This is a genomic window from Kitasatospora sp. NPDC001159 (genome assembly GCF_053598235.1).
Map to the genome: position 1 here is coordinate 57672 of NZ_JBSFJV010000016.1, position 57671 is coordinate 115342.

A 57671-nucleotide genomic window follows, 5' to 3' on the forward strand; every position below is an offset into this window, starting at 1 on the left:
AACCCTCCTCGACAGGCACGCCGCCCTACGGGCGAGTTTCCATCAGCTCGGGTCCGGCCGGGCCGTGCAGGCGATCGCACGTGAGGTGGCTCTGCCCTGGACGGAGACCGACCTGTCCCATCTGCCCGAGGACGAGGCGCTGGCGGAGTTCGAGCGACTCGCGGAGGAGCTGCATGCCGACCGGTTCGACCTGAATCGGGCCCCGCTGCTGCGCCTGCACCTGGTGCGCATCAGCGAACGCAGCCACCGGCTGGCCCTCGCCTCCCACCACATCTCCTGCGACGGATGGTCTCTCCCGATCCTCTCCACTGACGTGATGGCGGCCTACGAATCGGGCGGTGACGGCCTGTCGCTGTCCGCCCCGACGTCGTACCGCGACTATCTCGCCTGGCTCTCCCGCCAGGACAAGGAAGCCGCCTGGCAGGCGTGGCGGACCGAGCTCGCCGGGCTCGACGAGGCGACCTACGTCGTGCCGCCGGACGCCCACACCGCGCCCGTCGAGCCCGAACGCGTCCGGTTCGAACTCGACGACGATCTGAGCCGTCGGCTGGTGGAGTTCACGCGCCGGCACGGCGTCACGATGAACACCCTCTTCCAGGGGATCTGGGCGCTGCTCCTGGCCCGGCTGACGGGCCGGGACGACGTGGTCTTCGGCTCTGCGGTGGCCGGGCGTCCGCCCGAGATCCCCGGAGTCGAGTCCGTGGTCGGCCTGTTCATGAACACGCTGCCGGTCCGGGCCCGCCTCGCGGGTGCTGAACCGTTCCTCGACATGCTGACGCACCTGCAGGAGCGTCAGGTCGCGATGATGGCGCATCAGCACGTCGGGCTGTCGGAGATCAACCAACTCGCCGGGCAGAGCGCTGCGTTCGACACGATCGTGGTGTTCGAGAACTACCCCCGCCCGCCGCTCCCGTCCGAAGACCCCGATGCGCTCATCATGCGCCCCGCGGGGATCCCGAACGACAGCGGGCACTATCCGATATCCATGCGCGCCTCCCACGACGGCGGCGTCCATGGCGAGTTCATCTATCGTCCGGACGCCTTCGACCGGACCCGGGCAGAGGAGATGCTGGCGGCGGTAGTCCGGGCGCTGGAGCAGGTGGCGGCCGATCCGTGGACTCCGGTGGGCCGGGTCGGCCTGATCGGCACGGCGGAGCGCCGCCTGGTGGTCGAGGAGTGGAACGCCACCGACGCGCGGTTCGTGCCGGAGCCGCTGCCGGTACTGTTCCGCCGCCGGGCGGAACTCTCGCGGGACGCGATCGCGGTGGAGGACGCGGTGCGGAACCTGTCGTACGGTGGGCTGCTGGGAGAGGCGGAGGAGCTGGCGCGGCTGCTGGCGGGGCTGGGCGTCCGACGTGAGACGCGCGTGGCCGTGCTGGTCGGACGGTCGGTGGAGCTGGTGGTGGCCCTGGTCGGCGTGTCGTTGTCGGGCGGGGTGTTCGTACCGGTCGACCCGGACTATCCCGCCGGCCGGATCGAGCTGATGCTGGCGGATTCCGCGCCCGAGGTGCTGCTGTGCACGGGGGCGACCCGGACAGCTGTGCCGGACGGGTTCGCGGGCGTGGTGGTCGCACTGGACGAGCGGCCCGCTGCCGACCCGGGAGTGGCGCTGCCGACCGTGGCTGCGGGCGACGCAGCGTATGTGATCTACACCTCCGGGTCGGCTGGGACGCCCAAGGGCGTCCAGGTCACCCACGCCGGGCTCGGCAACCTGGCCGGCGCGCAGATCGAGTGCTTCGGCGTGACATCCTCCTCACGGATCCTGCAGTTCGCGTCCCTCGGATTCGACGCCGCGATCTCCGAGCTGTGCATGGCCCTGCTGTCAGGCGGGACCGTGGTGCTGGCCGACCCCGACAGCATGCCGCCGCGAGTGTCGCTGGGCGACGCGGTGCGCCGGTGGCGCATCACCCACGTCACCGTGCCGCCGAGCGTGCTGGCCGTCGAGGACGACCTGCCGGACGGGCTCGAGACCCTGATCGTTGCCGGTGAGGCGTGCCCGCCCGCTCTGGTCGACCGCTGGTCGCGGGACCGGCGGATGATCAACGCTTATGGGCCCACCGAGACGACCGTGTGCGCGACGATGAGCTCGCCGCTGTCTCCGGGACGCGACGTGGTCCCCATCGGCCGCCCGATCACCAACATGCGGGCGTATGTGCTCGACGCCTTCCTGCAGCCGGTGCCGCCCGGCGCGGCCGGTGAGCTTTATGTCGCCGGGGCAGGGCTCGCGCGAGGATACCTCGCGAGGTCGGGCCTGACCGCGGAACGGTTCATCGCCGACCCGTTCTCCTCCGGGGGCCGCATGTACCGCACCGGCGACCGGGTCCGCTGGACCCGCGAGGGAGAGCTGGTCTTCGTTGGCCGGGCCGACGCGCAGGTCAAGGTGCGCGGTTACCGGATCGAGCCGGGTGAGATCGAGGCTGTGCTGGCGGACCATCCGGGGGCCGTCCAGGTGGTGATCGTCGCTCGTGAGGACGGGCCCGGCGAGAAGCGGCTGGTGGCGTACGTCGTCCCGGCGGCCGCGCAGTCGGCCGACGCGCTGATCGCCGCCCTCCGCGAGACAGCGGCCGAACGCCTGCCTGAGCACATGAGGCCGGTGGCGTTCGTACCGCTGGACGCGATGCCCCTGACCCCGAACGGAAAGGTCGATCACCGGGCGCTACAGGCCCCCGACTTCGCCGGGAACTCCTCCGGACGGGATCCGCGTACGGCCATCGAAGAGCTGCTGTGCGCGCTGTTCGCCGAGATCCTCGGGGTGGAACGGGTCGGGGCCGACGACAGCTTCTTCGAGCTCGGCGGCGACTCGATCAGCTCGATGCAGCTGTCGGCTCGGCTCGGCCGCGAGGGGCTGGAACTGACCCCGTGGCAAGTGTTCGAGGAGAAGACGCCCGAACGGCTGGCGGTGCTCGCCAAGGAGCTCCCGGCCGAGAGCGAGGAGCCGGAGTCCCATGACGGCATGCTCGTGGCTCTCTCGCCTGACCAGATGGACCAACTCCAGGCCGGGCTGGCCGATGAATAACCTCCACAAGGAGCAGATCATGACCGTTGACGACACTCGTGCAAAGCCGCGCTCCGGCGTGGAAGACGTCTGGCCCCTGTCTCCACTGCAGGAGGGAATGCTCTACCACACCGCTCTCGACAAGGATGGCCCGGATACCTACACCGTGCAGTCCGTCTATGGCATCGAAGGCCCGCTGGACTCCGAGCGTCTGAAGATGTCCTGGCAGGCGCTTCTGGACCGGCATGCCGCGCTGCGGGTCTGTTTCCGGTACGTCAGCGGCGCGCAGATGGTTCAGGTCGTCTTACGGGGCGTCAAGATCCCGTGGCGTGAGACGGACCTCTCCGGACTCCCGGACGACCTGGCCGACGGCGAGGTGGGGCGGCTGGCGGAGGAAGAGCTCGCCGAGCGCTTCCGTCTCGAGACGGCCCCGTTGATGAAGCTGCACCTGATCCGGCTCGGCCCGGTGAGTCACCGGCTCGTACACACCCTTCATCACGTGCTGGCCGACGGCTGGTCGATGCCGATCATTCACCGCGAGCTCTCCGCGATCTACTCGGCTGGCGGGGACCCGTCCGGGCTGCCGGTCGCGGCCTCCTACCGCGACTATCTCTCCTGGCTGGGCCGCCAGGACAAGGAGGCGGCCCGGGCCGCCTGGCGGAAGGAGCTCGCCGGTCTGGAGGCCCCCACCACGGTCGTCCCGGCCGATCCGAGCCGAGTACCGGACATCGACACGGTGATGACCGAGCTTCCCCCGGAGCTGACGAACGATCTGGCACAGCTGGCCCGCGGCCACGACCTCACGCTGAGCACCGTGGTACAGGGCGTGTGGGCCGTCGTGCTGTCGCAGCTGGCAGGCCGCACCGACGTGGTGTTCGGCGCGACCGTCTCGGGACGGCCGGCCGAGCTGGCCGGCGTGGAGTCGATGGTCGGCATGCTGCTCGGCACCCTGCCGGTGCGCGTCCGGCTCGACGGCGGGCGGCGGGTCGTCGAACTGCTCGCCGATCTGCAGCGGAACCAGTCGGCGCTCATGGCCCACCAGCATCTCGGCCTGCAGGAGGCGCAGGCCGCCGCCGGACCCGGAGCGATCTTCGACACGCTCGTCATCTACGAGAACTTTCCCCGCACCGGACTCGACCAGTCGGAGGACGGCGGCCTGCACATGCGCCCCGTGCGGAAGGGACGCGACTCCTCGCACTACCCGTTCACCCTGGTCACCGGGCCGGGCGAGCGGATGCCGATCATTCTCAACTATGACCGGGGTCTGTTCGACCGGGAGGTCGCCGAATCTGTCCTGGGCGCGTTCGTCCGGGTGGTGGAACGGCTGGTCGCCGAGCCCGACGTCCTGGTCGGCCGGCTGACCCTGCTGAGCGTCGCCGAGCGCGCCGTGGTGGTGGACGACTGGAACGCGACCGCGGGCCCGGTGCCCGGAGCGTCCGTGGTCGAGCTGTTCGGGCGGCGGGTGGACGCCGCACCCCATGCGGTGGCGATCACCGATGCCAGCGGCAGGGATCTGACCTACGCCGAGGTCGATCAGGCGTCGAACCGGCTGGCCGGATACCTCACCGGTTGCGGCGTCCGGCGTGGCGCCCTGGTCGGGGTGGCCATGGAACGGTCTGCCGACCTGGTGATCGCGTTCCTGGCGATCTGGAAGGCGGGCGCCGCGTTCGTCCCGATCGACGCGGGGAGCCCGGCTGAGCGGATCGCGCTCATCCTTGCCGACTCCGGGGTCCCGACCACCGTGTGCACGATCGCCACCAGGGCGGTCGCGCCGGAGAACGCGATCGTCCTCGACGCGCCGGAGACCCGCGCGGCCGTCGACGGCCAGGCCGCCACCGCTCCGGAGATCCGGGTCGGCGCGGACGACCTGGCGTATGTGATGTACACCTCCGGATCCACGGGCGTCCCGAAGGGCGTGGCCGTCGCCCATGGGGGAGTGGCTGGCCTGGCGGGCGACGCGGGCTGGCGGATCGGTCCCGGGGACGGCGTGCTGATGCACGCGACGCATGTCTTCGACGCCTCGCTCTACGAGATGTGGGTGCCGCTCGCCACGGGCGGCCGGATCCTGCTCGCCGAGCCGGGAGTGGTGGACGCTGGCGGTGTGCGCCGGGCCGTCGAACGGGGCGCGACCGCCGTCCACCTCACCGCCGGAACCTTCCGCGCCCTGGCGGAGGCGTCACCGGAATGCTTCACAGGTCTGATCGAGGTCGGCACAGGCGGGGACGTCGTTCCCGCCTTCGCGGTGGAGAACCTGCGGCGGGCTCAGCCCGGTCTGCGGGTGAGGAACACCTACGGGCCGACCGAGACCACCCTGTGCGCGACATGGAAGCCGATCGAGCCCGGTGACGGGACCGGGCGTGAACTGCCGGTCGGCCGCCCCATGGCGAACCGCGAGGTCTACGTCCTCGACGCCTTCCTGCAGCCGGTCGCGCCGGGGATCACCGGCGAGCTGTACATCGCCGGCACCGGCCTGGCCCGCGGGTACCTCGGCAGGCCGGACCTGACGGCTGAACGGTTCGTCGCATGCCCGTTCCTCGCCGGTGAGCGCATGTACCGCACGGGAGACCTGGCGCGCTGGAACCGCGACGGAGAGGTGGTGTTCGTCGGGCGGGCCGACGACCAGGTGAAGATCCGGGGCTTCCGGGTGGAGCTGGCCGAGGTGGAAGCCGTGCTGGCGGCCCAGCCGGGCGTGACCGAGGCGGTCGTCGTGGCGCGCGAGGACCAGCCCGGCGAGCGGCGTCTGGTCGGCTACGTCGTCACCGACGGAGGCGAGGCCGACGTGGAGGAGATGCGGCGGCGGATGGGCCTCGTCCTGCCCTCCTACATGGTCCCCGTGGCGGTCGTCGTCCGTCCGGGCCTGCCCATCACTGCGAACGGCAAGGTGGACCGCCGGGCCCTGCCCGCCCCCGACCTCGCGGAACGCACGTCGGAGAAGGCCCCCGAGAGCGAGACCGAGAAAGTGCTCTGCGCGCTGTTCGCCGAGATCCTCGGTGTCGAGCGGGTGGGCGTCGACGACGCCTTCCACGACCTGGGCGGCAGCTCGGCGCTGGCCATGCGGCTCATCGCGCGGATCCGCGAGGAGATCGGCGCGGACCTGCCCATCCGGCAGCTGTTCTCCTCGCCCACCCCCGCGGGCATCGCCAGGGCGTTGGCGGCGAAGTCACGTCCCGCGCTGGAGGCCGCCACCCGGCCGGAGCGGGTGCCTCTCACCGCCCGGCAGCTCCGCGCCTGGCTGCTGGCCCGTCCCGGAGAGACGACCGCGGGCATGCACGCCTCGGTCGCGCTGCGCGTGCGCGGCCAGCTGGACGTGCCCGCGCTGGAGGCGGCGCTCGGTGACGTCGCGTCCCGGCACGAGATCCTCCGGACGACCTTCCCCGGCCAGGCCACGACCGTCCACCAGCACGTCCACGACTCCGCGGCGGTTCAGCTGACGCCGGTTCCGGCCGCCGAGGAGGACCTCCCCGGGCTTCTCGCCGAACGGGCACGGCCCTTCGACCTCACCCGTGAGATGCCGTGGCGCTGCGACCTCTTCGCGGTCGCGGAGCGGGAGCACGTGCTGGCGCTGACGGTGCACCGGATCGCCGCCGACGACGACTCGCTGGACGTGTACTTCCGCGACCTGGCGGCCGCCTACGGCGCGCGGCGCGCGGGCCGGGTCCCGGAGCGCGCGCCACTGACCCTGCAGTTCGCCGACTACGCCATCTGGGAGCAACGGCTGCTGGAGGGCGAGCGCGAGCAGGGAAGCCTGATCGACGACCAGACGTCCTTCTGGCGGGACCACCTCGCCGGCATCGACGGGGAAACGGTCCTTCCCTTCGACCGTCCGCGCCCGGCCATCCCGTCGCGGCAGGCCGGCACGGTCGCGCTGCGGCTGGACGGTGCCCCGCACGCCCGGCTGCTGGCGGCCCTGGACTCGACGGGCGCGGACGCTCACCAGCTGGTGCATGCCGCGCTCGCCATGCTGCTGACCCGACTGGGCGCGGGCGACGACCTCGTGATCGGCACGGTGCTGCCGCGGGACGAGGACCTGATCGACCTGGAGCCGATGGTCGGGCCGTTCGCCCGGCCGCTCCCGCTGCGCACCGCCGTCCCGGGCGACCCGACCTTCCTGGAGACCGTCGCCCGGGTGCAGGAGACCGTCCGGGACACCCGCCAGCACCTGGACATCCCCTTCGAGCGAATCGTCGATCTGCTGGACCTGCCCGCCTCGCTCTCCCGCCACCCCGTGTTCCAGGTGTCCCTGGAGGTGGCCGAGGAGGACACCGGCGCGTGGGACGCGACGGAACTGCCGGCCCTGCGCACCAGCGTCGAACCCGGCCGGCCCGAGGCCATCGAGCTGGACCTGGCCTTCAGGCTCACCGAGCACCGCGACGAGGACGACCGCGGCGACGGCATCGACGGAGAGCTCCGCTACGCCGTCGACCTGTTCGACGGGGCCACGGTCGAAACGCTGGCCCGACGGCTGGTTCGCGTCCTGGAACAAGTGGCGGAGGACCCCCACCGGCGCGTCAGTGACCTGGACATCCTGCTGGACGACGCCGAGCGCGAGCGTCCGGCCGAGGCCCCGGCCGTGTGGACCGGGTCCGTGCCCCCGGCAGTCGCCGACCTGGTCCAGGACGGCCCGCTCGGCGCGCTGGTGCTCGACGATCGGCTGCTCCCCGTCGCGCCCGGAGCCGTCGGCGGTCTCTACGTCACCGGTCCCGCGGTCGACGCGCGCCCGGCCGACCAGAGCCTGGCCTGCCCGTTCGGGGCCGAGGGGCGGCGGATGCTGCGCACCGGCCTGCTCGCCCGCTGGTCCGCTGCCGGAACCCTGACCGTCCTGGGCGAGCGGCGGCGATCCAGCGTCGCGGCGAAGACCGCCACGGGCGACTTCGAGGTCCTGCTGCCGCTGCGCCCCGGCGGCGACCGTCCGCCGCTGTTCTGCGTCCACGCGAGCGGCGGCCTGAGCTGGAACTACGGGCCGCTGCTGCGGGAGCTCCCGTCGAACCAGCCGGTCTACGGAATCCAGGCGCGCGGCCTGGCCCGCACCGAAGCCCTGCCCGGCGGCGTCGAGGAGATGGCGGCCGACTACGTCGCGCAGATCCGCACCGTACAGTCGACCGGGCCCTACCACCTCCTCGGCTGGTCCCTCGGCGGGCGGATCGCGCAGGCGATGGCCGCGCTGTTCGAGGCCGAGGGCGAGCGGGTCGGCATGCTCGCCCTGCTCGACGCCTACCCCACCTACATGGGGAAGAAGGCACGCGGCGACGGGCAGGCCCAGGAGGCCGTGGACAAGCTGAAGGAACAGCAGATGGAGCTCGCCGCCGGACTGGCCAGGGGGGACGGAGCCCGGGCCCGCCTGGAAGAGGTGATGCGGAACCTCGCCGAGGTCGGGCCCAGGCACGACGCCCCGAGCTTCGCCGGCGACATCCTGCTGTTCATCGCTGCGAAGGACCGCCCCCCGCACATGCCCGTCGATTGGGCGATCGCCAGCTGGCGGCCTCTGACCAGCGGAACCGTGGAGCCCCACGAGATCCCCGTCGACCACAACGAGATGTTGCAGCCCGCGTCGCTGGCCCAGATCGGGGCCGTCGTCGCCGAGAAGCTCCGGCCACGGCCGTAGCAGGAAAGGAACACCATGACCAACCCCTTTGACAACGAGGACGGCTCCTTCTTCGTGCTCGTCAACGACGAGGGCCAGCACTCCCTCTGGCCCGCCTTCGCTGAAGTGCCGGACGGCTGGACCCCGGTGCACGGCGCGGCCGCCCGCCAGGACTGCCTCGCCTACGTGGAGGAGAACTGGACCGACCTCCGGCCGAAGAGCCTGATCGCGGAGATCGGCGGCTGAGAGTGTCCAGCTGCTCAATTCGGGCGGTTGGACGGGCTCGACGCCCGTCCGACCGCCCAGAGACCGTCATTCCGCGAACGCCGGCCGGATGAGCCGAAAGGACCCGCAGCATGTTCGAGGAGATCAACGTCGTCCGGGCAGCGCAGTTACACCGGAGGAACCGGTTCGATCCGGTGCCCGAGCTCCACTCCCTGATGAGCGAGGGCAACCTGACCGTCCTGGGAACCGAGGACTCCGCCGAGGGGCGGACCGCGTGGCTCGCCACCGGGATCGAGGAGGTCCGGCAGGTTCTCGGCTCGGACAAGTTCAGCGCGCGCCTGCTCTACGGCGGGACCGCGGCCGGCTTCACCTGGCCCGGCTTCCTCACCCAGTACGACCCGCCGGAGCACACGCGGCTCCGGCGGATGGTGGTTCCCGCGTTCTCCGCCCGCCGAATGCGGAACTTCCAGCCGCGGGTCGAGCAGATCGTCCAGGACAGCCTGGACGCCATCGAGGCACTCGGCGGCCCGGTGGACTTCGTCCCGCACTTCGGATGGGCCGTGGCGACTCCGGCGACCTGCGACTTCCTCGGCATTCCCCGTGACGACCAGGCGGATCTGTCACGGATCCTCCTCGCCAGCCGGACCGACCGGTCGGACAGGCGGCGCACCGCGGCGGGGAACAAGTTCATGACGTACATGAAGCAGCATGTCGCCCGGTCGCGCCGCGAGTCCGGCGACGACCTGTTCGGCATCGTGGCGCGCGAACACGGCGACGCCATCACGGACGCCGAGCTGACGGGGGTGGCCGCGTTCGTCATGGGCGCGGGCGCCGACCAGGTGGCCCGTCTCCTTGCGGCCGGCGCGTGGCTGACGGTCGAAGAGCCCGCGCAGTTCGCTCTGCTCCGGGAGAAGCCCGACACCGTACCGGAATGGCTGGACGAGACGATGCGGTACCTCACGACCGACGAGAAGACCCATCCGCGCGTCGCGACGCAGGACGTGCGGATCGGGGACCGCCTCGTCAAGGCCGGCGACACCGTCACCTGCTCTCTGCTGGCAGCCAACCGCCGGAACTACCCGCGTGCGGACGACGGGTTCGACATCACCCGGGACAGGCCGGACCATCTGGCGTTCGGGCACGGCATCCACCACTGCCTCGGCAGAGCCATGGCCGAGCTGATGTTCCGGGTCGCGATACCGGCGCTGGCGCACCGCTTTCCCACCCTGCGGCTGGCCGAGCCGGACCGCCCGATCACCTTGGGGCCGCCGCCGTTCGATGTGGAAGCCCTGCCGCTCGACTGGTAGCACCGGACACAGGAGGACCGATGGCACTGCCCCTACCGCATCAGCGGCACCGGCTCGATCCTGTGCCGGAGTTCCACGACCTGCTGGACGAGGGGTCGTTGCACGAGTACGACACCGAGCCCGGGATGGACGGCCGTAAGCAGTGGCTGGCCACCGGGTACGACGAGGTCCGGCAGATCCTCGCCGATCCCGAGCGGTTCAGCTCCATGCGGCCGGTCGACGACGAGGCCGACCGGGCCCTGCTGCCGGGAATCCTCCAGGCGTACGACCCGCCGGACCACACCCGGTTGCGCAGGACCGTGGCCCCGGCCTACTCCGTCCGGCGGATGGAACGGCTGCGGCCCCGCATCGAGGAGATCGTCGAGGAGTGCCTGGACGATCTGGAGGACGTGGGGTCGCCGGTCGACTTCGTCAGATACGCGGCCTGGCCCATCCCGGCGCTCATCGCCTGCGAGTTCCTGGACGTCCCCCGGGACGACCGGGCCGAGCTGTCGCGAATGATCCGGGACAGCAGGGAGAGCAGGCTCCCCCGGCAGCGGACCTCTTCGGGGATGGGCGTCGTCAACTACACCCAGAAGCTCGCGGCCCGCAAGCGCCGCGATCCCGGCGAGGGGATGCTCGGCGTCATCGTGCGCGAGTACGGGGCGGAGGTCAGCGACGAGGAACTGGCGGGGCTCGCCGAGGGGAACCTGATCATGGCAGCTGAGCAGATGGCTGCCCAGCTGGCGATCGCGGTGCTCCTGTTCGTGTCCCATCCCGACCAGATGGCGCTGCTTCGCGAACGTCCCGAGCTCGTGGACGGCGCGACCGAGGAGCTGCTGCGGCATGCCTCGATCGTCGAGGCCCCGGCCCCCCGGGTCGCTCTCGCGGACGTGCACGTCGGCGGACGCGACATCCGGGCCGGAGACGTCGTGACCTGCTCCCTGCTGGCGGTCAACCGTCCGCAGGGCGACCGCTTCGACATCGCCCGCGAGAACCCGAAGCACATGGCGTTCGGATACGGCATCCACCACTGTCTCGGGGCACCGCTGGCCAGGCTCCAGCTACGGGTGGCCCTGCCGGCGGTGTTCCGCCGGTTCCCGTCGCTGCGGCTCGCCGTCCCCGAGGAGGACCTGCGGTTCAAGCCGGGCCGTCCCGCCCCCTTCGCTGTGGAGGAGCTTCCCCTTGAGTGGTGACGACCGGCCTCCGGTCCACACGCTTCGGCAGGGCTTCGACCCGGCCGACGAACTGCGCGCCGCCGGACCGCTGACGCGGATCACGATCGGATCCGGAGCGGGGGTCGAAAGGACCTGGCTGGCCACAGGGCACGCGGTCGTCCGGCAGGTTCTCGGCGATCACACCCGGTTCAGCACGCGCCGCCGCTTCGACCGGAACGACGAGATCGGCGGAAAGGGCGTCTTCCGGCCGCGTGAGCTGGTCGGCAACCTGATGGACTACGACCCGCCGGAGCACACCCGGCTACGGCGCCTGCTGGCCCCGGGGTTCACCCATCGCCGGATACGGAGGATGGCCCCGTACATCGAACAGATCGTGACGGAACGCCTCGACGCGATGGAGCGGGAGGGGTCCCCCGCGGACCTGATCGAGGTGTTCGCCGACCAGGTGCCCGGCCCCGTGCTGTGCGAGCTGCTCGGGGTACCGCGAGACGACCGCGCCATGTTCCTCCAGCTCTGCCACCGGCATCTCGACGCTTCGCTCAGCGGTCGCAGGCGGGCGGCCGCCGGCGAGGCGTTCTCCCGCTACCTGGTGACCATGGTCGCCAGGGAACGGAAGGACCCCGGCGAAGGACTCATCGGCATGGTCGTCGCCGAACACGGCAACGCGGTCACCGATGAGGAGCTGAGGGGCGTCTGCGTGCAGATGATGCTGGCCGGGGACGACAACATCTCCGGCATGATCGGCCTGGGCGTGCTGGCGCTGCTGCGGAATCCCGAGCAGATCGCCGCGCTGCGGGGCGACGTCCAGTCGGCGGACCGGGCGGTCGACGAGCTGATCCGGTACCTGACGGTCCCCTACGCTCCGACACCCCGGACCGCCGTCGAGGACATCACCGTCGGCGACCAGGTGATCAGGGCGGGGGAGACGGTCCTCTGTTCCCTCCCGGCGGCCAACCGCGACCCCGCTCTGCTGCCGGACGTGGATCGTCTCGACGTCACCCGGGAACCCGTCCCCCATGTCGCGTTCGGGCACGGTGTCCACCATTGTCTGGGAGCCGCTCTCGCCCGCCTCGAACTGCGCACCGCCTATACCGCGCTATGGCAGCGCTTTCCAGGGCTGCGGCTGGCGGATCCCGCCGGGGCGACCGAGTTCCGGCTGAGCACCCCCGCGTACGGAATCAGCAGTCTGCTGGTCGCGTGGTGACCAAACGGACGGCTTGAGCGGCGATCCATTGCGCTGCACAATCGCAAAAGACTCGATCGAGGGATGGTGGGATATGTCGGAGGAAACGTTCGACGTGGTGGTGGCGGGAGGCGGGCCTGCGGGTTCGACCGTGGCCTCCCTGGTCGCCATGCAGGGCCACCGGGTACTACTGCTGGAGAAAGAGGTGTTCCCGCGGTACCAGATCGGCGAGTCGTTGCTTCCGTCCACCGTTCACGGGGTGTGCCGGATGCTCGGCGTCACCGAGGAACTCGCGGCGGCACAATTCCCGGTGAAGCGTGGCGGTACATTCCGATGGGGTGCGAGGCCGGAACCGTGGACTTTCTCCTTCGCGGTGTCCCCGCGGATAACAGGGCCGACCTCGTTCGCCTATCAGGTGGAGCGCGCGCGATTCGACGAGATCCTGCTGAACAACGCCAAGCGCAAGGGCGTGACGGTCCGCGAGGGATGCTCGGTCACCGAAGTCGTCGAGGAGGGCGACCGGGTCACCGGCCTGCGGTACACCGACTCCGACGGCGGCGAGCACAACGTCAGCGCACGTTTCGTGATCGACGCGTCGGGCAACAAGAGCCGGCTGCACTCCAGTGTCGGCGGCACCCGCGACTATTCGGAGTTCTTCCGCAGTCTGGCCCTGTTCGGCTACTTCGAGAACGGCAAACGGCTCCCGCAGCCCAATTCGGGAAATATTCTGAGTGTCGCCTTCAACAGCGGCTGGTTCTGGTACATTCCGCTGAGCGATACGCTCACCAGTGTGGGCGTGGTGGTCCGCAGGGAGATGGCCGAGAAGATCCAGGGAGGCCGGGAAGAGGCATACAAGGCCCTGATCGCCGAATGCCCGCTGATCACGGAATACCTGTCGGACGCACGTCGGGTGACGACCGGGGATTACGGGGAACTGCGGGTGCGGAAGGACTACTCCTACCACCAGACGACGTTCTGGCGCCCGGGGATGATTCTCGTGGGCGACGCCGCGTGCTTCGTCGACCCGGTATTCTCCTCCGGCGTGCACCTGGCAACCTACAGCGCACTGCTTGCCGCCCGTTCCATCAACAGCATTCTCGCGGGCGACCTGGATGAGAAGACCTCCCTGAACGAGTTCGAGGCCCGGTACCGACGGGAATACGGGGTGTTCTACGAGTTCCTCGTGGCGTTCTACCAGATGAACGAGAACGAGGAATCGTATTTCTGGCACGCCAAGAAGGTCACGAACAATGAGCACACGGAGTTGGAGTCGTTCGTGGAACTGATCGGCGGGGTGTCGTCCGGCGAGCCGGCGCTCGTGGCGTCCAGGATCGCCGAGCACAGCGCCGAGTTCGCCGGGGCCGTCGACCGGATGGCCGCCGCTGATGACGGGGACATGGTGCCGTTGTTCAAGTCGCACGTGGTCAAGCAGGTGATGCAGGAGGGCGGCCAGGTCCAGATGAGAGCGGTTCTCGGCGAGGACGCCGCGCCCGAGGAGCCGGTTTTCCCGGGCGGGCTGGTGTCCTCGCCCGACGGGATGAAATGGCTGCCCTACCGTGGGTGAGGTCGACGAGGCCGCGCCGCTCGTGCGACCGACGGCGAACTACATGAGAAGGACGCTCTGCGATCCGCACGAGGACATGTTCGCCCTCAGGGCGCACGGCCCGCTGATCCGGATCGAGGGGAACGCGTCCGACCAGATGAGCACGGACTACGTCTGGCAGGCCATGGGCTACGACGTGGTGCGGAAGATACTCGGCGACCATGAGAACTTCACGACGCGGCTCCGACTGACCGAGGCGCAGCCGCTCAGCGGCGAAGGGGTTCCGGTCCCGCCGGAGCTGGCGGGACAGATCTCGATCTACGATCCCCCCGAACACACGCGTCTGCGGCGGATGCTGACGCCGGAGTTCACGGTCCGACGGATCCGCAGGCTGGAGCCGGCGATCGAGGGCATCGTTGAAGAGCACCTCGATGCGATGGAGGTCGCGGGAGCACCTGCGGATCTCCAGGTGCTGTTCGCCGACCCGGTCGGCGGCGAGACCCTGTGCGAGTTGCTCGGGGTCCCGCGCGACGACCGGAGCGAGTTCATCCGCCGCGTCAGGCAGAATGTCGACCTCAGCCGCGGATACCGGGCCCGGGCAGCGGACAGCGCGGCGTTCAACCGGTACCTGAAGACGCTCATCACCCGGCAGCGGAAGGAGCCCGACGAGGGGTTCCTCGGCATGCTCGTGCGTGAGCACGGCGAGCGGATCACCGACGAGGAGTTGAGGGGCGTCTGCACGGCGCTGGTCCTCGGCGGTGTCGAGAGCGTCGCCGGGATGATCGGCTTCGGGGTCCTCGCGCTGCTCGAACACCCCGACCAGAGACAGTTGCTCTTCGCTTCCCGCAAGGAGGCCGACCGCCTGGTGAACGAACTGCTGCGCTTCCTCTCGGCCGTGCAGCAGCCGACTCCGCGCATGGCCATCAGGGATGTCGTCGTGGACGGGCAGCTGATCAAGGCGGGGGAGTATGTCCTCTGTTCGATTCTCATGGCCAACCGCGACACGGGGTTGACGCCGGATCCCCATCTCCTCGACGCGAACCGTGAACCGCTCCCGCATGTCGGATTCGGGCACGGCATCCACCACTGCATGGGCGCCGCAGTGGCGAGGGCGGTGCTCCGTATCGCCTATCAGTCCCTGTGGCGACGGTTCCCCGGACTGGGCCTGGCCGTACCCGCGGGGGACGTGAAGTTCCGCAGCGCGTTCATCGACAGCCCGGATCGCCTGCCGGTCACCTGGTAGCGGGCGCCACGACGGATCAACGATCGATCGAGAGATGGTGAGAGATGTCGGCAGAAGCGTTCGACGTGGTGGTGGCGGGGGGTGGGCCGGCGGGTTCGACCGCGGCCTCCTTGGTGGCCATGCAGGGCCACCGGGTGCTCCTGGTGGAGAAAGAGGTCTTTCCGCGCTACCGGGTCGGTGAGTCGCTGCTTCCATCCACCGTGCACGGGGTGTGCCGGCTGCTCGGCGTCACAGACGAACTGGCGGAGACGGATTTCCCGGTGAAGCGGGGTGCGACGTTCCAGTGGGGCGGCCGGCCGGAGCCGTGGGCCTTCTCCTTCGAGGCGTCACCGAGACTGACCGGCCCGACGTCTTTCGCCTACCAGGCGGATCGGACGCGGTTCGACGAGATCCTGCTGAACAACGCCAAGCGCAAGGGCGTGGTGGTCCGTGAAGGGTGCTCGGTCACCGCGGTCGTCGAGGAGGGCGACCGGGTCACCGGCCTGCGGTACACCGACTCCGACGGCGGTGAGCACGAGGTCGGCGCGCGTTTCGTGATCGACGCGACAGGCCAGGAGAGCCCGCTGTTCTCCAGCGTCGGCGGCACCCGCGACCATGCGGAGTCCTTCCGCGGCCTGGCGCTGTCCGGCTACTTCGGGAACGGCTGCAAGCGGCTGCCGGAACCGCATGCGGGCGACGGCCTGAGTGTGACCTTCGACGGCGGCTGGTTCTGGTACATCCCGCTGTTCGGCGGGCTGACCAGCGTGGGCGCGGTGGTGCGCGGGGAGAGGGCCGAGAAGCTCCAGGACGACCGGGAGGAGGCGTTCAAGGCACTGATCGCCGAATGCCCGACCATCTCGGATCTGCTTTCGGAGGGGATGCGGGTGACGGCCGGCAAATACGGGAAGCTGCGGATCAGCGAGGACTACGCCTACCACCAGACGACGTTCTGGCGCCCGGGGATGATCCTGGTGGGCGACGCCGCGTGTTCCCTCGACCCGCTGTTCTCCAGCGGCGTCCATCTCGCGACCTACAGCGCCCTGCTGGCCGCCCGTTCGATCAACAGCGTCCTCGCGGGCGATCTGGATGAGAGGACCGCCCTGACGGAGTTCGAGGCGCGGTACCGTCGCGAGTTCGGGGCGTTCTCCGAACTGCTCACGGCGTTCCACACGATGGCCGGCGACGAGCACCCGGAACCGGAGTCGTTCGTGGATCTGGCCGCCGGAGTGTCGTCCGGCGAGGCGGCGCTCGCGGCAGCGGAACCGGTGTTCCCGGGTGGGCTGGCGGTCTCGCCCGACGGATTGAAGTGGCTGCCCGGCGCAGCCCGGTAATCACTCGATCGTAAGGAGCAGAAGTGACTGAGGAACGGCTCTTTCTCCGGTCCAGCACCATCATCGAGCCACTGGTCGATCGGTTCTACGCCCAGCTGTACACGACGGCTCCGGTAACGGCCAGCATGAACCTGGCCTTCCGGCAGATTCCGATGCTGGAGTCCTATCTGCAGACCCCGGACTGGCACTTCTCAGGCAGCCGCGATCCGAAGTTCCGCGGCGGATTCTTCGTCGGTGTCGAGGAGAAGCGGAAGGGCGAGGTCGAGGCGCTGCTGGCGGCCATCCGGCGCGACCGCGCGGACATGATCCGGTTCGCCGAGGCGATCGCGGAGGCCGAGAAGACCGTTCGGGAGGAGGCGACCGGCTACGACCTCAGGCCGCTCTACCCGAAGCTGCCCCCCGAACTGGCGGGCCTGGTGGAAGTCACCTATGACACCGGCAACCAGGCATCGCTGCACTTCCTGGAGCCGCTGGTCTACCGGAGCAAGGCCTACACCGAGGACCGCCAGTCGGTCCAACTCTCGGTGGAGACAGGCATCGAGCGGCCGTTCGTGATGAGCACCCCACGGCTGCCCTCGCCCGACGTGCTGGAGTTGGACATCCCCTTCCGGCACCCTGGCATCGCGGAGCTGTTCCGTTCCAGGGTGCGGCCCACCACCCTGGCCGCGCTCCGCGAGGCGCTGGAGCTCGGCGACGCGGAAGCCACCCAGCTGTCCCGCCTGCTGGTCGCGGAGCCGGGGCTGGCCGCCGACCGCCATGTCACGGGCGGAGCCCGGATCCGTTACTGGGGGCATGCCTGCCTCCTCCTGCAGACGCCCGAAGTGTCGATCCTCACGGACCCGTTCATCAGCGCCGACACCAGCGCGACCGGCCGGTACACCTATGACGACCTGCCCGACCACATCGACTACGTCCTCATCACCCACGGGCATTCCGACCATCTCGTGTCCGAGACCCTGCTCCAGCTCCGTGGCCGGGTCGGCACATTCGTCGTGCCGAGGAGCTCGCGCGGCAATCTGTTCGACCCGTCGCTGGCGCTCTTCCTGAAATGCCTCGGGTTCCCCGTCATCGAGGTGGACGACTTCGACGAGGTGCCCTTCCCCGACGGGAAGATCGTCGCCACTCCGTTCTTCGGGGAGCACGCTGATCTCGACATTCGCGCCAAGTCGACCTACTGGATACGTCTCGGCGGGAAGTCCGTCTACGTGGGAGCGGACTCCTCCGGCCTCGATCCGGTCCTCTACCGCTACGTCCGCCGGCATCTCGGACGGGTCGACATCGCGTTCCTCGGCATGGAGTGCGACGGTGCGCCGATGAGTTGGAAGTACCAGCCCCTGTTCACCCAGCCGATCCCGAAGAAGATGGGCGACACCCGCAGACTGTCCGGCTCCAACGCGGAGCAGGCGAGCGCGATCGTCACCGAGCTGGGGGCCGAAGAGGTTTACATCTACGCCATGGGTGAGGAGAGCTGGCTCGGCCACGTCATGGCCACCAGCTACAACGAGGACTCCTATCAGCTCCAGCAGATCGCCGAGTTCCAGGAATGGTGCTCGCGCAAGGGAGTCAAATCCGGCCACCTGCTCGACCGGGCCGAATGGCAGTGGTCGTAGCCGGACGGAAAAGGGAGAGAGCTGATCACCTTGGAGTACTCTTCAATTGCCCGCTCCAGTAGCGATGCCATAACCGGAGAAGTGCTTGCGGGCCTCGCAGTGATCTTCGCCGTGGCATTCGTCTTCGCCCGGCTCGCCAAGCTCATCCGGCAACCTGCGGTCATGGGGGAGATCATCGCCGGTGTCGCCCTGGGACCGAGCCTGTTGGGCCTCCTCCCGGGCGACCCCGTCAAAACGTTGTTCCCGGCGGACGCACGGCCGATCCTGCAGGCGCTCTCGCAGCTCGGACTCGTCCTGTTCATGTTCGGCATCGGCTACGAACTGGACTTCGCCCGGCTCCGGGGAAACGGCCGCCGGGTCATCTCGGTCTCACTCGGTTCCATGGCGCTGCCGTTGGCGCTGGGGACCGGGCTCGCCGTTCTCCTGTTTCCCTGGTACGACAAGTCGCAGCTCGGCACCCATGGCATGCTCGCCCCGGCGATCTTCCTCGGGGCGGCGATGTCGATCACCGCGTTCCCGGTGCTCTCCCGGATCATCGCGGAGTACGGCATGCAGCGCAGCCGCATCGGTGCCATGGCGCTCGCCTGTGCCGCCGTCCAGGACTTCCTCGCCTGGTGCGTACTGGCCGTGGTCGTGGTCATCGCCACCGCAAGCGGTGCGTGGCCGCTGGCACGGATGGTGCTGGAGTCGGCTCTGTTCCTGGTCGTTCTCCTCTACGCCGTGCGACCGGGGCTGCGTTGGCTGCTGGCTCCGGAGCGGCCGCGGGCGGTCGGCAGCTCTCTCATCCATGCCGTCCTCGTCACCGGACTGCTGGTGTCCGCCTGGGCGACCAACCAGATCGGCCTGCACCCCGTCTTCGGTGCCTTCGCCTTCGGTGCCGCGATACCCCGCCGCCGCCTCCAGGCGCAGGCCCCTCAGGTCGTCGAGCGCATCGAGCAGACCAGTCTCTTCCTGCTGCCGGTCTTCTTCACCGTGACCGGCCTGTCGGTGGACATCGGCGGGCTCGCCGGCCGCGGTCTGATCATGACCGTCGCCGCCGTGCTGGTTGCTTGTACGGGGAAGTTCGTCGGCGCTGCCGCTTCCGCAAGCCTGACCGGCGCCACGAAGGCCGAGGCGATGACGCTCGGCGTCCTGCTCAACGCCCGCGGGCTCACGGAACTGATCATCCTGAACGTGGGCCTCGGGCTCGGCATGCTGGACAGCCGCATGTTCAGCGCCATGGTCGTCATGGCATTGGCCACCACGTTTATAACGGGACCACTGCTGCAACGCCTCGGATTCCACGAGGGACTCAGACCGGCTCCGGTTCCCAGGGAGAACGTGGACCACAGCGTCTGACGCGAGGCCGGCGCCCAGCCGGCGTCGGGCCGGATCATCCCAACAGGGCCGCCTGCCTTCCGGGCAGGCGGCCCTGTCAGAGGTGTTCCAGGCAGGGAGCGGTCGGCGACCTCGTGCACCTATGTGATGGGGAAGTCGAAGTAGGTGTCCGGATAGGGTTCGTTGTCGAGCGTGTAATGCCACCACTCGCACTCGTACGCACTGAAACCGCAGGTCTCCATGATGGACCGCAGGTTCTGACGGTTCAGTGCCTCGGCAGGTGTGATCCCTTGGGCGCCATGGTGCGAGACGGGATCCATCAGGTCGTGGTCGCCACCCATGGGAACGAGTTCATCCGTGGCCAGGTCATAAAGCGTGAGGTCGACGGTACTGCCCCGGCTGTGTCCCGACTTGGCGGCCACATATCCCCGCTCGAACATCTCGGCCCTGTCGATATTGGGATAGTGCCGCGACTTGGTCCGGCCGTCCTCCGGCTGCTGCGACCAGCGCAGGAAGCAGTCGACGGCGCGCTGCGGGCGATAGCCGTCCCAGAGCAGCAGGCCGAACCCCAGTGATACGGCCTGATCCCGCGCCCGCCCCAGGGCCGCGCACAGAGCCCTCGTACCGACGATTCGATTGGCCAGGTATCCGTCCACCGGTTTGCCGGTGAAGTTATCCCACGTGGCGTACTTGGCATCCCACCGTATTCCGGGCACCAGGTCGTCCGCGAAGACGAAGCCGTCCTTCATCGCGTCTTCCCTGTCAGAGCGAGGGAGACGGTTCGGTCGATCACTTCGGAGAGCGACAGGCCCGCGGCCGCCATCATCCGCGGATAACGGCTGTACGAGGTCATTCCGGGGAAGGTGTTGACCTCGTTGAGGACTACTTCTCCGTCCTCCTTGAGGAACATGTCCACCCGCGAGAGACCGCGGCACCCCAAGGCGCGGTACACGGCCTTGGCCGTCTCCTGGACGATCAGCCGTGACTCCTCGGGGATATCGGCGGGGACGATTGCTATGGAGTTCTCGGAACCGGTCTCCGGGGAGTTCTCCTGATGGATCCTGAAGAATCCCCGCGAGAGTGCGATCCGGTCCAGCTCGCCCACGAAGAGCTCCGACTCGTTCCCCAGGACGGCGCAGCCGATCTCGCTGCCGGGGACAGCCTCTTCGATCAGCACCTTCGAGTCGTACTGCCGTGCCGTTTCCACCGCACTCGGAAGTTCCTCTGCCGCGGAGACCTTGGTGACGCCGAAGGACGATCCCGATCGGGCCGGCTTCACGAAGACCGGAAAGGTGAGCCGGGCGGGATCGACGGTCTCGTCCGCCGTGACGGTCCAGAAATTCGGCGTGGCGATTCCTGCGCTTCTGGCGACGGCATAGGCAAGGGATTTGTCCATGCACAGGGCGGAACTCTGCACGTCGCAGCCGATATAGGGGATGCCCGAGAGCTCCAGCAGACCCTGCATGGCGCCGTCCTCGCCGAGTGTGCCGTGCAGCACGGGCAGTACGACGTCCAAACGGACCGTGCTGCAGCCCCCCTGCTCCAGAATGAGCAGTCCGTGCACCCCGCTGTCCGGCGACAGCACGACCGGGCGGCCGTTGCCGTTCTCCCACTCCGCGTCGGGCCCATCGCAGAGCTTCCAGGCACCGCTCCTCGTGATCCCGATATAGAAGGGTTCGTACTTCTCGAGATCCAGGTTCCGGGCCACCTCCCGCGCGGATTTGACGGAGACGGGGTGCTCCTCGGAACGCCCCCCGAATATGATGCCGATCTTCAGCCTACCCATGCTGATTCCCGCTTTCGAATGTCAGGCAGTTGATGAAAGAGTTCTCCACGGTGTCGCGCAGGGCACGATCCGTGAAGTAGGCGGTGTGCGGGGTGATGAGTGCATTCGGCAGCTCCTGCAGGCGCAGCAGTGCTTTGCTCTCTATGGGTTTGTTGCGGCAGTCGGCGTAGAAGACTCCTTCCTCGCCTTCGACGACATCCAGCGCTGCGCCGCCCAGCCTGCCGCTCTCCAGTTCGTGCACCAGGGCTTCGGTGTCGATGAGCCCGCCACGTCCGGTGTTGATGATCAGCGCGCCGTCCTGCATCTGCGCCAGGCGCTGCCGGTTCAGCAGATGGTGTGTGGCCGCAGTGAGCGGCGCATGCAGCGTGACCAGGTCGCTCTGCCGCAGCAATTCATCGAGTGAAACGTACTCGACGGCGGCGCCGGGGCGGTCCACGATGCGGGTGTCATGGGCCAGAATGCGGCAGCCGAAACCCCGCAACCGGTCCAGGACCGCCGCGCCGATACGCCCCGTTCCGACCACTCCGACAGTCAGATCACGCAGTTCCCTACCGCGCACATCGCTCAGCCGGTAGTCGTGCATATCGGTGCGGCGGACGATGGATTTTGCACCCCTTACCGCCATCAGAATGAGCATCAGCGTGTAGTCGGCCACGCTGTCCGGCGAGTAGGAGACGTTTTCGACAACGATGCCGATGCTTCCCGCGTATTCCACGTCGATGTGGTTGTACCCGATGCTCCGCGTGGAGATGTAGCGCACGCCGGCCACCCGGAGCGCACGCAGCGTGGCGTGGGTGACAGGAGCCTTGTGGCTGATGCTGATGCACCGGCTGCCGGAGGCCAGTTCACTATTGGCTTCGGACACCGCGGCGTCGGTGATGACCGGCAGCACACCGAAGCCGGACGCCAGCTCGCGGAACTGATCGGCTTCGTCCGGACCGCACCCGTAGATGGTGACACGGGTCTTCTCGCTGTGGGTCATGCTTCCAGTCAAGGCGTCGTGCTGTTGCCGGAACGTATTTGGTTTTCGATACACACGCGATACGCCCCACCCCCTTGGCTGGAGGCATGACTGACAAAACACCAGTTGTGATGTCCGGGGAGCCCGCGTGATCCAGCTCAGCCTCGACGAGATCGCCGAAATCGTGGACGGAAAGGTCGCGGGCGACAGCTCCGTGACCGTGACCGCGCCGGCCGTGCTCGACAGCCGGCAGGCTGAGCCGGGCGGCCTCTTCGTGGCTTTCGCCGGCGAGCATGCCGACGGCCATGACTACGCGGAACGGGCCGGGGCGGCCGGTGCGGTGGCCGTGCTCGGCTCCCGGCCCACGCCGCTGCCCACCGTCGTCGTCGAGGATGTCCGGACCGCGCTGCGGATGCTCGCCGCCCGTGTCGTGGCCCGGCTGCGCGACGGACTGACCGTCGTCGGGGTGACCGGCTCGCAGGGCAAGACCGGCACCAAGGACCTGCTGGCGGCCGTGCTTTCGGGCGCCGGACCGACGGTCGCCACGGCCGGCTCCCTCAACAACGAGCTCGGTGTGCCGCTCACCATGCTGCGCGCCCAGGCGGCCACCCGGTTCCTCGTCCTGGAGATGGGAGCCCGCCATGTCGGCGACATCGCCGGGCTCACCGGCCTGGTCTCGCCCGACATCGCCGTCGTCCTCAACGTCGGCCTGGCCCACCTCGGCGAGTTCGGGTCGCGCGCCGCCATCGCCAGGACCAAGGGCGAACTGGTGCAAGGTCTTGTGCCCGGCGGCACCGCCGTTCTCAACGCCGACGATCCCAGGGTGGCCGCGATGAGCGCGCTGACCGATGGTCCGGTTCTGACCTTCGGCCGGGCGGCCCACGCCGACGTACAGGTACTCGACCTGGCCCTCGACCGGCTCGGCCGGCCATCCTGCACGCTGCGGACCGCCGCCGCCTCGGCGCACCTGAGGCTGCCACTGGTCGGCGCCCACCAGGCGCTCAACGCTTCGGCTGCCACGGCGGCAGCACTTGCGGCCGGGGTTCCCCTCGGCCTGGCCACGGCGGCGCTGACCACTGCTTCGCTGTCGCCGTGGCGGATGGAACTGCGCGACCTCGCCTGCGGGGCGACGCTGCTCAACGACACCTACAACGCCAACCCCGACTCGACCCGCGCCGCCCTGGACGCGCTGGCAGCCATCGAGTGCGGACGCCGCATCGCCGTACTCGGCGAAATGCTCGAACTCGGCGACGACAGCGCGGCGCAGCACCGCGCCGTCGGAGTGTACGCCGCCGAACGGGCTGATGTGGTGGCGGTCGTCGGCGAGGCCGCCCGGCCCATCGCCGACGGTGCGGGAGAGCGGGCGGTGCTCCTCGCCGGCAAGGACGCGGCCGTCGACTGGCTGCGCGACCACCTCGCCGCCGGGGACGTAGCGCTGGTCAAGGCATCCCGCGGCGCGCGCCTCGACGAAGTCGCCGCCGCGCTCGCGTAGTCGGCTGTACGGTTCAGCGTCCGCGCCGCCTCATATAGAGGTCGAAGGCCCGGTAGGTCATCGGCCGCAGCGGCAGGTCCCACTCACCGACGTACCGTACTGCCCGGCCGCCGGCGCCGACTTTGAACTGGACCAGGCCGACGTGAGGGTCGTCGGCGTCGAGGGTCGGAGTGATGCCGCGCAGGTCGTAGACGTCGCAGCCGGCCGCGAGCGCGTCGCGGATCATCGCCCACTGGCAGGCGTTGGAGCCGCGCACCTCGCGCTTCGCGGTGGCGGAGGCGCCATAGGAGTACACCGCGTGGGCCCCGACGCGGACCAGGACCGTGGCGGCGACCAAGTCGCCCTGGTGGTGGGCCAGGTAGAGGGTGATCCGTTCGGGGTCCTCGGCGTTCAGTGCCGCGAACATGGTCTCGAAGTAGCGCAGCGGCCGGGGGGTGAAGTGGTCGCGCTGGGCGGTGTGGACGTAGAGGTCGTGAAACGCTTTGAGGTCCTCCGGACCCGCGTCGCTGACCGTGACTTCGACGCCCTCCTTCGCCGCCTTCTTGATGTTGCGGCGCCACTGCTGGTTCATGCCCCTGAGCAGCTCGTCCTCGGACCTGCCCGCCAGCGGTACCTCGTACTTGAACTGCGGATGCCCGACTCCGAACCCGTCCTCCGGGTTCTGTGGCAGCCAGCCCGCGTCCTTGAGCCCGCTGCTCACGCGGGCGCCGACCGGGTCGCCCGACTGTCCGGGCAGGTCAGTCAGCCGCCGGATCCCCGGGTCGGCGATGCCCTCCTTGACCTGGGCGGCGCTCCAGGCGTCCGTCACCACCGGCGGGCCGAGCCGGATCGCGAACGCGCCCTGCTCCTTGAGGTACGCCGCCAGGGGATCGAGCCACGCACCGATCTCGCCGCTCCAGTCGATGACCGGGCCCTCGGGCAGATACGCCAGCGTGAGACGGTCGAGCCGCGGTAGCGGGCGGTGCAGGATGAGCCCGGCGCCGACCAGGCGCCGACCGTCGAACCAGCCGAGGGACTCGCTGCGCCATTCGGTCTTGACCCGGCCCCACGCCGGGGTCTGCAGAAAGCTGACCGACCGCTGGGCCCGCACGAACGCCAGATGCTCGGCGGCGCTGATCGGTCTGACGACCGGATTTCCGGCTGCGATTGGTGTTGGTGCACTGGAGGACATGTAGGACATGCTGCCAGTCAATGCAGTGGGGTGTTGCCCTGACGTATGCGGATTTCCATACGCCGACGACATACCACCGCCTGGCCGCTTTCGGCGTTCACCAGCTGATCCCGGCCGCCACCGGCCGGTGGTCACTGCCCGTGGCCGGCAGCAGCCACGCACTCTTCGGCTCCACGCCGCGGACCAGGATCTGGTCGATCCGCACCATCGGGAACGTCACCGGCCAGCTGAAGCCGAACCCGTCCCCCGCCACGTCCTGGGCCGAACGCAGCTGAGAGGTGAGGCCGTCGAATGCACGGTCGTCCATGGTGCCGTTGAAGTCACCGAGCACCAGTACCCGCTCGCTGCGGTCGGCGGCGACGGCCTCAGCGAGCTTTGTCGCGCCGGCGTCCCGCGTGTCCGTCCAGAAGCCGCCCCTGGGCATCACCCTCACCGAACCGAGATGCACTACGTACACCGCCAGCGGTCCCTTCTCGGTGGTCACCGTGGTGCGCAGCGCACGGAACGGGTCCAGCGGCCCGGCCATGCCCGGCTGCACGTCGACCGGCTGGGTGTCGGACAGCGGCAGCTTGCTCCACAGCCCGACCGTGCCCTCCACGGCGTAGTACGGGTACGCCGTCGCCAGCTCGTTCTCGTATGTGCCCTTGGCCTGGTCGGTCAGTTCCTCGAGCGCCAGCAGATTCGCGCCGGAGGCGGCCAGGTCACGGGCGGTGCCGGCCGGATCACGGTTGTCGGCGTCCACGTTGTGGCTGACCACCGTGAGATCGCTGCCTCGGTGGGACTTGTCGTGGAGCAGCCCGCCGAAGAGGCTGACCCACACGATGGCCGGCAGCAGCAGCGCGATGACCGCGGAGGCGGAACGGCGCCATAGCGCCCCGGCCAACAGCACGGGGACGAACAGGCCGAACCACGGCAGGAAGGTATCCACCAGACTGCCCAGACCAGCCCAGTCCGTGACGCTCCTGTGCAGCAGCAAAAGCAGTCCGAGCAGCAGCGCACACGCCGTGAGTACCGGGCCGCGCCTCCACGGCCCCAGCCCGGAACTGCTCGCGGGCCGAGTTGCTTCGTCATCAGTCGACAGGCCTCCCTGTCCGGTCTCCGCCGTGTCCACCCTGGTCATCGTCTGCTCTCGCTCACTCTTGCTCACCGCTGGTCGCCGGTGCTTTCTGGCACTCCGTCGGGGGACCGCACCACCTGTCCCACCGAGCTCGCCGCGAGGCGTGTTCGATGGCGCCATGGCCGGGTTCGAGACATGCAACCAGGTAAGACAACCGGCCGTTGCCAGCGCGTATGCGATTTTCGATACACGGACGATATGTGCCCCCCGTATGCCTTGAACAACTCGCCCTGCCCGTCAGGGACGTGGGCGTCACCCAGCCGCCGGACGCGGCGGACCAGGAGCCGCGCCGTGGCCAGATACTTCTTCGCCTTGCCGGTGAACGCGGGGTACTCGACCTCGGCGACCTCTGCGTCCGAGACCCACCGTTCCTCGTCCTTGTCCCAGATCGCCTTCGGGTACTTGATCGCTGTCCAGGCGTCCTCAGCGATGGTCGCGATCAGCTCGCGGACCCTTTTGCTCTGGAGACGGCCAGTCGGTGTCCACAGCGAGGGCAATGCGGAAGACACCTCCCTGGGCTGTGACAGAGGTCGGATGCCCCTCCGGCGGACTTGTCCCGTACGGTGCAGGTGGTGACCAGTTCCCGCTGACCCGCCCCGAAATCGCCCGATTCCTGTAGGAGAAGGGAACGCGTCCTGCATCTGATGGCCCGGCGCCGCCGCCATCGGGCCCTCGCGCAAGCCTGCAACCAGCACCGATTTGCACTCCAGGGCCGGCCGTGGCTGGAATTGCGGCTTCCATTACAGCCGTGGCAGACCAGGGGAGTTCTTCGATTCGGGCTGAGGTGTTACCGTCCCAGGGGCGCTCCGTGCTGATGAATTTCATCGAGTCAGGGAGGGGTACGCAGTGGCGACACGATGTTCAGCGCGACGGGGTTCGCATCCCCCCCCGTTTTCCACGACGTTCCGCGTGATCTGGTTCGGGAACGCCCTCTGATCAGACGTTTCCGGGACTCCGCTGGAGACCGCCCGTGGTGGCGCCAAGGCATGACGTGGCTGTCGGCAGGGCCGCGAGTGGACCCGGCATGACCTCTCCGACACCACGGCGTTCCCTGGTTCACGTCGCGGTACGGAACGCAACCCAGCTCCAACGGGGGATTTTCTGCATGCCTTCACAGATCCGTGTACAGGTAGTCAGATTATGAGGGAGACCGCAGTGCAGCGAGATCAGCAACACATCGATCAGCAGACGTCAGTCGAAGTCGAGATCAGCTTACTGTCAACAGTCGACTCACCGCGGACCTCGGGGGCGGACCCGGACCACGTGGAGGCGCTGTCCGTGGTGCAGGCCCCGCTTCCGCCCATCCTCGTGCACCGTCCGACGATGCGCGTCATCGATGGTCTCCATCGCGTGCGAGCGGCCGAACTGCGCGGGCAGGAGACCATCGCCGTCAGCTTCTTCGAGGGCAGTGAGGCCGACGCGTTCGTGCTGGCAGTCGAGTCCAACATCATCCACGGCCTCCCTCTGTCGAGGGCCGACCGCAAGCGGGCGGCCGCGCGGATCCTCATGTCGCATCCGCAGTGGTCGGACCGGATGGTCGCATCGGTCACCGGTTTCTCCTCCGGCACGGTGGCCGACATACGCAAGGGGCTGCCAGCCGTGTCCGCCGCCGAGGAGAGCCGGATCGGCCAGGACGGTCGGGTCCGCCCGATCAACGCCGCCGCAGGACGCAGGATCGCCGGAAAGATCATCGCTGAGAACCCCGGCCTGTCATTACGCCAGATCGCCCGGATGGCCGGCATCTCCCCCGAGACCGCCCGCGATGTCAGAGGCCGGCTCCGCCGAGGAGAGGATCCGATGCCCGGCCGACGGAGCAGGGAACAAGCGAACCCCGAGGCGAGACCTTCGGCACCGCAGCGCGGTACCGGCGTCGCGGCGATACATGACAGGCCGTCGGCGCAGGACCACAGCGTCCTGTTGCAACGGCTCAGGGCGGATCCGTCGCTGCGGCTGAGCGAGACCGGACGCACCCTGTTGCGGCTGCTCAATCTCCACACGATCAACGCGAAGGAGTGGCAGAGGATCATCGACAACGTACCGCCCCACTGCAGCGGCATAGTGGCCCGTCTGGCCGACGAGCACGCGGTGATGTGGTCGGAGCTGGCCCTTCGGCTGAGTGGCGGGGTCACCGAGAGCGCATAGTCCGCCGTCGCCGTGTCCAAGCGCCGAAAGCGGCCAGTTGGTCGGCGAAGTCCTCCTGTCACCGCGTGGCAGGAGGACTTCGCCGACCAGTCGGCCGTCAAGGCAGGGACGAAGGTGCGGAGCTGCCTGACCGCGGCGACGCCGTCGCGGTCGGACAGGCCGAGGGCGTCGCGGAGTTCGTCGGCCAGCAGGTCGAGCACCCGGCGTGCGCCGGTCTCTCCGGCCGCAGCCAGGCCCCCAGATCAGCGGACGGCCGACCAGGACACCGGACGCCCCGAGAGCGAGCGCCCTGAGTACGTCGGTGCCGCTGCGGATGCCGCTGTCCAGCAGCACGTCGCAGCCGTCCCCCACGGCCGCCGCCTCCTCCGGTAATGCATCGACGCCGGGTACGGCGCCGTCGAGCTGGCGGCCACCGTGATTGGAGACCACGACCGCGTCGATCCCGAGCTCGGCCGCCCGCAGGCGTCCTCGGCCGCCAGCACACCCTTGAGTAGCAGCGGAAGCCGGGCCTGCTTCCGCAGGGCCGCCAGCGACGACCACGTCGTCGCAGAGGGGAGGAACTCGCCGGTGTGGACGGCCACCGAGGAGGTGTTACGCGGTCCAGCGCGCTGCGGTTGGCATCGAGCGTGGTCTCGGCGCCGCTTCCTCCGGCCACGAAGTCCCATACGTCGGCGGGCAGGGCCGAGGCGGCGGCGCGTTCGAAGTCGGCCAAGCAATGGGCCTGGTCGACCGCCACCTCATCGCCATAGCCCACGCTGCCCCGTCCTTTCCAGCTCCACGGCCTCGTAGAGCGCCCTGATGTTGGCGCTACCGAAGGTTTCGGCGCCCTGGCGCTCGATGACCTCGAAGAACAGCGTGTGTCGGAGGTGGGCCGACGCAGTGAAGATCTGGAAGAGCCGGCCGCCGTGGTCCTCGTCGGCGAGCACGTTCGTCGCCCGAAGGGCCTCCACCTTGGACTCGCTCAGGTCGATCCGCTCGCCCAGCAGGTCGTAGTAGGCCGAGGGAGTGGTGAGGAAGGCAACGCCCCGGGCGGCCAGGGCCCGTACCGAACGGACCGCGTCCGGCGAGGAGAAGGCCAGGTGCTGGACGCCGGACCCTTGGTGGGCCTTGAGGAACTCGTCGATCTGTCCCGGGTCCGCCGAGGGGTCGGGCTGGATGAGCGTCAGGGTCACCGAGCCCGACGGGCTCTGCACCACCGTGGACTCCATGGCCTGCCTGCCGACGACGATGCGCTCCTCGAAGATGCGCTGGAACCCGAGGGCCGTCAGGTAGTAGTCGACCGTGGGGTCGAGATCGCCGGTGTTCAGGCACACCGCGATGTGATCGATGTCGAGCAGTTCCACGTCGGTCGGGTCATCGCCGGTCTGCGGCGTCGGAGAGAGACCGGCGGGCAGTCCCGGCCCCGCCCCGGGAGCGCGCTGGACGAGTGTGTGGACGACGTCCCCGAAGCCGCCGAGGACAGCCGTCATGGTCGGCCCGTCGCCCGGGTGCGGGGTCGGCGGGCAGCGGACGCGGGCACCGTTCGCGACCGCTGCGTCAAAGGCCGCGGTCACGTCCGCGGTGCGCAGCGCGATGTCGGCGACACCGTCTCCGTGGGAGGCGACGTAGGCCGAGGCCGCATGATCGTCCGACGTCGCCTCAGTGAGTACCAGGGTGATCCGTCCGTGGCGCAGCGCGACGCTCCGGTGGTCGGCGAAGTCGCCGGAGCCGACCAGAGTGAAGGCGTATGTGTCGACCCACGTGAGTGCAGCCGTCTCCAGGTGTTCCACGTACATCTCTACGTAGTCGACCGAGAGATCCGCCAGCGGGTCCGTGTGCTCTGCTAATTCGCTCATGACTGTATCCATATCAGGAGGAGAAGGGCAGGGTTCTGCGAACTGTAATAGCTGCCCCCGCGGGAAAAAAGCAGAGGACTGCTGGACGGATGGACTCCCGGTCCGCCGGGTACTGCCGGTCGGAATTCTGGTTATGGCCGGTGGCCTTTCGAACGGGTGATGTCTCATGATTCGCACCATGGCCGTCATCGGCACAGGTCTGATCGGTACCTCGGTCGCGCTCGCGGCAAGTCGGCAGGGAGTACTGGTACATCTGTCCGACCGGAACCGCTCCGCGGCCAGGACGGCCGCTGCGCTCGGTGCGGGACTGACCCGGACTCCGCCGGAGCAGGTGGACCTGGCCGTGCTTGCAGTACCGCCGAGCCAGGTCGGAACGGTGCTTGCGGGGGTGGCAGCGCGGTGCGTGTGACCGTACCGGACCGTCCCGGGAACTGCCGCGGCTGCTGGGCGCCAGCGCGGACTTCGGCGTCGATTCCGAGGACGCCGCCGTCGACGCCGACGAGGCCGGCGCGCTCACCGTGGGGTTCACCGTCCGGCCGGGCGCCGCCGACCGGATCGTGGCTTCGCTCAGGGCCGGCGGATGGGAAGCGGTACGGCCGGACAGCACCGGACCGTACTTCACGGAAATGGTGCGAAAAGGAGACGGCATTCCGCCGGAAGCCGTGTCCAAGTGAGCATTTATGCCGGTTGGACGGCGGTTGTCGAACGCATCCCCGTGTGTGATCCTGTATCGGCAGACCCCGACACTCATTGAATTATTTCGCGTGGGGGAACCTATGGCTGGACGCGGCGCGCACGAATATGCACATCATGCGCATGAAGGACTCGTCTCCATGCCGTCGGATTTCCTGGCGACGGCCGAACCGGTGGCATTGCGGAAGGCGGACCTGCACGGCAGCGTCTCCGATCCGGTCCTGGACACGATGAACTTCCTCAACGAGGTCACGCTTCGCTATCCCGACGCGATTTCCTTTGCGCCCGGTCGTCCCTATGACGGGTTCTTCGAGACCGAGCAGATCTTCTCGTACGTCCGCCGGTATCTGGAGCACCTCGTCGAGGAGGGCGGTTCACCGCAGCAGATCCGCACCGCCATGTACCAGTACGGTCCCACGGCCGGTCAGATCCGCGAGGTCATCGCTGACTCGCTCCGCGCCGACGAGAACATCGACGTCCCCCCCGAGTCCATCGTGGTGACCGTCGGCGCCCAGGAGGCCATGCTGCTGGTGCTGCGTGCCCTGATCAGCGGCCCCGACGACGTACTGCTCGTCTCCAGCCCCTGCTATGTGGGGATCACCGGCGCGGCCCGCCTGCTGGACATCGCGCTGACTCCGGTCGTGGAGCGGGAGGACGGGTTCTCCTGTGCCGACCTGGAGGCGGCGATCCAGGACGAGCGGGCTCGTGGGCGCCGTCCCCGTGCCTTCTACGTGGTGCCCGACCACGCTAATCCGTCGGGGAACACGATGGGGCCGCAGGCCCGCGCCGAACTCCTGGAACTCGCAGCGCGTCACGGCATCCTCATCCTGGAGGACAGCCCCTACCGGATGGTCAGCCCCGGCCCCCCGCTGCCGACCCTGAAGTCCCTGGACCGGGCCCGCACGGTCGTTCACCTGGGCTCCTTCTCCAAGACGATTTTTCCCGGCGCCCGAGTCGGCTTCGCCGTCGCCGACCAGTTGGTCGTGGACCAGGCCGGCCTGATCAGCCTCCTCGCGGACGAACTCGCCAAGATCAAGAGCATGGTGACGGTGAACACCTCGTCGCTGAGCCAGGCCGCCGTGGCGGGCGCGCTGCTCGCCGCGCAGGGCCGGATCTCCGAGCTGAACGCCAGGGCGGGCGAGTACTACGGCGACGCCATGCAGTGCACGCTCCGGCACCTGGACGCACGTCTTCCGGCGGACCGGCGAGCGGCTCTGGGGGTGCGCTGGAACGAACCGACCGGCGGCTTCTTCCTGACCGTTCAGGTCCCGTTCCGGGCGGACGGCGCCGCACTCACCCGGTCCGCAGAGGACTTCGGCGTCATCTGGACGCCGATGGAGCACTTCTACCCGGGAGAGGGCGGACACCACGGCATCCGGCTCTCCACCAGCTATCTGACACCCGCTGAGATCAACGAGGGGACCGCCAGGCTCGCGCGCTTCATCGAGGCGGAGAGCGCGATGTCATGACGACCAGGAATTGACGAACCATCGCAACTCATCAGGAAAGGTAATGAACATGACCGAAGACGCCGTCATTCACAAGCCGCGCAGTAAGCCGCGCATGTGGGGGTGGACGTTCCGGTGACCGTCAACGTCGACCATCCGGTAGTACTCGACGCCCCTGTCCTGGGGACGGAGGTACTGTCCGCACAGAACTCCGCCCTCACAACTCTCCCACGGCCCCGCATCGTCGGCGTGGGCACGGCCGTGACCCGTACGTCCTACTCCCAGCAGGAAGTGCTCGACGCCTTCGGGATCACCGACCCCAAAGTCCGCTCCGTCTTCCTCAACAGCGCCATCGAGCGACGCAACCTCGTCCTGCCGCCCGAGGACAGCGACGACGGCCGGGTCTCGGAGTCCCAGGGCGACCTGCTCGACAAGCACAAGCAGCTGGCGATCGAGATGGGTGCCGCGGCCCTGCACGCCTGTCTGAAGCGGTGCGGTGCCGAACTCTCGGATCTGCGTCACCTGTGCTGCGTGACGTCCACCGGTTTCCTCACCCCTGGACTCAGTGCGCTGCTGATACGGGAACTGGGCGTCGACCGCCACTGCAGCCGCAGCGACATCGTCGGCATGGGCTGCAACGCGGGACTCAACGCCCTCAACGTGGTGGCGGGCTGGTCCGCCGCCCATCCCGGGGAACTCGCCGTGGTGCTGTGTGCGGAGGCGTGCTCGGCCGCGTACACGATGGACTCGACGATGCGGACCGCGGTCGTGAACAGCCTGTTCGGCGACGGCGCGGCGGCCGTCGCGCTGCTCGCGGACCCCAGCGGCGCCACGACGGCCGCTTCCGAGGGCCCGGCCGTTCTGAAGTTCGCCAGCTGCATCATCCCCGAGGCGATCGACGCCATGCGCTACGACTGGGACCGCACGCAGGACAGGTTCAGCTTCTTCCTGGACCCGCAGATCCCCTACGTGGTGGGCGCGCACGCCGAGATCGTCGTCGACCGCCTGCTGTCGGGCACGGGTCTGCGCTACAGCGACATCGGACACTGGGTGGTGCACTCCGGCGGCAAGAAGGTGATCGACGCCGTCGTCGTCAACCTCGGACTCACTCGCCACGATGTCCGGCACACCATCGGTGTGCTGCGCGACCACGGCAATGTCTCCAGCGGTTCGTTCCTTTTCTCGTACGAACGGCTCCTCGAAGAGGGCATCGCACGACCGGGAGAGTATGGAGTGTTCGTGACCATGGGACCGGGCTCGACGATCGAAACGGCGCTGGTCCAGTGGTGAGGCCGCAGAGCGTGGACGATGCGCTGAACCTGACGATCGACGGGACGGAGCCGCCGTCGGCCGCCTCCGTCAAGGCACTCGCGGCCATCTGCGACCGGGCCGAGGACCTGGCCCGCTACCACGGCGGGGCCGGCATGGTCACCGTGCACGTCGCCGGAGCCCCCGAGGGGGCCTGGACCAGCGGGCTGGACGTCATGCTGGTCACCAAGTGGGAACGGGTCCTGCGCCGGCTGGAACGGCTCCCCATGGCCACGGTCGCGGTGGCCTCGGGTGATTGCGGCGGGTCGGCCCTGGACGCGCTGCTGGCCACCGACATCCGCGTGGCTGCCCCCGGTACCAGGCTGTTGGTCCCGCGCGACGGCTCCGCGACCTGGCCCGGGATGGCCGGCCACCGGCTCGTCCAGCAGGTCGGCCTCGGCAGGATCCGCCGGGCGGTGCTGTTCGGCCTGCCCCTCAGCGCTGCCGATGCGGTGCGGCTGGGAATCGTCGACGAACTGGCCGACGATCCGGCGGCCGCGGTGGAGGCCGCGGCGGAACTGGTCGCCGGTCTGGCCGGCAAGGAGGTGGCGATCCGACGCCAGCTCCTGTTCGACGCCACGACGACGAGCTTCGAGGACGCCCTCGGCGCCCACCTGGCCGCCTGCGACCGCGCCCTGCGCGGGGAGGACGCAGCCGAGGGGCCGCTATGACGACCGGCCTGCCACCCGGAGAGGATCCCGACGGCGTCTGGCCGGCTCTGACCGAGGCCGCCGCGCAAGTGGAGAAGCTGCTGGCCGCACTTCCGGAGGCCGGCGCGCGCTCACCCGCCCAGCGAGCCGGGATCGCCGCCGCCCACGACGCTGCCCGTGCGCTGCGCGTCCGCTTCCTGGACACCCACGCCGACGCCGTCTACGACCGGCTCACGGAGCACCGCGGCATTCACCTGCGGCTCGCGGAGCTCGTCGAAGCCGCTGCCGCCGTCTTCCCCGGGCTGGTCCCCACCCGGCAGCAGCTCGCCGCGGAGCGGTCCCTGCCTCAGGCCGCCAAGGAGGGCCACGAGATCGACCAGGGCATCTTCCTGCGAGCGGTGCTGCGGTCGCCCGTCGCCGGCCCGCATCTGCTGGACGCCATGCTCCGCCCGACCACGCGCGCCCTGGAGCTGCTTCCGGACTTCCTGCGCACCGGTGAGGTGGAGATGGAAGCCGTCCACCTGGAACGCCGGGACGGAGTGGCGCGGCTGACCATGTGCCGCGACGACTGCCTGAACGCCGAGGACGGCCAGCAGGTCGACGACATGGAAACCGCCGTCGACCTCGCCCTGCTCGATCCGGCCGTCCGGGTGGGGCTGCTGCGCGGCGGGGAGATGAGCCATCCCCGCTACCGGGGAAAACGGGTGTTCAGCGCCGGAATCAACCTCAAGTACCTGAGCTCCGGTGGCATTTCACTGGTCGACTTCCTGCTGCGCCGGGAACTCGGCTACATCCACAAGCTCGTCCGGGGCGTGCTGGCCGACGACGGCCGACCCGGCTCGTGGCACTCACCCCGGATCGACAAACCGTGGGTTGCCGCAGTGGACGGCTTCGCGATCGGCGGCGGAGCCCAGCTGCTGCTGGTCTTCGACCGCGTACTCGCCTCCTCCGATGCCTACTTCAGCCTGCCCGCGGCGAAGGAGGGCATCATCCCCGGAGCAGCGAACCTGCGGCTCGGCCGGTTCGCCGGGCCGCGCCTGTCCCGGCAGCTCATCCTTGAGGGCCGGCGGATCTGGGCGAAGGAACCCGAGGCGCGGCTGCTGGTCGACGAGGTCGTGGAGCCGGACGAGCTGGACGCCGCCATCGAGCGGAGCCTGGCGCGACTCGACGGGGACGCCGTGCTCGCCAACCGGCGGATGCTGCACCTCGCCGAGGAGTCACCGCACGGGTTCCGCGCGTACATGGCGGAGTTCGCCCTCCAGCAGGCTCTGCGGCTCTACAGCCAGGACGTGATCGACAAGGTCGGCCGATTCGAAGGGCGGGCCTCCGTATGACCAGCGACCGCAAGCGGGTGCGCTACGAGAAGGAGAACCACGTCGCCCGTGTCACGCTCGACCGCCCCGACGTGCTCAACGCGATGGATCTGCGCATGCATGAGGAGCTCGCCGAGATCTGGGACGACGTCGAGGCCGACGACGACATCAGGGTCGCCGTGCTGACCGGAGCGGGTGAACGCGCCTTCTCCGTGGGCCAGGACCTCAAGGAGCGGGCCCATCTCGACCGGCAGGGCGTCCCTCCGACGACCTTCGGCAGCCGTGGGCAGCCGGGCTGGCCCCGGCTCACCGACCGCTTCACGCTGTCCAAACCGGTGCTCGCACGGGTCCACGGTCACGCCCTGGGCGGTGGTTTCGAACTCGCCCTGGCCTGCGACCTGATCATCGCCTCGGACCAGGCGGTCTTCGCCCTGCCCGAGGCCCGGCTCGGTCTCGTGCCCGGTGCGGGCGGTGCCTTCCGGCTGGCCAGGCAGCTGCCGGAGAAGATCGCCATGGGCTACCTGCTCACCGGCCGTCGGCTGAGCGCCACGACAGCCATGCACTACGGGCTCGTCAACGAGGTCGTACCGGCCGACCGGTTGGACGCCTGCGTCCAGCAGTGGACCGACGACCTGGTCCGCAGCGCCCCGCTCTCGGTCCGGGCCATCAAGGAAGCCGCTACGAAATCCGTCGACATGCCCCTTGCGCAGGCGTTCACCGCCGAGTACCGCTGGGAGGAACGCCGCAGGCACAGCAGCGACGCGGTCGAAGGAGTCCGGGCCTTCGCGGACAAGCGCGACCCCGTCTGGACCGGTCGCTGAGCCGAGTGCGGAGCGGGGTCCGTCGTCCGAATGCGGGTACGAATCACGACAATGGGAGCAAAGAGAGAGGCGTTGAAGGTCGCGAGGAATCTGAGCCGTTGTGGGCGGCGGCGGGCCGGGTGGTTCAACGCCGGCCGCTCTGGTCGCGACGCGGGGCCACCGGTGCCGGTGAGACGACCGTCCGTAAGGGCGTGTTCGAGCTCGAAGCCGGGGGTGCGCCACTGCCGAGGAGGCGGGAGCGAACGACTCAGATTCGGTCGACCAGTGGCAATACGCCATCTGCATTGGCGACCTGGGTGCAAACGTGGCGGTCACGGCGGCTGAGCGGGAGGTGGCGGCGTGGACGCGCGCCACCTCCAGCGGGCTCGGCGCGGTGGGCGTCGCGATGCCGCTCACGGGCAGGTGCGCAAGCTCGTCGCGCCGCAGGTACCGGTGCACCGGGAGGGGTCGAGGGCGGCGGCGGTGAGCGTCTCCAGCAGGGGTGCGGGCACGTGCGAGGAGGCGCTGGCGTACCAGCGGCGCTGCGGCGGTCCCGTCCGCGGAGACGGGTCTCCTCTGGCGTTTCGGCGTGACGTCAGTAACATGAGCTCTCCTCACATTTTCGTCAGGAGGCTGCCATGCCGGATCGTTTCGACCTGCCGGCGGGGTTTCGCTGGGGTGTCGCCACCGCGGCCTACCAGATCGAGGGGGCGGTGGACGAGGACGGTCGTGGCCTCTCCGTCTGGGACGTCTTCGCCGCCCGGCCCGGAGCCGTCCGGGACGGGCACACGGGCGCGGTGGCCTGCGACCACTACCACCGCTACCCCGAGGACATCGCGCTGATGAAGGACCTCGGACTGGACGGCTACCGCTTCTCCATCGCCTGGCCCCGCGTCCTGCCCACTGGCGCGGGCGCGGTCAATCCCGCTGGTCTCGCCTTCTACGACCGCCTGGTCGACGCCCTGCTGGAATCGGGTATCACCCCGCTACCCACCCTCTTCCACTGGGACCTCCCGCAGGCCCTGGAGGACAACGGCGGCTGGCTCAACCGCGACACCGCGTACCGCTTCGCCGAGTACGCCGCGATCGTCGCCGACCGCCTCGGCGACCGCGTCCCGGAGTGGATCACCCTCAACGAGCCCTTCGTCCACACCGTCTTCGGCTACGCCCTCGGCATCCATGCCCCCGGCCGCACCCTGATGTTCGACGCCCTCCCGGCCGCCCACCACCAGCTCCTCGCTCACGGCCTCACCGCCTCGCTGCTCCACGAGCGCGGCCTGCGGGTGATGCTCTCCAACAACCTCACCCTGGTGTGGCCGGCTTCCGACTCCGCCGAGGATGCGGCCGCCGCCGAGGCCTACGACGCCCTCCACAACCGCCTGTTCACCGACCCCGTCCTCCTCGGCCGCTACCCCGACCTCTCGGCCCTCGGCGTCCCCGACGACATCTACGGCGCCGTCCACCCCGGCGACACCGACCTCATCCACGCCCCCGGCCTCGACGGCCTCGGCCTCAACTTCTACAACCCCACCCGCGTCGCCGCCCCCACCGACCCCGGCCTGCCCTTCGGCCTGGTCGACATCCCCGACGTGCCCCACACCGCCTTCGGCTGGCCCGTCGTCCCCGACGCCCTCCGCCAACTTCTCCTCAATCTCCAGGAGTTGTACGGCAAGGCCCTCCCGCCCATCACCATCACCGAGAACGGCTGCTCCGTCACCGAATCCACCACCCCTGACCAACCCCGCATCGACTACCTGGCCACCCACCTCGACGCCCTCGCCCGAGCCATCGCCGGGGGCGTCGACGTCCGCGGCTACTACACGTGGTCACTGATTGATAACCTAGAGTGGTCGGAAGGGTTCAATCAAAGATTCGGTCTCGTCCACGTCGACTTCGAGACCCAGAAGCGCACGCCCAAGGCGTCGTACGCGTGGTACCGCGATCTGATCGCCACCCACCGGTCCCGGCACGGGAGGTAGGCGGACGGTCTACCCGGACGAGGCGCGGCAGATTGGCACCACTGACCGAACCGGCATGGTCGCCAGCCGTTCGACGTGGCACGACGGTAGGCGGAGACTCCGGCCGGGCCAAACAGCCACTCCCATCAGGTCCGATGTCACTCGTGATCACGGCCGGGAACGAGCAGGAACCGCTCACCTCGTCCGCCCGTCATCTCCAGGGGGGTTGCCACAGACTCGACGCCCCTATAGCTCTTCACCACCGAGGCCCGAGGAGATCCATGGTCGACACCGTCAGCTCACTGGCCACCCGTCTTCACGAAGTGCTGGTGGAGTTCCTGACCAAGGGACCCGCCGTGGCGGGGACCAGGGGCCTCCACGACCTCGTCGCGCGTGCCACGGCGCTCGGCCCCGACGGTGCGTGGCTCGCCGCTTCGGGCCGCGCGAGCCTCGGTGGGCTGGCGTGCGCGCAGGGGCAGGCGGAACTGGCCATCCTCCACCTCGAGGCCGCGGTGTCAGGGGGCTTCAATGACTGCGTGGCGCTCCACATGGCTCTCATGCTCCCGCTGCACCAAGACCCCCGCTTCCGGGCCCTGTACGAGCGGATGCGTATCACCCAGGCCGACCTCGACGAGTTCTTCTGGCTGCACCGGGAGATGCAGATCATGGTGAGGGAGGCCCAGGACGCGAGCGTCGACAACATCGGCCGCCTCGACACCGGGGTGTCGCTGCTCCCGCAGGCCCCCATGCCGACCCGCGAACCGAACACCCTCGGCGTCCTGATCACCCGCATCGATCTCGCCGCGACCCAGACCGCTCTCCAACAGGCTGCCGTGAAGGCGGAGTTCCAGCGCAGCTCCGGCAACACCAGCCTCAGTCTCATCGACGACTCGTGGGACTACCCCCGTGCCATGCGCGACGCCTGGCACGCCGACGAGCTGGAAACCCGGCGCCGGCAGGCTGCCGAGGCCCGGGCCTTCGTGGAACGCCCCGGCGCCGGAACCACGCTCATCCCCTGCCCGCCGCTGGGCTCGATCAGCTACCCGGCCTGAGGAGGGCCGGCTTGGCGCGGTGGCTGGTGCGGCTTCCTGGCCGGTTTCCCTCCGCCATTTCGCGCGCCTGCCCCCTGCCCGCGCGCGCCTGCCGCGGCCCACACCTGCAATCACCACCGCGGACACACCGCACTCGCCGTGTGAATCCGGGTCGGGTTTCGCCGAGATCGGTGAGAACCAGCTACGGACACCATGACGCCCTCATCGGCCAGCGGCGCGGTGGCAGATACTCAGGCTCCGGTCAGCCAGGCTTCTTCGATACCGCCGAGAACAAACCCGTTCTCGAAGCGCACCCTGTACCTGATCTGAGCGCCAGCTCCGGCGTCGAACGCTCCCGGCCCGATGACCCGCTGACGGAGGTCCTCGACCAAGTCGGCCGCGAAGCCCTGGAGTCGGCTGTCGCGGATTTGCTGATCGAAGCTCGCGAGCATGTCCTGGGATACGCCGCCGGCTTCCATTGCCGAGCCCGTGACGATGCCCGCCAAGCCCCCGGCCAGGAACAGCGGACCGGGGAAGCCGATCCCGGCCGCCGTGCCGTCTGCGGTGACCTGCACATCCCTGGTCAGCCTCACCTTCGCGCCGATCTCGTACGGCATGGGCGGTACCCCCTCGTTCGATCTTGGCCGTGACTGGGGCAAGCGTAATCGGGGTGCCATGGAAGGAAAGGGTGTTCGGCAAGATCAGGAGCCCCACGACCTGCCAGGCAGGGCACAGGGCGTCGGTCCTCCCCAACTGTCCTGACAAGCGCGATGATTCCGGATGAAGAACTGGGTTCTGGGTAGAATGACAGCCTGTTCGACGGGCCGAGGGCTATCACCAGCGCTTCGGCTGTCGACGGTCACGTAATTCGGCTCTGGCGAGGATCTTGTGATCTCGGCTGGACCAGCAGGCGGCAGTGGTTGGTTGCAGGACTTTCGTTATCGGGGCGGGCTCGTTGGGATGAGTCGCTATCGTGCTGCCGTGACTGGCTCTGTGCAGCGTCCGCTGCTGTTTCTCGATGTCGACGGACCACTCATTCCGTTCGGCGCGGCACCCGAGCAGTATCCGACCTATCCGACAGGTCTTGAACCGCTTGATGGCGACGCGAATCCGCTCCTGACGAGGATCAATCCCGCGCACGGGCCGCGGCTGGCGGCGCTGCCGTGCGAGGTGGTCTGGGCCACGACGTGGATGGCTGATGCGAACGAGTGCATCGCGCCCCGCATTGGTCTGCCACAGTTGGCCGTGGTGACCTGGCCGGAGCCGTCCGACATCGATGACCAGGACGAGCGGAACGGATTGCACTGGAAGACCCGCGCCCTAGTCGATTGGGCGGCGGGGCGCCCGTTCGCCTGGGTCGACGACGAGGTCACCGACACCGATCGGGCCTGGGTCGCCGCCCACCACCGGGGACAGGCCCTGCTCCATCGTGTCGATCCCCGCCATGGTCTGACCGAAGGCGACTATGCGGCTCTCAACTCGTGGCTGCGACAGCTCTTCTGACACTCGGCCGGAGCGAGTGAAGTCAGGACGCGAGAAGGACCCGTTTGCGCAGGAGATCCAGGTTGGCGCGACCGTAGCCCTCCCGTTTGAGGAGCTTGATTCGCGTGACGTGGCCCGCGACCTGGCCCGAACTCCAGGAACTGGACAGGCCGACGACGACGGCATCCTGGTCCCGGCGAAAGCCAGCGACCAGCGAGTGCAGGGCCGGGAGGTCGTCGGCGAGGACGCGGTCCATCCAGTCGACCAGCAGGTCGCCGCGTCGGTCATGCAGCATGGCGGCGAAGTCGCGGACATGTCGGGCCGCGGCGTCCAGGTGCGGGCAGGCGGCCCGGATCTCCTTGAGCTCTTGGGCGTCGCCGGCTGGGAGCCGGTCCGGGTCTGTCGTGATCCAGCGGACCACGCGGCGGGGCCGCGGGGCGGGACGGGGTACCACGGGCAGTCCGTCGTGCTTCGCCTGTCGCAGGTAGCGGCGGACGGTTTGGATGTCCCCTGGGAAGCCGAGTTCTTGGACTTCGCGGTAGAGGCGGGGGATGTCGTGACAGCCCTCGTTCCAGCGTTGGTGCAGGTGGGGCTTGTACTCGTCGAGGATGGACTGCCGGTTGGCCGCCTTGACCAGCAGTTCGTCGATGCCGGTGGCGCGGGCGAATCGGCGTACGGTGGAGTGGTCCAGCCGCAGTTCCCGGCCGATCGCCGTCAGGGACTTGCCCTCGGCGATCCGTTCCTGCACCGCCGCGTAGCGTTCCTTGGTGCGGGCGACCAGGCGCCGCGGACGACCTAGGCAGTCGCGCATCCCATCCGGAGGGTCGAAGAGCTGCGGGGCATCGGCCGCCGTGCCCGAATCGGCGGCCGGACTTACCGCGAACGCGGACCGGATGCAGCCGTGGTGCGAGCCGACCGTCTTCTCCACCGCCTCGGCGACGTTCCGCCACAGGTGCCACCCGTCAGCGACCTGGATGGCCTGCGGGGCACCAGTCCTGGCGCCTTCGGCGTAGGCGCCGGCCCGGTCCCGACAGATGATCTCCACCTCCGGATGCTCGGCCAACCAGGCAGCCAGCGGTTCGGCCTCCCTTCCCGGCAGGATGTCGACCGGCCGGCGGGCCTCCAGGTCCACCAGCACGGTGGCGTACGAGTCGCCCTTGCGCAGCGCGAAGTCGTCCACGCCCAGCACCCGCACGGGGGCTTCGGGAGGATCGGGCACGGCGCGAAGCAACAGCAGCAGGGTGTCCTTCGCGGCGCGCATGCCCAGCATCGCGGCCAGGCGGGCGCCGGGCCGTCCGGCGAGCGTGCACGCGATGGACAGCAGGACCGATCGCAGCAGCGGGGTCTTGCGGGCATGCGGAGTCGTAAGCCCCTCGACCTGCTCGGCGAACGTCACCGCGGTGCAGGTGCTGTTCAGGCAGCGGAAACGGCGTACCAGCAGCTCGACGACCACGGCCCTGCCACCGATCGCCGCATCCGCCAGTCGCCGGACGTACCGTCCATGCACCCGTCCCGACGGGCTGGAGCAGTGCGGGCATATCGCCTTGGCCGGCCGCGCGTGGGCGTGCAGGACGATCTGTGCCGTCGACTGCTGGACGAACTCGACTACGACACCGGCCAAATAGGGAAGAAACGTCTCAAGGTTCCGCGAATCACACGCCTGACATCTTGTCAGGCCACACCGACGCCACGGGCCCGATCACAAGATCTTCGCCAGAGCCCGTAATTCTCCAGGGCTGTGGTCACGTAATTCCCCAGGTGGTGGCCGTAGCTGCAGCCGGGCCCTGCTCGTGATGCGGAGCCCGACGGTTGGGTCTGTCAGTCCAGCTGCGGTTCGGGTATCCCGATGGAGCGGCGTAGTCCTGTGCCTGTCGGCAGTCTGTCGGGAAGTTGCCTGGCTCCGAATCCGATTGCCACTTCACGGCTGGCCGCGCATTCTGCTGGGATGCGCTTCTCCATCAACATCCCCAACTTCGGCGACTTCGCCGCCCCCCGTAACGTCGCGACCGTTGCGGCTGCCGCCGAACAGGCCGGCTGGGACGGGCTCTTCGTCTGGGACCACGTACTGCACCGCCAGCACCAGGGGCGTCCCTTCGGGGACCCCTGGATGCTGCTGACCGCGGCCGCGCTGGCGACCTCCCGGATCCGGCTGGGCACCCTACTGACGCCGGTCCCTCGTTACCGTCCGCAGCAACTCGCCCGCCAGGTGGCCACTCTGGACCATCTCAGCGGCGGCCGTGTGATCTTCGCCGCGGGCCTGGGCGGTCCGATCGAGGACGAATACCGCAGCTTCGGCGACGCCGCCGAGCCGCGCCTGCTCGCCGAGCGGCTGGACGAGGGACTGGAACTGCTGGGGCGCTTCTGGTCCGGCGAGCCGGTGGACCACCACGGCCGGCACTACGAGGTCCGGGACGTGACGCTGGTGCCCGCCACTGTGCAGCGGCCGGGTCCGCCGGTGTGGATCGGCGGGTTCTGGCCGCGTCGTGCACCCATGCGGCGGGCAGCGCGGTGGGACGGCGCGGTGCCGCTGTTCGAGACGGCCCGGCATGGCCATGTGCCGGATGCGGCGGAGGTGCGGGAGCTGGTCGGTTATGTGCGCAAGCAGCGTTCTGCCGGGGCCGAACGCCCCTTCGAGTTCGTACTCGGCGGTGCCACGCCCCCGGACGCGGTCAAGGCCAAGGACGTGATCGGTCCGCTGCACGACGCCGGCGCCACCTGGTGGGACGAGCGGCAGATCCAGACCGACCCCGACCTGGATCGCCTGTCCCCGGTGCTCCGCCGCATTGAGGCGGGGCCGCCGGTGCTCTGAATCAGGGACACCAAGCCGCCGGCACTGGCCCGGCGCTCCCCAGCGATCGGCCGTGCGCTGGCGCAAACCCTGTTCCTCCTGGCAGGACTGGCCACCACCGCGTTCGGCTTCCGCCTGTTCGTCCACGCGAACGACGTGGAGAACGCCTACCGCACCGCCCCGGTGTGCGGCACGGCGGCGCAGACGCCCGGCACGGACTGCGTGCGGCACGAGACCGGCAAGGTGACGGAGCGGCACATCGTCAGCGGCGGCGACTCCACCGACTACTACGTGACCGTGGCGGACGAGACCGCCGCCACGCACAGGTACGAGGCCGACCGGGGCTTCTACTACGCCGCGGAGACCGGCACGGACGTGGACCTGATGGTCTTCCGCGGACGGGTGGCCGAGCTCTCCTCCAACGGGCAGCGCAGCCCGAACCCGGACACGCCCTGGCTCGCCTGCCTCGAAGTGTCCCTCCTGGCCGCCCTGGGATCGGCACTCACCCTCGTCGGCCTGACCTGGTCACGGTTGGGCACACGAGTGACCTCGCTCGCCTTCGGCGCAAACGTCTTGATCACCCCCATGGCGCTCCTCGGCTGCCTCATTCTCGTGTCGTCGCAGGCGCCACTCGCCGTCACACTGGGCATCCCCGTCTTCGGCTGGCTGTTCATGACCGCCTGCTTCACGGTGGCCACTTGGGATCGATGACGCCTCGGGAGCACCTGCGCCTCCGCCGACCGGGGAGCACGTCGGCGGAGGGCGGTTTACTGATCATTTCAGAATGACTTTCGAAGGCGCCGGAGGCAGATGATGCTGCAGGCGAGGTCGAGCAGTCCCTGGTGGAGGTCGGCGCGTCGCTCGTAGCGGGTGCGGAGGCACCTGGTCATCGCGCTTCACCGGCTGGTCGTCGCCGGGCCCGAGGCTGCCCGCGCAATGAGATCGCGCAGCGTGTCGTCGGTGAGGTCGCTGCCAGGCCTTCGGAGCCCGCTTCGCACTCAGGCAGAAGCGGGTGATCATCGGCGACGAGATGGGCCTGGGGAAGACCGTTCAGGCGATCGCGGCGATGGCGCACCTCCGGGCGCAGGGGAGCACACACTTCCTCGTTGTCTGTCCGGCGAGCGTCCTCATCAACTGGACCCGGGAGATCGAGTCCCGGAGCACCCTGCGCGCCTACCGGTTTCACGGCCAGGACCGGGAACTGTCACGTGCCGAGTGGCTCCGTGACGGTGGTGTCGCGGTGGTGACATTCGACGGCCTCCGCCAGCTGGAGGCCCCTCCGGAGCGGGCCGTGGGAATGGTCGTGGTCGACGACGCCCACTACGTCAAGAACCACAAGGCGCAGCGCTCCCAGGCGGTAGCCGCGTGGACCGACCGTGTCGAGAGGGTGCTCTTCCTCACCGGCACTCCGATGGAGAACCGGGTCGAGGAGTTCCGCAACCTTGTGCACTACCTCCAGCCCGAACTGCTGTCTCAGATCCACAACGGCTCGGCCGCCGCCGGTCCGAAGGCGTTCCGGAAGGCGGTGGCTCCGGCCTACCTCCGCCGTAACCAGCAGGATGTCCTCACCGAGCTTCCTGATGTCGTTCACGTCGACGAGTGGGAGGAGTTCACGCCGGCCGACTTCGCGGCATATCGGGACGCCGTCGCCGCCGGAAACTTCATGGCCATGCGCCTTGCCGCGTACGCGAACCCTGAGCGGTCGGCGAAGCTGCAGCGACTGTGGGAGATCATCGAGGAGGCTGCCGACAACGGGCGGAAGGTCGTCGTGTTCTCGTTCTTCCGCGACGTGTTGGCGGTCGTCCGGGAATCACTTGGCCAGAGGACGTTCGGTCCGATCGACGGCAGTCTCCCGGCGGTTCGGCGCCAGGACGTGGTGGACCAGTTCGCCGCGGTACCGGGCCACGCGGTGCTGCTGAGCCAGATCCAGGCCGGAGGTGTGGGGCTGAACATCCAGGCGGCCTCAGTCGTCATCCTGTGCGAGCCGCAGGTGAAGCCCACGATGGAGAGTCAGGCCGTGGGCCGGGCCCAACGCATGGGCCAGGTCCGGCGCGTCCAGGTGCACCGGCTGCTCGTCGCCGACAGCGTCGACCAGCGGATGCTGGAGATCCTGCGGGCGAAGGACCGGCTCTTCGACGAGTACGCGCGTCGGAGCGAGGTGGCGGAGTCGACGCCGGAGGCCGTGGATGTTTCGGAACAATCATTGGCGGTGCGGATCGTGGAGGAGGAGCAGCTTCGCTTGGCCGCCCTGCCGCGTGACTGAGTTTGGGGTGCCACTTCGTGGCGCCACATACTGGACGGGCGGCCAGCCGGGTTCGGCTACTGGCTGCGCCACCAGCGCCCGACCCACCGCCCGACCCACCGCCCGCACACGGACCTGGAGAAGCTCGTGGTGTCCGCCGCCGCCCAGGGCCGCGGCATCGGGCGGGCGCTCACCACGGCGCTGATCACCGACGCGAGGGCGGCGGGCATCGAGGTGCTCACCCTGGACGCCCGCGGCGACAACGCCGATGCACTGCACCTCTACTTCGCCCTCGGCTTCACCGAGTACGGGCGGCTGCCGGACTACGTCGCCGTCGGGGAGCGCCGGTACGACAAGGTGTTCGCCATGCTGGACCTGCGCCGGGCCTGACCCGGTCCCCGGTCCGGCGCAGGCCTCACCGGGTGTCGTGCTCGGCCGGGGTGTGGTGCCCCGGCCGAGCACGGGCGGCGTCACATCGTGATCCGCCGTCGGTCGATCACCGTCCGGAGCTTGCCGCTGGTGGGCGTCCGTTCGAAGGCCGCGGAGCCGACGGTCTCGACCGTGACGTCGAGCAGGCCCTCGGCGACGGCCGAGCCCAGTTCCGGGATGGCGGTCAGGAACGCGGCGCGGGCGGCCGTTCCGTTCCGGGCGTACCGCTCGTCGAGCCGGACGGCGGCGCGCTCACGGTCCTCACCGGCGTCCAGGATCAGCTGCAGCTCTCCCTGGTAGCCGAGCTCCTCCTGTGCCACCGCGACGAAGCGCCGGACGTTGAAGAAGTACGTGCCGACCCGGACGACGTCCCCGTACCGGCCGAGGAGTTCGATGCGAGGGGTGTGGCTGCCGCAGGGGCAGACGCCCTCGACCGTGCGGCCGAGGTCGCCGATCTGGTACCGCTCCAGGCGCTGCCCGGCCCGGGTGCGGCTGGTGAAGACCAGGCGGCCCGGCTGCCCGGCGGACACCGGGTGGTCGGCCTCCGGGGCGAGGATCTCCAGGGTGTGCAGGTCGGTCAGGACGTGGTGGACCGAGCCCTCGGAGTGCGTGCACTGGTAGCCGAGCGGCCCCAGGTCGGTGCTGCCGTACGCCGCCGAGCGGATCAGTTCGACGCCGAACTCCTCGGTGAGCAACCGGCGTTGTTCCGCCGTGAAGTGCTCGCCGCCGTAGAACACCTTGCGGATCCCGCCGTACGCGCGCAGCTCGGTGCTCTGGGCGTGGAACAGCTGCCAGAGGTAGGACGGCATGCCGAACACGGTGTCCGCCCCGTGTGTCACCAGCGCCTCGGCGGTGGCGGCGTGGTCGGGGCCGGCGGCGATCGGGAGCTGGGTGGCGTTGAGGCGCTCCAGGATCGAGAAGAAGCTGATGAAGCTTCCGTACATGCCGCCGCAGTAGAACAGGTTAGCGGCGCGGTCCCGGGCCGGGTCGAACCCGGCGGAGAGCAGGCCGTCGGCGGCGGCCCGCATCTGGGTGTCGTAGTCGGCGTTGGTGAACACCGACAGGGCCGGGGCCCCGGTGCTGCCGCCGCTGCGGAAGTGGAGGTGGGCCTGCTCCGGCGCGAGGGTGCGCAGCTGCTCCTGCACCCCGGCCTTGTCCAGCAGCGGGCCGTTCGGCGCGGCGGGGACGAAGGCCGGGGCCGCCAGGTCGTCCAGGCAGGCGGTGGTGGCGAAGGCTCCGTCGGTCCGGACGCTGACGCGGCGGCTGTAGCGCTGGAGCGCGTACACGCCGTCGTGGGGCTCGCCGTGGTAGCCGTCGAGCATCCCGCCGACCGGGGTGACCCGCAGCACGCCGGCGGCGACCACCGCCTGCGACAGCCGGGCGACATCGGCCCGGCTGCCGCCGATCGCGGCGGTCTGCAGGTACCGGCGCATCGGTCGCAGCACGGTCATGACGGAGGTGCGGGGCAGGGGCTTGACCCAGACGCTGCGGTGGAGCGGCGAGGCGGCCAGGGCGGGGCGGGTGTCGGCGAGGACGCGCCAGGACCCGTCCTCGGCTGCCAGGACCCTGGTGAAGCCGAGGTGTTCCTCCAAGCGGGCGATCAGTTCGGTGGTGGTGATCTCGGCGTGCTCGGCCGGTTCGAGTTCGGGCCGGGGCAGCCGGGCGGAGGCGTCGGCGAGGTGGGCCGCGAAGCGCTCGGCGAAGGCGAAGACCTCGTCGTCGTCCTCGGTGTCGAGGTAGATCACCTGGGGGCTGGAGCAGGCCTGCTGTTCGAGGCGGCAGACGTCGGCGGCGAGCGCGTCCAGGGTCACCCGGTCCGACCAGGCGGCACGGGTCAGGTAGGCGAAGGAGATCCGGTGCCCCCACTCGACCAGGCGGCAGCCGGCCGGGACCAGTTCGGAGACCGAGCGGACGGCGTCCTCGCCGCCCCAGACCGCCACCGCGTCGGCGGGCTCGCACATCAGCCGCAGCCACTCGATGCGGGCGGAGGGGAAGCGTAGCGCGACGATCCGGCGGGCCAGGGCACCGGTCGGGTCGGCGGCGGCCAGCTCGGCGAGCAGGTGCTGGGCGAGCGGTGTGTCGGCGCTGCTGGTCTTCAGCACGTTGAGGTTTCCGGTGAGCAGGCCCTCGATCACGCTCAGCGGGGCCACGGCGGCGGCGTTGCCGGGGGCGATGTGGACCAGGAGCCCGACCGGCGCCCACGCCTCGAAGGTGGTCTCCCGCGCGTCGGGCCGGGTCAGCCGCTCGGGGCGCAGCCCGCCGAGTTCGCGACGGAGCTTGAGTTCCAGGGCCGGGCGGGCGATCGCACCGGTGATCTCGGCGAGCGTCGCCACGGCGTCGTCCGGGTCGACGCCGCCACCGGTGAGTTCGGCGAGGAGGCGGGTGCGGACCGGGCTGCCCGAGGTGCCGAGGGCATCGGCGAGGCGTTGGCAGGCGCTCAACACCAGTTCGGTGGGCAGGGGTTCGGCCAGGGTCCGCGCGGCGAGGTCGGGAAGCTCGGCCAGACGCCGGGCGGCCTCGTCGTCGTCGATGAACGAGCCCTGCCAGAAGTGTGGCCCGGTCCTTGCGAGTTCGGTGGTCACGGGTTCGATGGTCACGACATCCCCTTCAGGAGTTCGGCGGCGGCCGCCGCGCAGTTGCGGTTCCGGCTGACCCCGGCGCGGCCGTGGACGGTGAACCACGGGGTGGGCAGCGGGCAGGGGCACTCCTGCCCGGGGTGCAGCGAGGCGAGGTCGCCCATGACGACGCTCTGCGCCGGCACCGAGGTGATGTACGGGGAGACGAGGTGGAGGAAGCCGCGTTCGCCGTACGGCAGCGGCTCCAGGGTGCGGGTGTCGCGCACGGCCGCCCGCGACCAGACCGGGACGTGCAGGCGGTGGTGTCCGCACTCGATGTACGGCACGCAGTGTTCGACCGAGCCGAAGGTGTCGCGGATGCGGTCCGAGGGGATGCCCAGTTGCTCCGTGACCCCGGCGTAGAACTGCTCCTTGCCGATCTGCCGGTCGGTGTGCCCCTTCCAACCGCCGCCGAGCAGGACCAGGGAGCCAGCCGGCAGCCGGAGCGGCGGGAGGCCGAGTGCGCGCATGCGCTCCAGGGTGAAGTGCAGGAACGAGGGGAAGCCCAGGATCCGTACCGGCAGGCCCTCCTCGGCGTAGCGTTGCAGCGCCTCGATGCAGCCGTGGACGTCGAACTCGTGGCCGCTGCCGGTGTGCCGCAGCGCGTGCGTGGTGTGGTTCGCCGGGGCGAAGTCGCAGAGGTAGTTGTCGGTGAACGAGGTGCCGAGCTTCAGCTGCGGAGCGGGCTGGTAGCTGTACAGCAGGTAGTTGACGGGCTGGTCCGGCGTGATCCAGCCGTAGTGGTCGAAGATGCGGGCCACCATGCGCTGCGCGGAGCGGATCGTCCAGGTGTCGAAGAACATCTGCGACTTCTGGCCGGTGGTGCCGGAGGAGGTGAGGTGGAGGAACACCTCCTCCCGGGGGATGGAGAGCACCTCGTGGCGTTTGAAGAAGTTGGCGTGCACCAGGGGCGTGCGGATCCCTGCGCCGACGGTCGGCGCCGGGGTTTCCACCGGGCCGTCCAGCAGCGATCGGAGGAACGGCGAGCGCTGCGCGTGCCAGGCGTGGGACTCGGCCATCGCGGCGGCGAACAGGGCGTCGGTCTCCGGCCCGGCCGCGTACGGGGAGGCCAGGTCGCAGAGCTGCTGGACGTGCGGGAGCGCGGCCGGGTCGGGAACCCCGACCGGCGCGAGATGGGCGTTCACGGGTTGGCCAGTCACGGGTTGGGCAGTCACGGGGAGACCTCGGGAGTGGGTAGGTAGGTCGACGTCCAGGCGGTCAGGTAGGCCAGCAGGTAGGGCTGGAGCCGACTGCTGACGGCCGCGGCCCTGAAGTCGATCTGACGGCTGGTGCGGGACAGCACCACGTAGTCGTGGAACCGGTCGCCGATCCGGCGCATCGCCGGGTAGACGGCGCTCGGGATGAACCCGGCGGCCAGGAAGGCGTCGAGCCCGGCGGTGTCGGCCAGCGGCAGGAGCGTCTCGACATAGTCGGCGCCGGCGCGGGTGACGGCCGCCATCAGCGGCTCGAGCGCCCCGGTGACGGCCGCCGGCGACGGGTGCACCGCGATCAGCGAGCAGCTCGCCGCGGCCCGGTCCAGGTCGGCGTACGCCTCGAACGCGCCGTCCGGTGGGGTGAGCACGGCGTTCGGGGCGTGCAGCGGGAAGAACCGTTCTCCCGGATCGGGGAAGAGTTCGAGGAAGCGGCGGCGGACGAACCCAGGTGCGGTGATCAGCTCCATCGGCGCCGTGACCGGCGCGGTCCGCTCGACGGCCGGGGCGGGGGCGTCCGTCGGGCGAGGGCGGCCGTAGTCGACGCCGGTGCTCTGCCGGGCCGCGTCCAGCAGCGGAACCAGGGCCCGGGGTACCACGCCGACGTTCTCCCGCCGGGCCAGGACGCCGTCGGCGTGCCGGGCGACCAGGGCGAGGCTCTCGCACCCGGCCACCTCGACGGCGTTCGGCATCAGGCCGAGGGCCTGGAAGCCGTTGCGGGCGAAGACCTGTTGGGGACCGGGGGTGACCACGCGGACGGTCGCGTAGACCGAGTCCAGCGTGCCGGTGGCGAAGGCGTCCGCGCAGACGGAGGCGGTCAGCCGGCCGGCGAGGCCCCCGCCGCGCTGTTCCGGGTGGACCGCCAGGCCCACCAGCTTGCCGATCCGGCTGCCGGGGTCGGTCTGCACCGCCACTGACCCGGCCAGGCGGCCGGCGCCCTCGTGGTGTGCGGTCAGCCAGTGCGTGTGCGGGTCGTCGATCAGGCGGCGCATCTCCGCGGGGTCACTGCCGAGCGCGACCGGGTAGCCGTGGCCGTAGACGTCGAAGTAGAGCTGCCGCAGCTGCGCGACGTCCTGTGGTACCGCCGGGGCGATCGTCACGGTCATCGAACGTCCCCGTTCGGCTGCGTGGCCGTGGCCGTGCCCGCCTCCGTGGCGGTCGCGGGCTCGGGGGCGGACCCGGGGGTGGCCGGTTCGCGTCGGCCGGTCCACCACAGCGCGGCGGCGACCGGCAGCACGCCGAGGGCCTGGACCAGGCACAGCGTCCGCGCCGAGAGGTGGTCGCCGAGCAGGCCGAACGCCAGCGACGACACCGGGAAGGTCGCCCCGAGCAACGCCTGCATGACCGCGAAGAAACCGGGCCGGTCCTCGGCCGGTACCAGCCGTTGGAACAGCGCCACGAACCGCACGCCGATCACGCCGACGCACCAGCCGGCGACCGCCATCGACCCGACGGCCGGCGCCTGCCCGGCGGCCAGGCCGGGCAGACCGAGCGCGGCGGCCATCAGGCCCAGGCATCCGGCGCCGACCGTGGTCGGCGTGCCCGGGAGCCGGCTGCCCGTGAAGGAGCCCACCAGAGTGCCGGCGCCGAGGGCCGCCTCCAGGGCCGCGACGGTCGAGCCGTCGGCGTGCAGCACGGTCCGGGTGTACAGCGGCATCACCACGAACACCGCCGTGGTGAACACGTTCGCCGCGGTGAAGCAGAGGAGCACCCGGCGGATGAACGGCAGTTCGGCCAGGATGCGGCGCAGCGGCCGTCGGGCGGCGGGCGGCGGGCCGTCCGCGCCCGGAGCGCCCGGTGCCCCCGGGGCGGCGGGGAAGCGGGTCGCGCCGATCAGGGCGGCCGCCAGCAGGTAGGCCCCGGCGCACCCGGCGACGATGCCGGCCAGGCCCGCGCCGTCGACCACCAGCGGGCCCAACAGCCCGCCGGCGAGGCCGGCCAGCGACTGGGTGGCGAGTTCGAAGCCGGTCGCGGCCTCGATGTCGGCGTCCCGGACCAGCTCGGGGACGGACGTGGTCAGGCAGGGGTCGAAGACCGCCTGGCAGCCCGCCAGCAGCAGTGCGGCACCGTACGTGACCGCCATCGGCGGTGTCGCGGTGTACGTCCAGCCCGCCGTGCCGAGCGCGACCAGGCCGGCGACGGCCGCCGAGGCGGCCAGCACCGTGCGGTGCGGGTGGCGGGCGATGAGCGCGGCCACCAGCGGCGCCAGCCCCACTGCGGGCAGGGTGCTGACGGCGAGGAAGGCGCCCGAGGCGAGGCCGCGGTCCGGCCCTGCGGCGTAGCCGACCAGCCACCACACCGCGCCGACCTGGAACATCCGTCCGGCGGCCTGGGTGAGGACCTGCGCGCCCCAGACGGCGGCGAAGCGCCGGTTGCGCAGGACGAGCGGCAGGCGGTGGGCGGCCGTCTCGGTCGCTTCGACCGCCCTGGTCGCCTCGGCTGCCCCGGCCGCCTCGACCGCCGTCACGAGTGCGGCCGTTCGTCGAGGACGCGGATCAGCTTTCCGGTCCGCGCGTTGACGGCGAGCTCGTGCGGACGCACCCATGCGACGGAGAGCGGATGGACATGGGTGGCAGCGACCGCCGCCGGGTACAGCGGCCGCGCCGTGTGGACCGCGGTCGTGACGGCGGCGGCCAGTTCGGGGAGCCCGTCGGGGTTCCCGTCGCAGGCCAGCCGCAGGACCAGCCCGTCCCGGCCCTCCCAGCGGCGTACCACCAGTTGCACGCCGATCACCCGGCCGGCCGGGTCGGCGGCCCGGACGAGGTCGAGTACGTCCTGGGTGTACAGCGACACCGGCCCCACCCGCACGCCCTCCTGGGCCCGGCCGAGGATGCGGAACTGCCCGGTGGCGACGTCGGTCCATTCCGCGCGGTCCCCGACGGGATAGCGCAGCACGGGCATCAGCCGTCGTCGCAGGTCGGTCACCACGACCCGGCCCGGTACACCCTCCGTGCCGATCGGCTCGCCGGTGTGGTCGTCGAGGATCTCCACCACGGTCTCCGGGGTGAACGCCCGGTGCACCCGGGTGTCCGGCCCCGATACCGGGCGGCCGAGCAGCCCGGCATCGACTGCGGCGTAACCGATCGACGAGACAAGGGCGTTGGGGAACACCTTGCGCAGCAGCGGCTGTTGGTCCTGGTAGAGGCCCTCGCCGCCGAACAGCAGCAGTTCCACGGAGGGGAGTTCACGACCGGAGGCCAGGAGGTGGTCGGCCAGTGCGCACAGTGTCGTCGGGGTGCCGGCCACCACCTCGACCTCGAACTGTTCCAGGGTCTGCGCGGTCGACTCCAGGGGCGCCGCCCCGCCGATCGGCAGCCGGACGTTGGAGACGGGCGAGCGGTGCAGCGAGTCGAGGATGAAGGTGTAACTGGCGTACAGGTCGCCCGCGTAGAAGAGGTCGGCGACCCGGTGCCCCGGACGCAGCCCGGCGTCGACCAGTCCGGCACCGAACGAGGTGGTGAACTCCCGCCACTCCTCCCTGCTGTAGAACGAGAACTTCGGCGAGCCGGTGGTGCCACCGCTCTTGAAGACGACCGCCTCCTCCAGCGGCCCGGTCAGCAGCCGGTTGCCGCGAGGCGTGTTGGCCTGCCAGAACTCGGTCTGCGGGACGACCGGGAGATCGGTCAACCGCGCGACAGAGGCCGGCAGGCCGGCGTACAGGTCGGCGTAGAAAGGCGAGTTGTGGCGGGCGAAGCGTACGAGTTCCGCTATTGGTTGAACGGGCATCAATTCCTGCTTTTGGGCGTGCGAGGGCGGAGCGAGGTCGTGTGGTACACGACTTCGCCCTACGGGTCGGAGACGATCGTGGAGCCGCCGGCGGTCGGCGGAATTCGATTCCGCTGCGACTCGGCAGGTCACGGGACGGGGAACGGACCGGGCGTGCGCACCGAGGTTCAGCGGTGCGCGGATGGTTCGTCAGCTGATGCGACATCGGGGTTTGTGGGGTCACCCGCTCGCAGAAAACAAGGCTATCACCCGCGTATGCCTTTGGATTCCCGGCTGAGTTGTCGTCAGATGGTGCGGATACGACCCGAGGCCTCGTTGCCGGTGCGTCTGCGGCGCGAGGTGTGCGGAGGGTGAGGTGGATCTCGCGAGGGTCGGATCGGCGGGGGTTCCGCGCTCTGGTCGATCGGTTTCCGCAATTTCTTTAGTTGAATTCACGACATTTCATGTGGGGGCTGCCTGATTGCGGTTCGGATGTCGGAATTGCCACCCACCGTTCGGGGGGTACGGCCTCCGCCTTTCGGCGGGATTCGCCGGATCCCTCACGGCGGCGGCGTTGACCGGTTGCTACTCGCGGGCGTTCTACTGCGAGCACGGACAGCGCCGCACGAACGACGTCGCGGCGGAGCCTTGCGCGGCACGGCACGGCACGGCACACCGCCCCGACCGGGCAGGCCTGAACCGGCGCAGTCACCCACCAACTAGCCTGCGCGTTTCATCCGGGGTCGCGTCCTCGCGGTCATGCTCGCCGACGGAGGCGAAGCGATCCGGGACCTGGCCGTGCTGCGCGATCAGCGCGATGTGTTCGGCCCGGTCGCCTCCACCCCGACCGCCTGGCGCGTTCTGGCGGGCATCGACACCGACAACCTGAACGCACTGCGGGCAGCCCGGGCCGCTGCCCGCGAGGTCGCCTGGCAGCAGACCGCCGAGACCAGGGACGGGATACCGCCGGCCCGCGCCGCAGGAACAGTCCGCCGCCACCTACAAACGCGGCTTCGGCTACCACCCGATGCTCTGCTTCCTGGACAACACCGGCGAGGCCCTGGCCGGCCTCCTGCGACCGGGCAACGCCGGGGCGAACACCGCCGCGGATCACATCACGGTCATCGACGCGGCCCTCGCGCGGATTCCCGACGCTCACCGCCACGGCACCCCGGTCCTCATCCGCGCCGACAGCGCCGGCAGCGCCAGAGCCTTCCTCGCCCACCTGCGCGCCCTGCGACAGCGAGGCATCCAGACCACCTTCTCCGTCGGACACGCCGTCACCGAACAGGTCCGCAACGCCATCCGGGTCCTACCCGACCAGGTCTGGCACCCCGCCCTGGAACAGGACGGCACCCTCCGTGCCAGCGCCGAGGTCGCTGAACTGACCGGCCTGGTCGACCTCACCGGATACCCGGACGGCACCCGCATCATCGTCCGCCGCGAGCGTCCCCACCCAGGCGCCCAGCTGTCCCTGTTCGACCAGGACGAAGGCATGCGCCACCAGGTTTTCCTCACCGACACGCCCGTCGGCGGCGGCTCGATCCAATACCTGGAGGTCCGCCACCGCTCTCACGCCCGAGTCGAGGACCACATCCGCTGCGGCACGACCACCGGCTTCGGCCGCTTCCCCTCCCGCCACTTCGGGCGGCCCTCGGCGTGCGACGCTGCGTCACTTGCGGCGCGGCGGGGTTTTGGGCCGAGATTTTTTCCGGTGCGGTCAGCGTTGATAGGTGCCGGTGAGTTTGCCGGCGGCCAGCTCTCTGCCCTTCAAGGCTCGGTGTACGGTCTCGGAGTTCGGGCGGCCGTGGAGGGGCAGCGGTTCGGAGACGGCGGACAGGCGGAAGACATAGCGGTGCGGCCGGCCGGGGGGTGGCATGGGGCCGCCCCAGCCGGACCTTCCGAAGCCATTGGGCCACTGCCGCCCGTCCTGGGGCTCGGCCCCCTCCAACACACCGGAGCTGGTCGGGGTGATTCCGGTGACCAGCCAGTGCAGGAAGGTGCCGCCGGGCGCGTCGGGGTCCTCGCAGAGCAGCACCAGCTCCTCCACACCGTCTGGTACTCCCGACCAGGCCAGCGGGGGCGAGACGTCCTCTCCCTCCCCACTGTGGCGACGAGGGATTGCGCCGTGGTCGTGGAAGGCCGTGCTCGTGAGTGCGATTCCGGTCATGCGCAGCGCCGTACCCGCAGTAGCCCCGGACACCACGGATCTCCCTCCCATGTCACCCGGACGGCCGACACATCGGAACAGCGGACGAGGTGGTCGCAGCGCCCCCCTCGGCTGAGCGGAGCGTGACACGCTGCGGACGGCGTGGAGGCATGGGGGCACGGAGTTGCGGGAGCTGCGGGCGTTCGTGGCAGCGGTGGAGGAGGGCGGGCTGTCGGCGGCGGCGCGGCGTCTGCACGTGAGCCAGCCGGCCCTGTCCCGAACGGTCGGCGGGCTTGAGCGGCAGGTGGTGGTGAAGCCGCTGGTGCGCTGGTGCGCGGCGGCACCGGGGCGCGTGCCACCGAGGCGGGGACGGCCCTGCAGGGGGAGGCGCGCGCGGTGCTCGCCCGGCATGGCCAGGCCCTGCGGGTGATGGCCCGGTTCGGAGGCCCGGGGAGCGGGGCGCTGCGGGTCCGCAGCCGCCTGCACGTCGATCGCGGCAATCCGGCCGCCGCCCTTGCCCGTCTGCTGGAGTGCGGTGCGCAGGAGAGGCGGGCCCAGGTCTCGAACCTGTCCATGGCGCCCTGGCGGTCGCGGGCGGCGCTGCTGCACCTGGCGCTCGGACAACGGACGGATGCGCTCCAGCTGGCCACTGCGGAGCTGGAGTTGGCCCACCGGTGGGGCTCCGAGCGAGTGATCGGCGTGGCGTCGCGCTGCCTGGGCGCACGCCTGGTGCCGCGACCGCATCGCCGCCCACCGCGCGTGGGTGTCACACAGGCGTGGTGGAGTGGGCGGCAGCGAGGGTGAGGACGCTGCCAGTGACCGTGGCTCCCGGCTGCCGGTCATCCCGCCACGGCCCGGAACAGCTCCAGCGCTTGGACGAACGGTCGTCGCTCCTGCACCGACAGGGGATCCCGTCGGTACTGTGGTGGCCTGGAGCGAGGGGGTCGGGCGTGGTCGGGTCGGGAACCGGTGGAACCGGGCGGCGAACGCCGCTCGCCAGGCTGCGGCTGCGCCTGCTGGCCGAGATCAATGCCACCGTGCACGGGCAGGACCTGTACCTGGAGCGCTACGACCGTCCGGCCGGGGACCCAGGCCTGTACGGCCCGGCCAGCGTGGTGTGGCGGGTGCACGGACACCCGGCCGGGATGCTGGCGGGTGGCTTCGCGGCCCTGCTGCTGCAGTCCCTGCACCCGGTGGCGATGGCCGCCGTCGACGCGCACTCCGACTTCCGGATCGATCCGACCGGCCGGCTCAACCGGACGGCCCGCTTCGTCACCACGACCACGCTCGGATCGACGGCGGCGGCCGAGGAGGCGATAGCGGGCGTGCGGAAGATCCACCCGTGGATCCGCGGCACCACGCCGGACGGCCGTCCTTACCGTGCCGACGATCCCGAGCTGCTCACCTGGGTGCACACCGCCGAGGTGCACTGCTTTCTGACCGGCTACCAGGCCTTCTCCGCCACCCCGCTGAGCGCCGCCGAGTGCGATCGCTATTACGCCGAGGCCGCCCGCGTCGCCGAACGGCTGGGCGCCACCTCGATACCCGCGTCGCGCGCCGAGGTGGCGGGCTACCTGGCCCGGATCCGGCCCGAGTTGCGGGTCACGCCGCCCGCCCTGGAGGTGCTCCGACTCCTGCGCGGCTTCGGTCGCAGCCGTCGCGAACGTGCTGCCGTCCGGATGCTGACGAACGCGGCGACCGACCTGCTTCCGGACTGGGCCAGGGCTGAACTCTCCGTGTGCCGGCCCTGGTTGGTCCGCGCGCTCTGGGACCGCCCGGTGGCTCGGACCGGTGGCCGGATCATGGTCTGGGCCTGCGGTCCCTCCCAGATCCGCGCCGCCGCGTATGCGCGGGCCACCGCGCCGACCACTGTC

At 69.9% G+C, this 57671-nt stretch carries 42 protein-coding genes and 6 pseudogenes (2 of these 48 cut by a window edge); 31 read left to right on the forward strand and 17 right to left on the reverse strand.

The annotated features are described in order from the left end of the window. The 11 genes from ACWC9T_RS11165 to ACWC9T_RS11215 all read left to right on the forward strand — a co-directional run. Positions 1-3016, forward strand: partial view of an amino acid adenylation domain-containing protein gene (locus ACWC9T_RS11165; protein WP_449820776.1) — the end only. The gene continues 9191 nt to the left of window position 1, outside the view; the window shows 3016 of its 12207 coding nt (coding positions 9192-12207); the start codon falls outside the window, past its left edge; the stop codon is at positions 3014-3016. 19 nt (positions 3017-3035) lie between these two features. Next, entirely contained in the window at positions 3036-8597 is a 5562-nt protein-coding gene (locus ACWC9T_RS11170) for an amino acid adenylation domain-containing protein (RefSeq protein WP_449820777.1), read from the forward strand. Positions 8598-8612: 15 nt separating this feature from the next. Next, positions 8613-8822 carry an MbtH family protein gene (locus tag ACWC9T_RS11175; protein ID WP_355672880.1) on the forward strand — a complete coding sequence of 70 codons (210 nt, stop codon included), beginning with the start codon at positions 8613-8615 and terminating at the stop codon, positions 8820-8822. 110 nt (positions 8823-8932) lie between these two features. Beyond that, positions 8933-10108, forward strand: coding sequence for a cytochrome P450 (locus ACWC9T_RS11180; protein ID WP_449820778.1), 1176 nt, complete (start codon positions 8933-8935; stop codon positions 10106-10108). Between the two features lie 20 nt (positions 10109-10128). Beyond that, a complete protein-coding gene (locus ACWC9T_RS11185) occupies positions 10129-11283 on the forward strand; it encodes a cytochrome P450 (protein WP_449820779.1) in 1155 nt (384 codons plus the stop codon). Further along, positions 11273-12469 carry a cytochrome P450 gene (locus tag ACWC9T_RS11190; protein WP_449820780.1) on the forward strand — a complete coding sequence of 399 codons (1197 nt, stop codon included), beginning with the start codon at positions 11273-11275 and terminating at the stop codon, positions 12467-12469. Before ACWC9T_RS11185 ends, ACWC9T_RS11190 begins: the two co-directional genes overlap by 11 nt. A gap of 73 nt (positions 12470-12542) precedes the next feature. After that, positions 12543-14012, forward strand: coding sequence for a tryptophan halogenase family protein (locus ACWC9T_RS11195; protein WP_449820781.1), 1470 nt, complete (start codon positions 12543-12545; stop codon positions 14010-14012). Next, positions 14005-15234 carry a cytochrome P450 gene (locus ACWC9T_RS11200; protein WP_449820782.1) on the forward strand — a complete coding sequence of 410 codons (1230 nt, stop codon included), beginning with the start codon at positions 14005-14007 and terminating at the stop codon, positions 15232-15234. The genes ACWC9T_RS11195 and ACWC9T_RS11200 overlap by 8 nt, the downstream gene beginning before the upstream one ends. 44 nt (positions 15235-15278) lie before the next feature. Beyond that, the gene (locus ACWC9T_RS11205) at positions 15279-16544 is read left to right on the forward strand and encodes an FAD-dependent oxidoreductase (protein ID WP_449820783.1); all 1266 of its coding nucleotides are present in this window, start codon (positions 15279-15281) and stop codon (positions 16542-16544) included. A gap of 23 nt (positions 16545-16567) precedes the next feature. Continuing rightward, positions 16568-18154, forward strand: coding sequence for an MBL fold metallo-hydrolase (locus ACWC9T_RS11210; protein ID WP_449820784.1), 1587 nt, complete (start codon positions 16568-16570; stop codon positions 18152-18154). Between the two features lie 111 nt (positions 18155-18265). After that, positions 18266-19492 carry a cation:proton antiporter gene (locus ACWC9T_RS11215; protein WP_449820785.1) on the forward strand — a complete coding sequence of 409 codons (1227 nt, stop codon included), beginning with the start codon at positions 18266-18268 and terminating at the stop codon, positions 19490-19492. A gap of 119 nt (positions 19493-19611) precedes the next feature. Here the strand turns inward: ACWC9T_RS11215 and vanX are convergent, their stop codons facing one another. The 3 genes from vanX to ACWC9T_RS11230 are packed head-to-tail and all read right to left on the reverse strand — an operon-like array spanning position 19612 to position 22239. Continuing rightward, positions 19612-20220, reverse strand: coding sequence for a D-Ala-D-Ala dipeptidase VanX (gene vanX, locus ACWC9T_RS11220; protein ID WP_449820786.1), 609 nt, complete (start codon positions 20218-20220; stop codon positions 19612-19614). Then, complete coding sequence (gene vanA-Sc / locus ACWC9T_RS11225) at positions 20217-21257, reverse strand: D-alanine--(R)-lactate ligase VanA-Sc (protein ID WP_449820787.1); 1041 nt, start codon at positions 21255-21257, stop codon at positions 20217-20219. Before vanA-Sc ends, vanX begins: the two co-directional genes overlap by 4 nt. After that, on the reverse strand, positions 21250-22239 hold the full coding sequence (locus tag ACWC9T_RS11230) for a D-isomer specific 2-hydroxyacid dehydrogenase family protein (RefSeq protein WP_449820788.1): 990 nt from the start codon (positions 22237-22239) through the stop codon (positions 21250-21252). The genes vanA-Sc and ACWC9T_RS11230 overlap by 8 nt, the downstream gene beginning before the upstream one ends. A gap of 127 nt (positions 22240-22366) precedes the next feature. On the opposite strand from ACWC9T_RS11230, the gene ACWC9T_RS11235 reads away from it, so the two are divergent. Continuing rightward, a complete protein-coding gene (locus ACWC9T_RS11235; RefSeq protein WP_449820789.1) occupies positions 22367-23710 on the forward strand; it encodes a UDP-N-acetylmuramoyl-tripeptide--D-alanyl-D-alanine ligase in 1344 nt (447 codons plus the stop codon). A gap of 13 nt (positions 23711-23723) precedes the next feature. Here the strand turns inward: ACWC9T_RS11235 and ACWC9T_RS11240 are convergent, their stop codons facing one another. The 3 genes from ACWC9T_RS11240 to ACWC9T_RS11250 all read right to left on the reverse strand — a co-directional run bounded on the left by ACWC9T_RS11240 (position 23724) and on the right by ACWC9T_RS11250 (position 26507). Then, a complete protein-coding gene (locus ACWC9T_RS11240; protein ID WP_449820790.1) occupies positions 23724-24881 on the reverse strand; it encodes a lipid II:glycine glycyltransferase FemX in 1158 nt (385 codons plus the stop codon). Positions 24882-24978: 97 nt separating this feature from the next. Further along, positions 24979-26001, reverse strand: a complete 1023-nt coding sequence (locus tag ACWC9T_RS11245) for an endonuclease/exonuclease/phosphatase family protein (protein ID WP_449820791.1) — start codon at positions 25999-26001, stop codon at positions 24979-24981. Positions 26002-26024: 23 nt separating this feature from the next. Further along, the gene (locus ACWC9T_RS11250; RefSeq protein WP_449820792.1) at positions 26025-26507 is read right to left on the reverse strand and encodes a hypothetical protein; all 483 of its coding nucleotides are present in this window, start codon (positions 26505-26507) and stop codon (positions 26025-26027) included. 646 nt (positions 26508-27153) lie between these two features. Between ACWC9T_RS11250 and ACWC9T_RS11255 the strand changes: the two genes are divergently transcribed. Next, positions 27154-28140: a streptomycin biosynthesis protein gene (locus ACWC9T_RS11255; protein ID WP_449820793.1), complete on the forward strand. Its 987-nt coding sequence runs from the start codon at positions 27154-27156 to the stop codon at positions 28138-28140. Between the two features lie 285 nt (positions 28141-28425). Here the strand turns inward: ACWC9T_RS11255 and ACWC9T_RS11260 are convergent. Both ACWC9T_RS11260 and hppD read right to left on the reverse strand, forming a co-directional pair. After that, positions 28426-28805, reverse strand: a pseudogene (locus tag ACWC9T_RS11260) (alpha-hydroxy-acid oxidizing protein); the annotation flags it as partial. A gap of 72 nt (positions 28806-28877) precedes the next feature. Next, a complete protein-coding gene (gene hppD / locus ACWC9T_RS11265; protein ID WP_449820794.1) occupies positions 28878-29987 on the reverse strand; it encodes a 4-hydroxyphenylpyruvate dioxygenase in 1110 nt (369 codons plus the stop codon). A gap of 154 nt (positions 29988-30141) precedes the next feature. On the opposite strand from hppD, the pseudogene ACWC9T_RS11270 reads away from it, so the two are divergent. The 9 genes and pseudogenes from ACWC9T_RS11270 to ACWC9T_RS11310 form a co-directional block, all read left to right on the forward strand. Further along, positions 30142-30375, forward strand: a pseudogene (locus ACWC9T_RS11270) (NAD(P)-binding domain-containing protein); the annotation flags it as partial. After that, the gene (locus ACWC9T_RS11275) at positions 30356-30649 is read left to right on the forward strand and encodes a hypothetical protein (RefSeq protein WP_449820795.1); all 294 of its coding nucleotides are present in this window, start codon (positions 30356-30358) and stop codon (positions 30647-30649) included. The pseudogene ACWC9T_RS11270 and the gene ACWC9T_RS11275, both read left to right, overlap by 20 nt. A 159-nt stretch (positions 30650-30808) precedes the next feature. Further along, a complete protein-coding gene (locus ACWC9T_RS11280) occupies positions 30809-32137 on the forward strand; it encodes an aminotransferase-like domain-containing protein (protein WP_449820796.1) in 1329 nt (442 codons plus the stop codon). 159 nt (positions 32138-32296) lie between these two features. Beyond that, on the forward strand, positions 32297-33406 hold the full coding sequence (gene dpgA / locus ACWC9T_RS11285; RefSeq protein WP_449820817.1) for a 3,5-dihydroxyphenylacetyl-CoA synthase DpgA: 1110 nt from the start codon (positions 32297-32299) through the stop codon (positions 33404-33406). 11 nt (positions 33407-33417) lie between these two features. After that, positions 33418-34095 (forward strand): enoyl-CoA-hydratase DpgB, encoded by a 678-nt coding sequence (dpgB, locus tag ACWC9T_RS11290; protein WP_449820797.1) that lies wholly within the window; start codon positions 33418-33420, stop codon positions 34093-34095. Then, positions 34092-35408 (forward strand): (3,5-dihydroxyphenyl)acetyl-CoA 1,2-dioxygenase DpgC, encoded by a 1317-nt coding sequence (dpgC, locus tag ACWC9T_RS11295; RefSeq protein ID WP_449820798.1) that lies wholly within the window; start codon positions 34092-34094, stop codon positions 35406-35408. The genes dpgB and dpgC overlap by 4 nt, the downstream gene beginning before the upstream one ends. Then, entirely contained in the window at positions 35405-36208 is an 804-nt protein-coding gene (dpgD, locus tag ACWC9T_RS11300) for an enoyl-CoA-hydratase DpgD (RefSeq protein ID WP_449820799.1), read from the forward strand. The genes dpgC and dpgD overlap by 4 nt, the downstream gene beginning before the upstream one ends. A gap of 617 nt (positions 36209-36825) precedes the next feature. Further along, positions 36826-38166: a GH1 family beta-glucosidase gene (locus ACWC9T_RS11305; protein WP_449820800.1), complete on the forward strand. Its 1341-nt coding sequence runs from the start codon at positions 36826-36828 to the stop codon at positions 38164-38166. A 260-nt stretch (positions 38167-38426) separates the two neighbouring features. Beyond that, the gene (locus ACWC9T_RS11310; RefSeq protein ID WP_449820801.1) at positions 38427-39197 is read left to right on the forward strand and encodes a hypothetical protein; all 771 of its coding nucleotides are present in this window, start codon (positions 38427-38429) and stop codon (positions 39195-39197) included. Between the two features lie 230 nt (positions 39198-39427). Here ACWC9T_RS11310 and ACWC9T_RS11315 read toward each other — a convergent pair whose 3' ends face one another. Next, positions 39428-39793 (reverse strand): hypothetical protein, encoded by a 366-nt coding sequence (locus ACWC9T_RS11315; protein WP_449820802.1) that lies wholly within the window; start codon positions 39791-39793, stop codon positions 39428-39430. A gap of 364 nt (positions 39794-40157) precedes the next feature. On the opposite strand from ACWC9T_RS11315, the gene ACWC9T_RS11320 reads away from it, so the two are divergent. Next, positions 40158-40679 carry an HAD domain-containing protein gene (locus tag ACWC9T_RS11320; protein WP_449820803.1) on the forward strand — a complete coding sequence of 174 codons (522 nt, stop codon included), beginning with the start codon at positions 40158-40160 and terminating at the stop codon, positions 40677-40679. A gap of 22 nt (positions 40680-40701) precedes the next feature. Here ACWC9T_RS11320 and ACWC9T_RS11325 read toward each other — a convergent pair whose 3' ends face one another. Next, positions 40702-42279, reverse strand: coding sequence for an ISL3 family transposase (locus ACWC9T_RS11325; RefSeq protein WP_449820804.1), 1578 nt, complete (start codon positions 42277-42279; stop codon positions 40702-40704). A 324-nt stretch (positions 42280-42603) separates the two neighbouring features. Here ACWC9T_RS11325 and ACWC9T_RS11330 point away from each other — a divergent pair, with 324 nt between their 5' ends. Both ACWC9T_RS11330 and ACWC9T_RS11335 read left to right on the forward strand, forming a co-directional pair. Further along, positions 42604-43467 carry an LLM class flavin-dependent oxidoreductase gene (locus tag ACWC9T_RS11330; RefSeq protein WP_449820805.1) on the forward strand — a complete coding sequence of 288 codons (864 nt, stop codon included), beginning with the start codon at positions 42604-42606 and terminating at the stop codon, positions 43465-43467. Positions 43468-43602: 135 nt separating this feature from the next. Further along, positions 43603-44157 carry a hypothetical protein gene (locus tag ACWC9T_RS11335; protein ID WP_449820806.1) on the forward strand — a complete coding sequence of 185 codons (555 nt, stop codon included), beginning with the start codon at positions 43603-43605 and terminating at the stop codon, positions 44155-44157. A gap of 68 nt (positions 44158-44225) precedes the next feature. On the opposite strand, the pseudogene ACWC9T_RS11340 reads toward ACWC9T_RS11335, so the two are convergent. Then, positions 44226-44324, reverse strand: a pseudogene (locus tag ACWC9T_RS11340) (IS5/IS1182 family transposase); the annotation flags it as partial. A gap of 95 nt (positions 44325-44419) precedes the next feature. Between ACWC9T_RS11340 and ACWC9T_RS11345 the strand changes: the two are divergent. Then, positions 44420-45709 (forward strand): annotated as a pseudogene (locus tag ACWC9T_RS11345) (DEAD/DEAH box helicase); the annotation flags it as partial. Positions 45710-45739: 30 nt separating this feature from the next. Then, a pseudogene (locus tag ACWC9T_RS11350) lies at positions 45740-46078 on the forward strand (N-acetyltransferase family protein); the annotation flags it as partial. A gap of 80 nt (positions 46079-46158) precedes the next feature. On the opposite strand, the gene ACWC9T_RS11355 reads toward ACWC9T_RS11350, so the two are convergent. Genes ACWC9T_RS11355 through ACWC9T_RS11375 form a run of 5 tightly spaced genes read right to left on the reverse strand, consistent with a single transcriptional unit; the run spans position 46159 to position 53669 of the window. Then, a complete protein-coding gene (locus ACWC9T_RS11355) occupies positions 46159-48714 on the reverse strand; it encodes an acyl-CoA reductase (RefSeq protein ID WP_449820807.1) in 2556 nt (851 codons plus the stop codon). Next, positions 48711-49877, reverse strand: coding sequence for a LuxE/PaaK family acyltransferase (locus ACWC9T_RS11360; RefSeq protein WP_449820818.1), 1167 nt, complete (start codon positions 49875-49877; stop codon positions 48711-48713). The genes ACWC9T_RS11355 and ACWC9T_RS11360 overlap by 4 nt, the downstream gene beginning before the upstream one ends. Positions 49878-49903: 26 nt before the next feature. Beyond that, positions 49904-51049, reverse strand: a complete 1146-nt coding sequence (locus tag ACWC9T_RS11365; RefSeq protein WP_449820808.1) for a GNAT family N-acetyltransferase — start codon at positions 51047-51049, stop codon at positions 49904-49906. Continuing rightward, positions 51046-52410: an MFS transporter gene (locus ACWC9T_RS11370; RefSeq protein ID WP_449820809.1), complete on the reverse strand. Its 1365-nt coding sequence runs from the start codon at positions 52408-52410 to the stop codon at positions 51046-51048. The genes ACWC9T_RS11365 and ACWC9T_RS11370 overlap by 4 nt, the downstream gene beginning before the upstream one ends. Then, positions 52407-53669 (reverse strand): phenylacetate--CoA ligase family protein, encoded by a 1263-nt coding sequence (locus tag ACWC9T_RS11375; RefSeq protein WP_449820810.1) that lies wholly within the window; start codon positions 53667-53669, stop codon positions 52407-52409. The genes ACWC9T_RS11370 and ACWC9T_RS11375 overlap by 4 nt, the downstream gene beginning before the upstream one ends. 729 nt (positions 53670-54398) lie before the next feature. On the opposite strand from ACWC9T_RS11375, the pseudogene ACWC9T_RS11380 reads away from it, so the two are divergent. Further along, positions 54399-55293 (forward strand): annotated as a pseudogene (locus ACWC9T_RS11380) (transposase); the annotation flags it as partial. A 75-nt stretch (positions 55294-55368) separates the two neighbouring features. Here the strand turns inward: ACWC9T_RS11380 and ACWC9T_RS11385 are convergent. Next, positions 55369-55818, reverse strand: a complete 450-nt coding sequence (locus tag ACWC9T_RS11385) for a YbhB/YbcL family Raf kinase inhibitor-like protein (protein WP_449820811.1) — start codon at positions 55816-55818, stop codon at positions 55369-55371. 163 nt (positions 55819-55981) lie between these two features. Between ACWC9T_RS11385 and ACWC9T_RS11390 the strand changes: the two genes are divergently transcribed. The 3 genes from ACWC9T_RS11390 to ACWC9T_RS11400 all read left to right on the forward strand — a co-directional run. Next, positions 55982-56227 carry a helix-turn-helix domain-containing protein gene (locus tag ACWC9T_RS11390; protein ID WP_449820812.1) on the forward strand — a complete coding sequence of 82 codons (246 nt, stop codon included), beginning with the start codon at positions 55982-55984 and terminating at the stop codon, positions 56225-56227. Further along, on the forward strand, positions 56128-56601 hold the full coding sequence (locus ACWC9T_RS11395; RefSeq protein WP_449820819.1) for a hypothetical protein: 474 nt from the start codon (positions 56128-56130) through the stop codon (positions 56599-56601). The genes ACWC9T_RS11390 and ACWC9T_RS11395 overlap by 100 nt, the downstream gene beginning before the upstream one ends. Positions 56602-56747: 146 nt before the next feature. Next, positions 56748-57671 carry the 5' portion of an oxygenase MpaB family protein gene (locus ACWC9T_RS11400; protein ID WP_449820813.1) on the forward strand. 27 nt of this gene lie beyond the right edge of the window, so only the first 924 of its 951 coding nucleotides appear in the window; the start codon lies at positions 56748-56750; its stop codon lies beyond the right edge, outside the window.

What these genes read in the sequence shown, in the direction of transcription:
- ACWC9T_RS11170 (WP_449820777.1), top strand. Translation starts at nt 3,036, where the DNA reads ATGACCGTTGACGACACTCGTGCAAAGCCGCGCTCCGGCGTGGAAGAC.
- ACWC9T_RS11175 (WP_355672880.1), top strand. Translation starts at nt 8,613, where the DNA reads ATGACCAACCCCTTTGACAACGAGGACGGCTCCTTCTTCGTGCTCGTC.
- ACWC9T_RS11180 (WP_449820778.1), top strand. Translation starts at nt 8,933, where the DNA reads ATGTTCGAGGAGATCAACGTCGTCCGGGCAGCGCAGTTACACCGGAGG.
- ACWC9T_RS11185 (WP_449820779.1), top strand. Translation starts at nt 10,129, where the DNA reads ATGGCACTGCCCCTACCGCATCAGCGGCACCGGCTCGATCCTGTGCCG.
- ACWC9T_RS11195 (WP_449820781.1), top strand. Translation starts at nt 12,543, where the DNA reads ATGTCGGAGGAAACGTTCGACGTGGTGGTGGCGGGAGGCGGGCCTGCG.
- ACWC9T_RS11205 (WP_449820783.1), top strand. Translation starts at nt 15,279, where the DNA reads ATGTCGGCAGAAGCGTTCGACGTGGTGGTGGCGGGGGGTGGGCCGGCG.
- vanX (WP_449820786.1), bottom strand. Translation starts at nt 20,220, where the DNA reads ATGAAGGACGGCTTCGTCTTCGCGGACGACCTGGTGCCCGGAATACGG.
- vanA-Sc (WP_449820787.1), bottom strand. Translation starts at nt 21,257, where the DNA reads ATGGGTAGGCTGAAGATCGGCATCATATTCGGGGGGCGTTCCGAGGAG.
- ACWC9T_RS11230 (WP_449820788.1), bottom strand. Translation starts at nt 22,239, where the DNA reads ATGACCCACAGCGAGAAGACCCGTGTCACCATCTACGGGTGCGGTCCG.
- ACWC9T_RS11240 (WP_449820790.1), bottom strand. Translation starts at nt 24,881, where the DNA reads ATGTCCTCCAGTGCACCAACACCAATCGCAGCCGGAAATCCGGTCGTC.
- ACWC9T_RS11245 (WP_449820791.1), bottom strand. Translation starts at nt 26,001, where the DNA reads ATGACCAGGGTGGACACGGCGGAGACCGGACAGGGAGGCCTGTCGACT.
- hppD (WP_449820794.1), bottom strand. Translation starts at nt 29,987, where the DNA reads ATGGATACAGTCATGAGCGAATTAGCAGAGCACACGGACCCGCTGGCG.
- ACWC9T_RS11280 (WP_449820796.1), top strand. Translation starts at nt 30,809, where the DNA reads ATGCCGTCGGATTTCCTGGCGACGGCCGAACCGGTGGCATTGCGGAAG.
- dpgC (WP_449820798.1), top strand. Translation starts at nt 34,092, where the DNA reads ATGACGACCGGCCTGCCACCCGGAGAGGATCCCGACGGCGTCTGGCCG.
- dpgD (WP_449820799.1), top strand. Translation starts at nt 35,405, where the DNA reads ATGACCAGCGACCGCAAGCGGGTGCGCTACGAGAAGGAGAACCACGTC.
- ACWC9T_RS11305 (WP_449820800.1), top strand. Translation starts at nt 36,826, where the DNA reads ATGCCGGATCGTTTCGACCTGCCGGCGGGGTTTCGCTGGGGTGTCGCC.
- ACWC9T_RS11310 (WP_449820801.1), top strand. Translation starts at nt 38,427, where the DNA reads ATGGTCGACACCGTCAGCTCACTGGCCACCCGTCTTCACGAAGTGCTG.
- ACWC9T_RS11315 (WP_449820802.1), bottom strand. Translation starts at nt 39,793, where the DNA reads ATGCCGTACGAGATCGGCGCGAAGGTGAGGCTGACCAGGGATGTGCAG.
- ACWC9T_RS11330 (WP_449820805.1), top strand. Translation starts at nt 42,604, where the DNA reads ATGCGCTTCTCCATCAACATCCCCAACTTCGGCGACTTCGCCGCCCCC.
- ACWC9T_RS11365 (WP_449820808.1), bottom strand. Translation starts at nt 51,049, where the DNA reads ATGACCGTGACGATCGCCCCGGCGGTACCACAGGACGTCGCGCAGCTG.
- ACWC9T_RS11375 (WP_449820810.1), bottom strand. Translation starts at nt 53,669, where the DNA reads ATGCCCGTTCAACCAATAGCGGAACTCGTACGCTTCGCCCGCCACAAC.
- ACWC9T_RS11385 (WP_449820811.1), bottom strand. Translation starts at nt 55,818, where the DNA reads ATGACCGGAATCGCACTCACGAGCACGGCCTTCCACGACCACGGCGCA.